This window comes from Sorangium sp. So ce124, from assembly GCF_051525235.1.
GTDB lineage: Bacteria > Myxococcota_A > Polyangia > Polyangiales > Polyangiaceae > Sorangium > Sorangium atrum.
This window is the reverse complement of record NZ_CP150312.1, coordinates 13,658,943-13,716,613: the sequence shown is the minus strand read 5'-3', so window position 1 is coordinate 13,716,613 and position 57,671 is coordinate 13,658,943. Positions and strand designations below refer to the sequence as shown.

General features: G+C 70.8%; 39 protein-coding genes (2 of these 39 cut by a window edge). 20 read left to right on the top strand and 19 right to left on the bottom strand.

The window, feature by feature from the left end; all coding sequences use genetic code 11:
• The 4 genes from WMF19_RS51450 to WMF19_RS51435 form a co-directional block, all read right to left on the bottom strand.
• Positions 1-1,593, bottom strand: partial view of an FdhF/YdeP family oxidoreductase gene (locus WMF19_RS51450; RefSeq protein WP_437897058.1) — the 5' portion only. Its footprint begins 732 nt before the window's first position; the window shows 1,593 of its 2,325 coding nt (coding positions 1-1,593); its start codon is at positions 1,591-1,593; the stop codon falls past the left edge of the window.
• On the bottom strand, positions 1,590-2,459 hold the full coding sequence (locus WMF19_RS51445; RefSeq protein WP_437897057.1) for a formate dehydrogenase accessory sulfurtransferase FdhD: 870 nt from the start codon (positions 2,457-2,459) through the stop codon (positions 1,590-1,592). The genes WMF19_RS51450 and WMF19_RS51445 overlap by 4 nt, the downstream gene beginning before the upstream one ends.
• 186 nt (positions 2,460-2,645) lie before the next feature.
• Positions 2,646-3,635, bottom strand: a complete 990-nt coding sequence (locus WMF19_RS51440) for a hypothetical protein (protein WP_437897056.1) — start codon at positions 3,633-3,635, stop codon at positions 2,646-2,648.
• Positions 3,632-5,053 carry an aminotransferase class III-fold pyridoxal phosphate-dependent enzyme gene (locus WMF19_RS51435; RefSeq protein ID WP_437897055.1) on the bottom strand — a complete coding sequence of 474 codons (1,422 nt, stop codon included), beginning with the start codon at positions 5,051-5,053 and terminating at the stop codon, positions 3,632-3,634. The genes WMF19_RS51440 and WMF19_RS51435 overlap by 4 nt, the downstream gene beginning before the upstream one ends.
• Positions 5,054-5,134: 81 nt before the next feature.
• Between WMF19_RS51435 and WMF19_RS51430 the strand changes: the two genes are divergently transcribed.
• On the top strand, positions 5,135-6,577 hold the full coding sequence (locus WMF19_RS51430; protein WP_437897054.1) for an aldehyde dehydrogenase family protein: 1,443 nt from the start codon (positions 5,135-5,137) through the stop codon (positions 6,575-6,577).
• 83 nt (positions 6,578-6,660) lie between these two features.
• Here WMF19_RS51430 and WMF19_RS51425 read toward each other — a convergent pair whose 3' ends face one another.
• The 3 genes from WMF19_RS51425 to WMF19_RS51415 form a co-directional block, all read right to left on the bottom strand.
• Positions 6,661-7,458, bottom strand: a complete 798-nt coding sequence (locus WMF19_RS51425; RefSeq protein WP_437897053.1) for a DUF4142 domain-containing protein — start codon at positions 7,456-7,458, stop codon at positions 6,661-6,663.
• 163 nt (positions 7,459-7,621) lie between these two features.
• A complete protein-coding gene (locus WMF19_RS51420) occupies positions 7,622-9,085 on the bottom strand; it encodes a ferritin-like domain-containing protein (RefSeq protein ID WP_437897052.1) in 1,464 nt (487 codons plus the stop codon).
• 235 nt (positions 9,086-9,320) lie between these two features.
• A complete protein-coding gene (locus WMF19_RS51415) occupies positions 9,321-10,352 on the bottom strand; it encodes a hypothetical protein (RefSeq protein ID WP_437897051.1) in 1,032 nt (343 codons plus the stop codon).
• Between the two features lie 654 nt (positions 10,353-11,006).
• Between WMF19_RS51415 and WMF19_RS51410 the strand changes: the two genes are divergently transcribed.
• Positions 11,007-11,876, top strand: coding sequence for a hypothetical protein (locus tag WMF19_RS51410; RefSeq protein ID WP_437897050.1), 870 nt, complete (start codon positions 11,007-11,009; stop codon positions 11,874-11,876).
• Positions 11,877-11,989: 113 nt separating this feature from the next.
• Here the strand turns inward: WMF19_RS51410 and WMF19_RS51405 are convergent, their stop codons facing one another.
• Positions 11,990-12,502 (bottom strand): hypothetical protein, encoded by a 513-nt coding sequence (locus WMF19_RS51405; RefSeq protein WP_437897049.1) that lies wholly within the window; start codon positions 12,500-12,502, stop codon positions 11,990-11,992.
• Positions 12,503-12,808: 306 nt separating this feature from the next.
• On the opposite strand from WMF19_RS51405, the gene WMF19_RS51400 reads away from it, so the two are divergent.
• A complete protein-coding gene (locus WMF19_RS51400) occupies positions 12,809-13,372 on the top strand; it encodes a GNAT family N-acetyltransferase (protein ID WP_437897048.1) in 564 nt (187 codons plus the stop codon).
• A gap of 42 nt (positions 13,373-13,414) precedes the next feature.
• Here the strand turns inward: WMF19_RS51400 and WMF19_RS51395 are convergent, their stop codons facing one another.
• Positions 13,415-14,899 carry a serine/threonine-protein kinase gene (locus WMF19_RS51395; protein WP_437897047.1) on the bottom strand — a complete coding sequence of 495 codons (1,485 nt, stop codon included), beginning with the start codon at positions 14,897-14,899 and terminating at the stop codon, positions 13,415-13,417.
• A 254-nt stretch (positions 14,900-15,153) separates the two neighbouring features.
• Between WMF19_RS51395 and hemL the strand changes: the two genes are divergently transcribed.
• Positions 15,154-16,467 carry a glutamate-1-semialdehyde 2,1-aminomutase gene (hemL, locus tag WMF19_RS51390; protein ID WP_437897046.1) on the top strand — a complete coding sequence of 438 codons (1,314 nt, stop codon included), beginning with the start codon at positions 15,154-15,156 and terminating at the stop codon, positions 16,465-16,467.
• A gap of 117 nt (positions 16,468-16,584) precedes the next feature.
• Here hemL and WMF19_RS51385 read toward each other — a convergent pair whose 3' ends face one another.
• Complete coding sequence (locus WMF19_RS51385) at positions 16,585-18,321, bottom strand: FG-GAP repeat domain-containing protein (RefSeq protein ID WP_437897045.1); 1,737 nt, start codon at positions 18,319-18,321, stop codon at positions 16,585-16,587.
• Positions 18,322-18,597: 276 nt separating this feature from the next.
• Between WMF19_RS51385 and WMF19_RS51380 the strand changes: the two genes are divergently transcribed.
• From WMF19_RS51380 to WMF19_RS51370, 3 genes are all read left to right on the top strand, one after another.
• Positions 18,598-19,200 (top strand): hypothetical protein, encoded by a 603-nt coding sequence (locus tag WMF19_RS51380; RefSeq protein WP_437897044.1) that lies wholly within the window; start codon positions 18,598-18,600, stop codon positions 19,198-19,200.
• A 14-nt stretch (positions 19,201-19,214) separates the two neighbouring features.
• Entirely contained in the window at positions 19,215-20,708 is a 1,494-nt protein-coding gene (gcvPB, locus tag WMF19_RS51375; protein WP_012241772.1) for an aminomethyl-transferring glycine dehydrogenase subunit GcvPB, read from the top strand.
• Between the two features lie 147 nt (positions 20,709-20,855).
• Positions 20,856-21,164 carry a hypothetical protein gene (locus tag WMF19_RS51370; RefSeq protein WP_012241771.1) on the top strand — a complete coding sequence of 103 codons (309 nt, stop codon included), beginning with the start codon at positions 20,856-20,858 and terminating at the stop codon, positions 21,162-21,164.
• Positions 21,165-21,336: 172 nt separating this feature from the next.
• Here the strand turns inward: WMF19_RS51370 and WMF19_RS51365 are convergent, their stop codons facing one another.
• Positions 21,337-25,167: a serine/threonine-protein kinase gene (locus tag WMF19_RS51365; RefSeq protein ID WP_437897043.1), complete on the bottom strand. Its 3,831-nt coding sequence runs from the start codon at positions 25,165-25,167 to the stop codon at positions 21,337-21,339.
• Between the two features lie 472 nt (positions 25,168-25,639).
• Here WMF19_RS51365 and WMF19_RS51360 point away from each other — a divergent pair, with 472 nt between their 5' ends.
• The 6 genes from WMF19_RS51360 (at position 25,640) to WMF19_RS51335 (ending at position 35,577) form a co-directional block, all read left to right on the top strand.
• Entirely contained in the window at positions 25,640-26,755 is a 1,116-nt protein-coding gene (locus tag WMF19_RS51360) for an ABC transporter ATP-binding protein (RefSeq protein ID WP_437897042.1), read from the top strand.
• A complete protein-coding gene (locus WMF19_RS51355; protein WP_437897041.1) occupies positions 26,748-27,641 on the top strand; it encodes an ABC transporter permease in 894 nt (297 codons plus the stop codon). The genes WMF19_RS51360 and WMF19_RS51355 overlap by 8 nt, the downstream gene beginning before the upstream one ends.
• Positions 27,638-28,468, top strand: a complete 831-nt coding sequence (locus tag WMF19_RS51350) for an ABC transporter permease (RefSeq protein WP_437897040.1) — start codon at positions 27,638-27,640, stop codon at positions 28,466-28,468. Before WMF19_RS51355 ends, WMF19_RS51350 begins: the two co-directional genes overlap by 4 nt.
• Positions 28,469-29,154: 686 nt before the next feature.
• Positions 29,155-31,977: a TonB-dependent receptor domain-containing protein gene (locus WMF19_RS51345; RefSeq protein ID WP_437897039.1), complete on the top strand. Its 2,823-nt coding sequence runs from the start codon at positions 29,155-29,157 to the stop codon at positions 31,975-31,977.
• 878 nt (positions 31,978-32,855) lie between these two features.
• Positions 32,856-34,367, top strand: a complete 1,512-nt coding sequence (locus tag WMF19_RS51340; protein ID WP_437326716.1) for a flavin monoamine oxidase family protein — start codon at positions 32,856-32,858, stop codon at positions 34,365-34,367.
• Positions 34,368-34,716: 349 nt separating this feature from the next.
• A complete protein-coding gene (locus WMF19_RS51335; RefSeq protein ID WP_437897038.1) occupies positions 34,717-35,577 on the top strand; it encodes a carbon-nitrogen hydrolase family protein in 861 nt (286 codons plus the stop codon).
• Between the two features lie 134 nt (positions 35,578-35,711).
• On the opposite strand, the gene speB is transcribed toward WMF19_RS51335, so the two are convergent.
• From speB to WMF19_RS51310, 5 genes are all read right to left on the bottom strand, one after another.
• Positions 35,712-36,755 (bottom strand): agmatinase, encoded by a 1,044-nt coding sequence (gene speB / locus WMF19_RS51330; RefSeq protein WP_437897037.1) that lies wholly within the window; start codon positions 36,753-36,755, stop codon positions 35,712-35,714.
• Positions 36,756-37,071: 316 nt separating this feature from the next.
• Positions 37,072-38,145 (bottom strand): polyamine ABC transporter substrate-binding protein, encoded by a 1,074-nt coding sequence (locus WMF19_RS51325; RefSeq protein WP_437326712.1) that lies wholly within the window; start codon positions 38,143-38,145, stop codon positions 37,072-37,074.
• A gap of 722 nt (positions 38,146-38,867) precedes the next feature.
• On the bottom strand, positions 38,868-41,081 hold the full coding sequence (locus WMF19_RS51320; RefSeq protein ID WP_437326710.1) for a SulP family inorganic anion transporter: 2,214 nt from the start codon (positions 41,079-41,081) through the stop codon (positions 38,868-38,870).
• 216 nt (positions 41,082-41,297) lie between these two features.
• Entirely contained in the window at positions 41,298-44,384 is a 3,087-nt protein-coding gene (locus WMF19_RS51315) for an AAA family ATPase (RefSeq protein ID WP_272096873.1), read from the bottom strand.
• A 433-nt stretch (positions 44,385-44,817) separates the two neighbouring features.
• A complete protein-coding gene (locus WMF19_RS51310) occupies positions 44,818-46,488 on the bottom strand; it encodes a serine/threonine-protein kinase (protein ID WP_437326709.1) in 1,671 nt (556 codons plus the stop codon).
• 512 nt (positions 46,489-47,000) lie between these two features.
• On the opposite strand from WMF19_RS51310, the gene WMF19_RS51305 reads away from it, so the two are divergent.
• Both WMF19_RS51305 and WMF19_RS51300 read left to right on the top strand, forming a co-directional pair.
• Positions 47,001-48,164, top strand: coding sequence for a serine/threonine-protein kinase (locus WMF19_RS51305; protein ID WP_272096871.1), 1,164 nt, complete (start codon positions 47,001-47,003; stop codon positions 48,162-48,164).
• Between the two features lie 32 nt (positions 48,165-48,196).
• On the top strand, positions 48,197-49,183 hold the full coding sequence (locus WMF19_RS51300; protein ID WP_272097944.1) for an NAD(P)H-quinone oxidoreductase: 987 nt from the start codon (positions 48,197-48,199) through the stop codon (positions 49,181-49,183).
• A gap of 13 nt (positions 49,184-49,196) precedes the next feature.
• Here WMF19_RS51300 and WMF19_RS51295 read toward each other — a convergent pair whose 3' ends face one another.
• On the bottom strand, positions 49,197-49,685 hold the full coding sequence (locus WMF19_RS51295; RefSeq protein ID WP_437326707.1) for a DUF2452 domain-containing protein: 489 nt from the start codon (positions 49,683-49,685) through the stop codon (positions 49,197-49,199).
• 37 nt (positions 49,686-49,722) lie between these two features.
• Entirely contained in the window at positions 49,723-50,907 is a 1,185-nt protein-coding gene (locus WMF19_RS51290; RefSeq protein WP_437897036.1) for a hypothetical protein, read from the bottom strand.
• Positions 50,908-51,110: 203 nt separating this feature from the next.
• Here WMF19_RS51290 and murA point away from each other — a divergent pair, with 203 nt between their 5' ends.
• From murA to sucD, 5 genes are all read left to right on the top strand, one after another.
• Complete coding sequence (murA, locus tag WMF19_RS51285) at positions 51,111-52,379, top strand: UDP-N-acetylglucosamine 1-carboxyvinyltransferase (RefSeq protein WP_437326705.1); 1,269 nt, start codon at positions 51,111-51,113, stop codon at positions 52,377-52,379.
• Positions 52,376-53,011 (top strand): ATP phosphoribosyltransferase, encoded by a 636-nt coding sequence (gene hisG / locus WMF19_RS51280; protein ID WP_437326704.1) that lies wholly within the window; start codon positions 52,376-52,378, stop codon positions 53,009-53,011. Before murA ends, hisG begins: the two co-directional genes overlap by 4 nt.
• A 120-nt stretch (positions 53,012-53,131) precedes the next feature.
• Positions 53,132-54,082, top strand: coding sequence for a hypothetical protein (locus WMF19_RS51275; protein WP_437897035.1), 951 nt, complete (start codon positions 53,132-53,134; stop codon positions 54,080-54,082).
• A gap of 340 nt (positions 54,083-54,422) precedes the next feature.
• Entirely contained in the window at positions 54,423-55,619 is a 1,197-nt protein-coding gene (gene sucC, locus WMF19_RS51270; RefSeq protein WP_437897034.1) for an ADP-forming succinate--CoA ligase subunit beta, read from the top strand.
• A 95-nt stretch (positions 55,620-55,714) separates the two neighbouring features.
• Positions 55,715-56,596, top strand: a complete 882-nt coding sequence (sucD, locus tag WMF19_RS51265; protein ID WP_437897033.1) for a succinate--CoA ligase subunit alpha — start codon at positions 55,715-55,717, stop codon at positions 56,594-56,596.
• Positions 56,597-56,952: 356 nt separating this feature from the next.
• Here the strand turns inward: sucD and WMF19_RS51260 are convergent, their stop codons facing one another.
• Positions 56,953-57,671 carry the 3' portion of an oxidoreductase gene (locus WMF19_RS51260; RefSeq protein ID WP_437897032.1) on the bottom strand. The gene runs 322 nt beyond the window's last position, so only the last 719 of its 1,041 coding nucleotides appear in the window; the start codon falls outside the window, past its right edge — the gene reads right to left on this strand; the stop codon is at positions 56,953-56,955.

The window sequence follows — 57,671 nt, the reverse complement described above, 5'->3', positions numbered from 1 at the left end:
CACGTCGCGCTCGGTGCGGCCCAGGCAAGGCAGGATGAGCGCGCGCCTGCCCGTCACGAGGTGGGCCCGGTTCAGCTTGGTCGAGACGTGCGCGGTGAGGTCGCACCGCGCGAGGGCGCGGGCGGTCAGGGCCGTGTCCGGCGTGGCCGAGAGGAAGTTGCCGCCGAGCGCGAAGAAGACGCGGGCGCGCCCCTCGGCCATCGCCGCGATCGCGGCGACGGTGTCGAGCCCGTGGCGGCGCGGCGGGGCGAAGCCGAAGTTCTGCTCGATCCGATCGAGGAGCTCCGCGGGCGGGCGCTCCCAGATGCCCATCGTCCGGTCGCCCTGCACGTTGCTGTGCCCGCGCACCGGGCACGCGCCCGCGCCGGGCCGCCCGATGTTGCCGCGAAGGAGCAGGAAGCTCATCACCTGCTGCACGTTGGCCACGCCGTTCTGGTGCTGCGTGAGGCCCATGGCCCAGCACGCGATCGTGCGCTCGGAGCGCATCGCGATCTCGGCCGCCGCCCGGATCCGGTCGCGCGGGACCCCGCTCTGCGCGACGATGTCGTCCCAGGGCGCGCCGCGCACGGCGCCCGCGAACGCCTCGAAGCCGTGGGTGTGGCCCGCGATGAACGCGCGATCGAGCACGGCGCCCGGCCTCCGCTCCTCCTCTTCGAGCATCTCCTTGATGATCCCGGTGAAGAGCGCGACGTCGCCGTTGATGCGCACCTGGAGGAAGAGCGTCGAGAGCGGCACGCCGGAGCCGACGAGATCGAGCGGGTGCTGCGGGTGCTGGAAGCGCTCGTTGCCGGCCTCGGGGAGCGGGTTCACCGTCACGATCTCGCACCCTCGCAGCCGCGCCTCGCGCAGCGCCGAGAGCATGCGCGGGTGGTTCGTCCCCGGGTTCTGCCCGACGACGAAGATCGCGTCGGCCAGCTCGAAATCGTGGAGGGATACGGTCCCTTTGCCCACGCCGATGGCCTCGCGCAGGCCGACGCCGCTCGACTCGTGGCACATGTTCGAGCAGTCGGGCAGGTTGTTCGTCCCGAGCTCGCGCACGAACAGCTGGTAGAGGAACGCCGCCTCGTTGCTCGTGCGCCCCGACGTGTAGAAGAGGGCCTCGTCCGGCGAGCCGAGGGCGCGCAGCGACGAGGCGACGACGTCGAGCGCCTCGTCCCACGACACCGGGCGGTAATGCGACGCGCCCTCGTCGAGCAGCATCGGGTGGACGAGCCGCCCCTGCTTGCCGAGCCAGTGGTCCGACTGCCGCGAGAGCGCCTCGACGCTGTGCTCCCGGAAGAACTCGGGCGTGACCCGGCGGAGCGTCGCCTCCTCGGCGACCGCCTTGGCGCCGTTCTCGCAGAACTCCGCGATCGAGCGCTTCTCCTCGGGCTCGGGCCACGCGCAGCCGGGGCAGTCGAAGCCCTCGCCCTGGTTCACGCGGAGGAGCGTGCGCACGGCGCGCGCGACCCCCATCTCGCCGACCGCGTGCCGGAGCGTCGCGCCGACCGCCGGGAGCCCGCCGGCCGCCGCGCTGCGCTCGCCGATGCTGGGCGCCTCGGGCTCCAGAGGCGGCTCCGCCTGCACGTCGCGCGGCACGTCGCGGGCCGTCACGACGCGACCTCCGCCGGGACCGCGACCGGGACCTCGATGCGCTCCCGGCCCGCGTACACGTTGAATCGCCCGTCGCGCGCGAAGCCGACGAGCGTCATCCCGTGCGCCGCTGCGAGCTCGGCGGCCAAGCTCGAGGGCGCCCCGACGGCGACCATCACCGGGATCGAGGCCCGGAGCGCCTTCTGCACGAGCTCGAACCCGGCGCGCCCGCTGACCATGAGCACCGCGCCCGGGTCGGGCAGCCGCCCTGCGAGCAGCGCGGCGCCGATCAGCTTGTCGACGGCGTTGTGGCGCCCGACGTCCTCGCGAAGGTCGGCGAGCGCGCCGCTCACGTCGAAGAGGGCCGCCGCGTGCAGCCCCCCGGTCCGCCCGAACACCGGCTGCGCGCCGCGGAGACGCGCGGCGAGCCCGTGCACGACGCCCGGCGCGAGCCGGGGGACGCCCCGCGCGAGCGGAGAGGGCGGCGCGAGGGCCGCGACGTCGATCGATGCCTTGCCGCAGACGCCGCAGCTCGCGCTCGCGACCGCGAGGGCGCGCTCGGTGCGCCCGAGATCGACGGCCACGTCATCGCCGAGCGTGACGCGCACGAGGTCGCCCGAGGGGCCGAGAGCCTCCTCGACGGCGACCACGTCGGCCGCGCGGGAGATGACCCCCTCGGCGAACAGGAGGCCGACCGCGAGCTCGCGGTCGTTGCCGGGCGTGCGCATCGTGATGCCGAGGCGACGCTCGGCGCGGCGCGCGTCCCCGGGGGCGCGCGCGACGACGACGATCTCGAGCGGCTCCTCGACGGCGAGCAGATCTTCGGCGTCCGAGGCGGCCTCGTCCGTGATCCTGCGGATCGAAACGGTGGTGGTGCTTGACGGCATGGCGGCGTGTCCGGCGCTCTCCATCGTAGCCCGCGGCGACCCGCCGAGCAGGATTCGCGTGGAGCTGCCCGCCTGGCCGCCGCGGACCGCGCTCCGACGCGCCCCGGGCGGAGCCCTCGCAGGGATCTCCGCCGAACATCCGAAGCCTGCGACGGGTCGCGGAGCCCCAGGGACTCCTGGCCCCGGCTATCCCGAGGACCACGCCGCGCAGAGCCGCTCGAGCTCCCGCTCGGGTACGTCGAGCGGCGCCTTGCCGCGCCACGCCGGCGGGAACAGCGGCATCACCGCGCTCCGGAGCACCGGCGCGAACCCAGCGACCTCCGCCGGCCCCCGCGGGATGCGGATCAGGGGCACGCGCTCGCCCGGGAACGCCGCCAGGCGCGCGAGCGCGTTCTCGCGGATCGGCGCGAGCTCGCCCTGGCTCACCTCGCGCGCGTGGACGGCCTGGTAATGGCGCAGGAACGACTCGGCCCGGCCGCGCGGGATCTCGTCGCGCTCCTCCTCGCCGACCTGGCGCACCACCGCGAGCAGCGGCAGCGGCACCGGCGTGACACCCAGCGCCGCGATGTCGCGAAAATCCGGCTGCGCGTACGGGAGCACGTCTGGCGGGACGATCGCGAACCCAGCGCGCCCGTACGCGATGAGCCGCACCACCGTGTCGCGGTCGTCCGGATCGACGGCCTCCATCTCGGCCGCGAGCATCACCTCCGCGCCGTCGCCGCCGGCCCCCTCGCCCCCTGCGAGCCCCGCGCTCTCGATCGCGCGGCGCGCGAGCCCGACGGGCGCCGCGCGCAGCAGGGCGGCGAGCCCGGTGCGGCGGAAGGCCGGCAGGACGAGCGCGTGCGACAGGAGCGCCACGCAGCGCCGCGCCGCGCGGTCCAGCGTGACGTAGCAATCGCGCACGCCGGCGAGGTGCCCCTCCGCGTCGCGCGCGAGCAGCAGGTGGTACGTCGCGGAGATCGGCGCCCCCGCGTCCGTGTGCGCCCCGGTGAGCCACGCCCAGAGCACCTCGCGGCGCTCGAGCTCGCCCTTCGGCCCGAAGACCGCGTCGAGCGCCCGGTAGCCCTCGTCGAACGCCGCGCCGTCCTGCGCCTCGTCCACGGAGAACTGCGCGAGCGCCCGCGCGACCTTCTCCGGCCCCTCCCCCGGGCAGACGTCGCGCGGATCGACGATCATCCGGCCATCTCGCGCAGCACCGCGTCGAAGACGCCGATCGCCTCGTCGACGTCCGAGACCGTCGTGATGAGGTGCGGCCGCAGCCGCACCGAGCGCGTCCCCGTGTAGCTCGCGAACACCCCGCGGCGGAGCGCGCGCGCGAGGAAATCGTCGCGCGCCGCGGTCGTCGGCAGGTCGAACGCGAGCAGGAAGCCGCGGCCGCGCGGCTCGCTCGCGAGCGCGGGGTAGCGCTCGCAGAGCTCCTCGAGCCGCGAGAGGAAATGGCGGCCCGTGGCGCGCACGTTGCCGAGCAGGTCCTCGGACTCGATCGCGCGGAGCGTCGCCAGCGCGATCGCGGACCGCGCGCGGTCGCCGTTGCGCGTCTGGTACATGCGCCCGAACTGCGCGACGTCGTACGCCGACGTCGCGAAGAACCCGCCCATCTGCATCTTCTTCCCGAAGCACATGAGATCGGGCGGGCGCGGCAGATCGAGCTGCTCGTGCGCCCACAGCGTGCCGGTGATCCCCATCCCGGTCTGCACCTCGTCCAGGATGAGCGCCGCCCCCGCCTTCCCGGCGAGCTCCTGCGCGCGCCGGAAGAAGGCCGGGCTCGCGTGCCGGTCGCCCCCCTCGGACTGCACGGGCTCGACGATCACGGCGGCCACCCGGCCGTCGTGCGCGTCGAGGATCCGCTCGAGCGCGGCGAGGGCCTCCGCCTCGGCGCGGTCGTTCTCGTCGGCGAAGCGCGCCAGCGGGAAGCGGCTCGCGGGGAAGGGCGCCGTCGGCCAGGGGAACGCGGGCAGGTCGGCCTTGTGGATCACCTTCGAGTGCGTGGCGGACATCGGCCCGAGGCCCCGGCCGTGGAACGCGCCGGCGAACGACACGACCACCGCGTCGGTGCCCGCGTTGTCGAGGATGCTCTTCTGCAGATCCTCCGGCAGATCGAGCGGGTTCCTCGGCATCCCGGCGGCCTCCCGCCGGCGCTCGCCGTGCCGGATGAACGCCGCCTTGATCGCGGACTCGACGCCCTCGCCCCCCGCGTCCACGCAGAAGACGCGCGCCATGCCGCGCGGCGCGAACCGCTGCTCGAGCGCCTCCACGAACTCGAACCAGGCCGGCGTCGTCACGAACGGCGTCGACGTCGGGTTCGCGACGGCGCGGATGAAGCCCTCGCGGTGCGCCGCCTCGACCAGCGCGGGGTGGTTGTAGCCGAGCGCCCCGAGCGCGAAGTTCGCGAACAGGTCCAGGAACACGTTGCCGTCCACGTCGACGAGCGAGCACCCGCGGCTCGCCACGTCGTCCATCACGACAGCGCGATACCTTGACTGCATGTCGAAGCCGCCGCGCGCCATCCAGGCCCGCGCCTTCGGCCCGGGCAGCTCGGTGACGACTCTTCGCGGAGGGACGGACGGGAGCGTGGGGCGATCGGAGAAATCCATAGGCAGCGCGAGTATCCCGCACACCGGGGCGGGTGTCATCGCCGCTTGCCGCCCCCTGGTGCGCGGGTTTACGACGGGGGCATGGGTGACACGCGCGAGACGGTGAAGAGGCTTTGGATCGACAACGCCGAGAGGGAGGCGCTCTCCGGCGAGACGTTCGAGACCGCGAACCCCGCGACGGGCGGGGCGCTCGCGCGGCTCGCCCGCGGCCGCCGCGAGGACGTGGACGCGGCCGTGGCGTCCGCGCGCGCGGCGTTTCCGCGCTGGGCGGCGATGGATCCCAACGAGCGCGCGCGCATCCTGTGGAAGGCGGGGGAGCTGATCCTCGCGCGCTGCGAGGAGCTGGCGCGGCTCGAGGCGCTCGACACGGGCAAGCCGATCACGGCCGCGCGGACGATCGACGTGCCGCGCACGGCGGACACGTTCTTCTACTTCTCCGGGTGGGCGACGAAGCTCGGCGGCGAGACGATCCCGGTCCGGGGTCCGTTCCTGAACTACACCGTGCGCGAGCCGCTCGGCGTCATCGGCGCGATCATCCCCTGGAACTTCCCGCTCCTGCTCGCGGCGCGGAAGGTGGCGCCCGCGCTCGCGGTGGGCAATGTGGTGGTCGTCAAGCCGCCGGAGGAGGCGAGCCTCACGACGCTGGAGCTGGCGCGCCTCCTCGCGGAGGCGGGGGTGCCGCCGGGGGTCGTCAACGTCGTCACGGGGCACGGCGAGGAGGCGGGGGCTGCGCTCGTCGAGCACCCGGGCGTCGCGAAGATCTCGTTCACGGGCGGCACGGAGACGGGCAGGACGATCATGCGCGCGGCGGCGGGCACGCTGAAGAAGCTGTCGCTGGAGCTGGGCGGCAAGAGCCCCAACATCGTCTTCGCGGACGCGGACGTGGAGAGCGCCGCGAAGGCGGCGGTGACGGCCATCTTCTACAACCAGGGCGAGCTCTGCACGGCGGGGAGCCGGCTCCTCGTGGAGCGGTCGGTGCACGACCGCGTGCTGGAGGTGGTCACGAGCGGCGCGCGCCGGCTGGTCCCTGGCGATCCGCTCGATCCGTCGACGCAGATGGGCCCCCTCGTCTCGGAGGCGCACTTCACGAAGGTGCTCGGCTACATCGACCGTGGCGCGGCCGAGGGGGCGCGCCGCGAGACCGGCGGGCGCTGCGAGGGCCCGGGGTTCTTCGTCGAGCCGACGGTGTTCTCGGCGGTCTCCCCGTCGATGAGCCTCGCCCGCGAGGAGATCTTCGGCCCCGTGCTGGCGGTCCTCCCCTTCGACGACGTGGAGGAGGCTGCGCGCATCGCGAACGCGACCGAGTTCGGCCTCGCGGCGGGCATCTGGACGCGCGACGTCGGCAAGGCGCACGCGCTGGCCGCGCGCCTCTCGGCAGGCACGGTCTGGATCAACACGTACAACCGCTTCGACGCGGCGAGCCCGTATGGCGGATACAAGCAGTCCGGCTTCGGGCGGGAGAACGGCCGCGCGGTGCTCGACGAGCTAACGCAGCTGAAGTCCGTCTGGGTCTCTCTTAGCTAAACGGGGCTCACCCGCTCGGGGACGCATCGACTGCAACGACGCGCCTCCGAGCGTCTCCCTCTGCCATCCTCGCCCACAGCCAATTACTTCGGCGGGGGCGCGGCCTCCTTCGTGCCGGGCTTCGTGCCAGCGCCCGGCGGCTGCGCGCCGCCCTGGGTCCCTGTCGCGCCCGCGCCCGCCGTACCGAGCTTCTGCGAGAGCGCCTCCGCGTCCTTCAGGTGCTTCTCGATCGTCGGCCGGAGGTCCTTCTCGACCAGCGCCTTCAGATCGGCGTTCTTCGCGTCCGGCAGCGCCTTCCTGTCGAGGAAGTCGAGCGTGTTCTGGTGATCCTTGATCATGGTGGCCACGAACTGCTGATCGAAATCGGCCCCTTGCAGCGCCTTCAGCTGCTCGAGCGCGTGTTGCGTCTCGTCGGTGAGCTGCTTGCTCTTGTCCGAGTCCGCGGCCGTGATACCGAGCTTCTTGGCCAGCTTGGCCTGCTTCGCCTTGGCCTCGGTGTGGTGCTGGGTGATGACCTTGGCATAGGCCTTCACGTCCTTGCTCTTGGCCTTCGTCTGCGCGAGCTGGGCCTCGTCGATCTCCTTCTTGTTCGAGGCGTCGAGGACAGCGAGGATCTGCTCGTCGGTCAGCGGGGCCTCGACGGGCGCGCTCGGCATCGTGGTCGTCCCCGGCTGCGTCGCCCCCGCCTCCGGCTCGGTGCCGGGCTGGGGAGCCGGCGGCGTCGCGGGAGGCGCCGCCTCCGGCAGCGGCGGGGCGGCGGTCGGGGCCGGCTGCGGTGGTGCTTCGTTCGTGCTCGGGCTGCTCGCCGGGGGCGGGTTGGAGCAGCCGACGCCGACAGCGAGACCGATCGTCAGGACGAGAGCGTTACGCGATGCGACCATGGGTAAAGACCTCCTCACGTGGATTCGAGTGCCGGGCCCCGTGCAAGATCCGGTGCACGGCACGGGTGCACCCTTTTCTCCCGAATCCACGCGACTGCCCCTCTCCCCACTGTGGCAAGTTGCTACGGGAGTGGGCGAATCTGCCTCATCAGTCCGCTTGCGGTCAGAAGGATGCCTGTGGCGGACTCGACAGTTGCGCAGCAACGATGTCGCGCGACAGCCCCGGTAAGGCCGCGCGGCATGGCGCGATGACCTCGGCGATCACCTCGCGGCGCAGCGCTCCGAGCGCGCGCGCCGGGAGCAGGCCGAGCGCCTCGTGCACGGCGGGCCCGGGGGCCGGGTCGGCGGCGTAGCGGGCGGCGGCGCGGGAGAACGCGCGCTCCGCCGCGGAGCGCGCCGGCTCGCCGAACGTCGCGAGCATCCACGAGAGCGCCTTCCACGAGAGCGCCGCGTGCCGCTCCTCGTCGGCGGCGATGCGCGCGAGCGTGGCCGCGAGCGCCGGATCCCCCGCGCGCTGCGAGAGCTCACGGCCCTCCGCCGCGCCCAGCGCCTCGCCAACGCAGCCCTCCTCGACGAGCGCCTCCACCACCTCGGCGACGCTGGCGCCGAGCGGCGCCGTGGCCGCCTCGAGCAGCGGCCCGGGGCCGATCGCCCGGCCGGCGAGCCGGGAGGCGACGCCGTAGGCGAGGCGCGCGTGCTCCATCTCGTCGAGCGCGGCGCGGTGCGCCTCGCCGACGAGGGCGGACGGCGCGCCGAGCGCGAGGAGCTGGAGGGAGAAGCGGGCGAAGCTCGCGATGGACGCGTGCTCGAGCGCGGCCATCGCGGCGTAGTGCGCCGCGGCGAGCTCACGCACCTCGGGCGGGAGCGACGCGACGTCGAGCTCGGCGGGCGCGCGCCAGTCGTCGCGCGCGGCGCCCTGCGCGGCGCGCGGCTGGCCGTCGACGACGAGCGGGCGGCCGATGGCGCAGGAGATCCCGGCGCACTCCCAGCGCACGCTCTCGGCCTCCGGGTCGGTGACGACGCAGGCGGCGCCGCGGTTCTCCTCGGATCGGCAGTCCGCGTCGCGCAGGCAGGCATCATCCTTCGTGCGGCAGGCGAGCGTGACCTGCTCCCAGCAGCCATTGAAGTACGCCGACAGGCCGCAGGTGCTGCCCGGGCAATCGGCGTCGACCGAGCAGAGGGCCTTTGCGCAGACCGAGTGCTGCTCTCGGAGGGCGCCAGTCCCCTTGCACACGCAGGCCTCGGACGCGCCGCACTCCGCGTCGCTCTCGCAGGAGTACTCGCAGCCGCAATACGGACCTATCTGTCCGAACGAGCTCACGCACTTTCCGCGGGGCCCCTCGTTGCAATCGGCGTCCGTCCTGCACTGGAACGTCCGCTCCGTGCCGCTGCACGCGCGCTGGTCGATGGTCGCGTCGCACCGGACCCGCGTGGCGCGGTGCACGGTGCCGTCCCGCTCCGTCACCCAGCCCACGCCACGCGGCGGCCGGGGCCCGGGCGCGGCTTGTTCGTCCGGGACGCCCGCGTCGCGGGGCGCGGCCTGCGGCTCGCCGAGCGTGACGACCGCGATCTCGGGGCTCTTCGCGTTGGAGCAGCCGGCGGCGCCAGCGGCGAGGAGGAGGGTCATGCGGAGCGAGCGATGGCGTTCCATTCGCGGAAGGGTAGCAGAGGGGCGCGCGACGCCGGATCGATGGGCTCGGGGACGCTGCGCGCCGGCGCCGACGCAGGGCGGGCGGAGCGCGTGGCGCAGGAGTTCGCGGTCGATCCGGGACAAGGCGGAGCGCGTGGAGCAGGAACTCGCGGAGGTGGTGAGGCGTGAAGGCAGAGTACGACGTACCGGCACGACGATCGGGCGAGGCGCTCTAGCGTGCCGCGAGACCGCCGACGGGACCGTCCGCCGTGGTGAGCCGGGTGACGCAAGGCGAACCTCGACGATCGAAGCGACATACCCAGGCACGGTCGGCGTCGTACGCGACACAACCACCGATGGACACCGGCGGTGCGGCTCGCAGGCTCGGCAACGACTCGAGTATCGCTTCGCCCCCTGCACGCCATCGAAAGGACCATCTGTTCATCTCGGAGGGCTTCTCCGGGTGTTCCTGGCACTCGACGAGGCGCCCGCCGCCGTGCCGACTCCATTCGAGCAACCGCCTCGGCACGTAGAGGTCCCCGACGTGCGAGAGCCATTCTCTCAGGCCAGGGCTGTCAGCTTGCCCATTAACGAAGACCCTGGTCGACGTGATCCATTCACCGGACAGCCGCCTCAAGAGCAGCTCATCAAAGCGCGACAGCAGCAGTTTTTTCTCGACTCGCCTGGGGAAATACCCGGCATGATAGCGGCCAAGATTTGCCAGCTGTGGGTGGAGCGCGCCGCCCGCAGCGCACAACCTGGACAGGGCGACGGGGGATCGGTCGCACCATAATTTCCATACCGTGGCAAGAAGCGCGACCTCGAGCTCCGAGCATTCAGTCACAGCCGGATTCCGCCGCAGAGCGTCCGCGACGTCAAAAAATGCCTCTTCCGTCGGGTCCTGGCCGCGCGGAAACGGCACGACAATGTCCGACCTGAGAGCAATGAGTTTTATCTGGCGCCTTCGCTCCGCTCCGGAGGCACAGATTCTACACAAGCTCAGCAACCCGTTGATCGTCGGCGGGACGGCCACGCAGACAGGTAGATCTGCAGAGCGGGCGAGCTCCTTGCTGAGCTTTGCCGATGGCTGCCTTCCCCAGTATCCAGTGCGCGCGGCGCGATGACGCCTCGGGTCCGAGCTCGACGGACCAAGAAGAAGATTGTCATCGTCGACGACGACGGGAGACACCATCTTCTTGAGCTCCGACTGTGCGATTCTACCGATCGCGACATACACGGCATCATTCTGCAAGGAGATCATCATCGATAACCGCACGATCTACAGTTGCACACCGGCGGATATTCCAGGTCGAGCTCGCAGGCTCTAAGGCACGTCCTGCAAGGGCTGCTGCCGTGCACATCGCAACCGGGGAATCCCACGATACATCTTCCACCAATCTCTTGACATTCCCACGAGGCTGAACCCGGGCCACGCGCCTCCCGCATCCTCGCGTCACCTCCGCCGAAGCCCCCGCCCGCTTCCCCCCAACGTCCGCCACCACCTCCGCCGAAGCTTCGCGCGCTTCCCCAGACGTCCCGCGCCACCTCCGCCGAAGCCCCGCGCGCTTCCCCAGACGTCCCGCGCCACCTCGGCCGAAGCCCCGCGCACTTCCCTCGCGTCCTCCACCACCTCGGCCGAAGCCCCGCGCACTTGCCTCGAGTCCCGCGCCACCTCCGGCCAAGCCCCGCGCACTTGCCTCGACGTCCTCCACCACTTCCGACCAAGCCCCGCCAGCTTCCGTCGACGTCCCGCGCCCTCTCCGGCCAAGCCCCGCCAACTTCCCCCCGACGTCCTCCACCCCCACTCCCTTCGACGAAGCCCCCAGCTCGCGTGCAACCCGACGACTCTGCACCTGAATCGCGCCCATTTCGTGCTCACACGCGGCGCTCGTCCCTGTGCGACTTACTCCTTGTGCTTATGCCCAAACCCAAAAGCCCGAACAAATCAGGGACACCCGCCGTTGGATCCACCCAGCTCCACACCGCGGAGGCGGCCTTCCAGCGCCTGCGGCCCGACCTGGACGCCATCCCGCTCGCAGGGATCGAGGTGCCGCGGCTCGATCTCCAGGCAGCCGCCGTGCAGGCCATCGGCGTGGCCGAGGCGCTCTCCGCGCCGCAGCTCCGCCAGCGCATCGCGGCCATCGCCGCGACGGGAGCGCTCGACGCCGCGCTGATCGGTGGGCTCGAGGGCGTCGCCTGGGCGACATGGTTCGCCCGGTACAAGTTCCTCCTGACCTCGGCCACCCACTCCGGGGCAGCGCTCCCGGCCCCCCTCGTCGAGCGGGCGTACGAGACCCGCGCGCGCATGCTGAAGACGCTCGAGTATCACCTCGACGGCGACGCTGAAGCCACCGCGCAGCTCGCGCACCTGCGCGCGGGCAGCGGCCACCTCGATCTCGCCAACGACCTGTCCGGCGCCGCCGAGATGTACCGGAAGCACCGCGCGGCCATCCAGGACGACAAGCGGAACTTCCGCGGCGAGGACGAGCAGGAGGCCGCCGCCCTCGCGGCGCAGCTCCTCCGCCTCCTCGGCGCCACGGCGACGCCCGAGCAGACGCTCTGGAAGGGCTACCAGGCGCGCGCCGCCAAGCTGCTCTTCCGCCACTACGACGAGGCCGTCCGCGTTGGCCGCTTCCTCTTCTACTACGACGATCCCGAGGGCCGATTCCCCAACCTGTACACGGCGACGCGCTCCACACCGACGTCCCCTCGGACCGACAAGAAGCCAGACGCCAGCCCCGTGAAGCCCGAAGCCGCCCCCGTCGATCCGCCGGTCGGCATCGCCTGATCTGATCCGGACGCTCACGCTCCCCTTCGGCGCTCCTCCGGTCGCCGCTCACCACGCCTGCGCACGCCCTGCGGCCACAGCGCTGCTGCGACCGCAGGGCGCCGGCACGGCGGTCACCTCCTCGCCCTGCGCCCGATCCCGCGCGCGTCGCGCCCGATAGGCTCGCCCAGCTCGAACGCCGGCTCGCCGGTCCTCGCCGGCGGCGCTTGCGGCTCGCCCGCCTCGAGCGGGCCGTGCGCGTTCTCGGCGTCGGCGATGGATGGATAGCGCTCCACATCGCCGTCGACCCGGAAGCCCCCCTCGCACGCCGGGCGCACCACGCGGCCGAGCACAATCCCCTCCTCCCAGATCCCACCGTGCTCGACGGCGATCGCTGCACCGGTGGACACATCACCGAGCCGCGAGAGCGCGCCGTCCGGCCGCTTCGGCGTGGGCCGCCAGCGCAGGATCGTGTCCTCGTGAAGCACGACCACCGCGCGCTCGCCGGGCAGCTCTGAGATCCCGAGCGCAAAGCGCACGCGGTGCCCCGGGGCCTCAGAGCCCCCGCCGCGCCCGCCGCGGGCAGCGCTCTCCGCCTCGTCGATCGCGGCGAGCTGCTCCGGTTGCCGATCCTCGAGCGGAGCCATGCGCCGTGTCCTCCTCCGCGGATCTCGGACGAGGTCGCCGCGCCGTCAAGCCCGCTGCGTCGCCCGCCCCCTCGCGCGCGCCAGCTCGGACGGCGCGCGTCCTCCAGCCTCCAGCGCGCGCAGCGCTCGCCCCTCGCGCAGCGCGCGACGCCCACGACGCACAGCGAGCGACGCACGGCGAGGATCGGGATCGCAGACCGCTCCAGTCGCGCACCGCTCCCGTCGAACGCCACCCCGGACGGCGGTGACCAGCGCTGTGTCCGACGCTTGACGTCCGCCGGACCTCCGTCCATCCCCCCTCGCACGATGGTGTCGTTCGATCCGTTCCCCGCCCTGATAACGCCGCGCCTCCGCCTCCGCGCGATCGAGCCCGCCGACGCCGCGACCATCCTCCGCATCCACTCCGACCCGGAGGTGACGCGCTACTTCGGCCGCGCGGCCGACAGCTCGCTGGCCGACGCGGAGCAGCGGATCGCTCTCGTCCTCGCCGGGATCCGCGACGCCACAGCCATCCGCTGGGGCATCACCCTCCACGAGAGCGGAGAGCTCATCGGGACCACGGGCTTCTGGCGCTGGCACAAACCCCATCGCTGGGCGGAGATCGGCTACGAGCTGCTGCCCGCGCTCTGGAACCGGGGCATCATGACCGAGGCGCTGCGCGCCATGCTCCCCTTCGGATTCGACGTGATGGACCTCCACCGCATCGAAGCGCACATCGATCCCGAGAACCGCGCCAGCATGCACGTTCTGGAGCGGCTCGGCTTCGTGCGGGACGGGCTGCTCCGGGAGAACTGGTATTACAACGGGCGGTACACCGACACCGCGATCTACGGGCTCCTGCGCCGCGACGCCGACGGCGCCGCGAGGTGACCCGAGATCGCCCGAGCGGCCTGCGCGCGCTTCCCTCCCGCGCTACCTCGGAGCTGTCGCTCCCCTGCTGCCCGGCGGCGCCGCGGTCCCGGCCTCGCCCTTGCGCGCCAGGTTCAGCTGGATCCGCGCGGGGGACTCCGACGTGATCTCCACCGTCTGTGAGACGCCGTCGCTCGATCGCACGTCCACCGAGAGCGACACCCCCGGCATCGGCCGCGCGATGACCTGGCTGCCCACGCCGAGCACCACGCCGTTCAGCCGCACCACCGCGGCGCTCGGCTCGATCTGCACCGCGATCGGATCCACGAGCGACCGCTGATCCCTCGGCCGGCTGAGCGCGACGAACATGAGCGACGCCACCGCGACCCCCGTGGACACCGCGGCCACGAGCCAGGGCAGCGCCACCGGGCGCAGCGCGTCGCCGCCGGCGCGCATCAGCCCGCCGAGCCCCCGCCGCGGCTCCGACCGCGCGCTCCGCCGGCCCTCGGAGGACGGCCCCGCGGACAGCGTCGCGCCCGGCTTCGGCCGCCACCCCGCGCGCTGCTGCGGGGCGACGGCGGCCGCGATGCGCTGCCGCTCCTCCTCCATGCTCTCCCCGCAGCGCTCCAGGAGGAGCTCCGCCACGTGCGCGGGCGTCACGACGCCCGACCTGCGCATGAGGAAGTCCTCCAGCACGCTCGCCATCTCGCCCGCCGTCTGGAAGCGCTTCCGCGGATCGCGCGCGAGCGCCTTCACGATGATCTCCTCCAGATCACGCGGGCAATGCGGCGCGATCAACGTGGGCCGCGGCGGCTCCGGCACCCCGGTCTGCGGCAGCACGAGGTCGTGCAGCACCTGGAACGGGAGCGCGCCCGTCACCGCCTCGAAGAGCACCACGCCGAGCGAGAAGATGTCCGAGCGGCGATCGACCGGGTGCCCCTGCGCCTGCTCCGGCGACATGTACTCGCCCTTGCCCTTGATCTCGCCCGTCTGCGTCGTGTCGCCCAGGCGCTCGAACGCCTTCACGATCCCGAAATCGGCCACCTTCACCGTGCCGTCGCGATCGATGAGGATGTTCTGCGGGCAGACGTCGCGGTGCACGATGCCGAGCGGCTCCCCGCGGTCGTCGTGGAGTTCGTGCGCCGCGTGCAGCCCGTGCGCCGCGTCGGCCACGATGCGCGAGGCGATCGCCGGGGAGAGCGGCATCGGACGCAGGCCCGGGCGGAGCAGCTGCTGCATCGTCTGCCCGTCGATCCACTCCATCACGAGGAAGAGCACGCCGTCCGTGTCGCCGAGGTCGAGGATCTCGACCACGTTGCGGTGGTGGATCTTCGAGGCGAGGTTCGCCTCGTCGAGGAACATGCGCTGGAACTGCGGATCGCGCGCGAGCGCCGGGATGAGCGTCTTCAGCGCGACGACCTTGTGAAAGCCGCGGGAGCCCTCCATGCGCGCAGCCCAGACCTGGGCCATCCCGCCCTCGCCGATGAGGCGCAGAAGCTCATATCGCCCGAGACGTTGCCCCGGACCGGGGTCCTCGGAGATCCGCATGGCTCACCAGATGCTGGTGCTCGGGGAGCCGCGCCCGCGGTCCCCAGGAGCAGCCCGGCCGCGGGTCGCGGCCCCTCTCTCCAGACGATCACCATATCCAAGCGCGACCGCGCCGGAAAGGCTCGTGTGGCGCGCCCGCGCCCGCGACGCCTCGATCCCAGCGTCCGCGACGCCCGCGAGGCCCCGCGCGCCCTTCTCCCTCGCCCGCGATCCGCGTCGCTCCCCCGCCTCTCCCCTGCTATGGCCGGAGCACGATGACGAACGCCACAAGCGCTCCGCCCGCCCGCGCGGACCGGGCCCCCGCCTCCAAAGCCCTGTTCGACCGCGCCGCCGCTGTCCTGCCGGGCGGCGTGAACAGCCCCGTGCGCGCCTTCCGCGCCGTCGGCGGCGACCCCCTGTTCATCGCCCGCGCGGAGGGCGCGCGGCTGTTCGACGCCGACGGGGCCGAGTACATCGACTATGTCGGCTCCTGGGGGCCGGCCATCCTCGGCCACGCACACCCCGCCGTCATCGAGGCCGTCCGAGAGGCCGCGCTGGGCGGCCTCTCGTTCGGCGCGCCGACCGAGCTCGAGGTCCGCTTCGCCGAGAAGATCCGCGAGCTCTACCCGAGCATCGACATGCTCCGCTGCGTCTCGAGCGGCACCGAGGCCACGATGAGCGCCATCCGCGTCGCGCGCGGCTTCACGCGCCGCGACGCCATCATCAAGTTCGAGGGCTGCTACCACGGCCACGCCGATCACCTGCTCGTCAAGGCGGGCAGCGGGCTCGCCACCTTCGGCGCCCCCGACTCCGCCGGCGTCCCCGAGAGCATCGCCCGCACCACGCTGTCCCTGCCCTTCAACGACCCGGCCGCCCTCGAGGCCGCCTTCGCCGCGCGCGGCGGCGACATCGCCGCGGTCATCCTCGAGCCCGTGGTCGGCAACATGGGCTGCGTCCCGCCGGAGCCCGGGTTCCTCGCCCTCGTGATCGACCTCTGCCGCAAGCACGGCGCGCTCTCGATCTTCGACGAGGTGATGACCGGCTGCCGCCTCGCCCGCGGCGGCGCGCAGGAGCGCTTCGGCCTCCGGCCGGACCTGACGACGCTCGGCAAGATCGTCGGCGGCGGCATGCCCCTCGCGGCCTACGGCGGCCGCGCCGACGTGATGCGCGTCGTCTCGCCGCTCGGCCCCGTGTACCAGGCGGGCACGCTCAGCGGCAACCCGCTCGCGGTCACGGCGGGGCTCGCGACGCTCGATCGCCTCACGCCCGCTCTCTACGAGCGGCTCGAGAAGCTCGGCGCGTCCCTCGAGGCGGGCCTCCGGGCCGCCGCCGAGGGCGCCGGCGCGGCCGCGTGCGTCCAGCGGGTCGGCTCGATGATCACGCTGTTCTTCACGAGAGGCCCGGTCCGCTCCTGGACCGACGCCGCCACGTCCGACACGAAGCGCTTCAGCGCCTTCCACGCGGCGATGCTCGCGCGAGGCATCTACTGGCCTCCGTCGCAGTACGAGGCGGCGTTCCTGAGCGGGGCGCACTCGGAAGAGGACATCGAGCGGACGATCGCCGCCTGCCGCGAGGCGCTCGCGGCCTGAGAACCGCGCCGGCCCCTGCCGGGAGGGCACCGCGAGGGCGGGCCAGGACGGCGAAGGGCCGACCGCCGCGGCGATCGGCCCTCCCCGCGCCGGCGCGCGGACGGGTGTCGGAGCGGGTCAGTCCGCCGCGCGGACCCAGCCGTTTCTGTAGTAGTTGCCGCGGGCGGTCGGCCAGAGCAGGCAGTTCGTGGCCGATCCCGGCACCGTGTACACGTAGGTGTTCGGCTCCGGGTCCGCCCCGTCCCACCCGATCTCGCGGAGCGACACGACGATCTCGATCGTCCCGTCGCCGTTCACGTCGGCGAGCGTCGGCACCGGCATCGCGCCGAGCCGCGGCAGCGCGATCTGGTGCAGGATCTCGCCGCCGGCATTGAGGACGAAGAGGTGGCTCCTGTCCTCCTCGGTCGAGTAGGTGTTGAACACGATCTCGGGGATGCCGTCGCCCGACAGATCCCCGACCACGACGCCGCCCGTGAGCACCTGCGTGTCGTCGGTGTAGGTGACGGCCCAGAACTCGGTCTTGTCGGCGTAGACCGCGTGGATCCGCCCGTCCAGGCCCGCGAAGATCATCTCGGGCCCGGCGTGCGTCGCGTCGAGATCGGCCACGGTCACCTGCTGCGTCATGGCCACGATGTTGCCGCCGAGATCCTCGCCGCCGGACAGGTAGTCCGCCGCGTAGAACGGGCTCTCCCATCCCTCGATGCGGCTCGCGTCGTTGCGGACCACCCACAGGCCGACGCCCTGGGACTGGTTCGACATATCGACGTCCTCGGCCGCCCCGAGCATGATGATCTCCGGCGTGCCGTCGCCGTCGACGTCCGCGATCGCAGGGGCCGAGTTCTTGAAATAGGCCTGCAGGTCGCTGCTGTCGCCGAAGCCCTGCTGCGCGAGCTCGAGATCGTGCATGTACCGCACGCCCGGCGTCTTCGGGCGGCCCTCGAACATGGGATTCGCGTCGAAGGCCTCTCCCGTGCCGTGGTAGAACCCGGCATAGGAGTTATCCATCGGCGAGACGATGTCCTGCGATCCATCGCCGTCGAGATCGCCGATGGCCAGGTTCTGGTCGTAGGCGCCCACGATCCAGCACTCGGCGTCGTCGCTGCGGCGCGCGTCGCAGCCGATCGTCTGGCTCTCGATCGGGGGGAAGCCCTGGACCGGCGACCCGCTCGCGTGGAAGGCCATCAGGATGTCGGAGTAGTCGGGGGACCTGTCGGTGCTCGCGGCGACGACGTCGAGCTGACCGTCGCCGTCGATGTCGCCCGCGGCGAGGGAGCGGATCTCGTCGTTCCAGGTGACGGGCCAGCCGCTCACCAGCCGGCCGCTCGCGTCGAGCATGTAGATCGTGGTGCGCGCCGCGAAGACCACCTCGAGCTGCCCGTCGCCGCGGAAGTCCGCGACGATCGGGCTCGCCCAGATGCGGCCGTTCTGACGCGACTCGTCGTACCGCCACTTCTGCTCGCCGTCGGGGCCCCAGACGACGACGTTGCCGTTGTGCGTCACCAGGATCTCCTGCTCGCCGTCGCCGTCGAGATCGGCGACCACCGGCGACCCGAGCCACGCGCTCTCGTCGTCGTCGGACAGCTGGAGGAGGAGCTGGGGCTCCGCGACGTCGGAGGAGCCGCTCGACCCCGGAGCGCACGACGCGGCGGCCGGCAGCGGCTTGGAGCCCCCACCGACGGGGGGGCGGTAGCCACCGGAGCCAGAGGAACCGGAGGAGCCGCTGCCGCTGGTGGGAGAGGTGCCGTCAAGGTTGCCGAGCTGCCCTTCGCAGGCCGCGAGGGCGAGGACGCTGGTGAAGAGAGCGATTCTACCGGGAATTACAAAACCTCGGTTGCAGACAAAGGACTTCATCATGCCAGGAAGCTTACCAGCGCTCCGGGCCCCACAAAGAGGTGGAAGCGGAAAATTGACGCAGTCGCGCACGCGCCGAACGGTACGTTACGCTCCTCCTTCTGGCGCGCAGGTGGCACACGTCATTGCAGGAGGGAGGCAAGTCCACGTCCGTGACGTAGCGCGCACGCTTTCACCCCCCGTTCCCCGCTCCCCACCTCCGCTCGCGCCCCCGCGCGACGTCGGAGGCGCATGGCGGGGGTATGGGTGCGGGTAGGTGCTGTGCTAGGCTCCGCCGCCATGAACGTATCGCGACGGCTTTGGATTGCCGGCGCCGCATGTGCCCTCCTGATGGGGACGACGGCGCTCGGCTGCAGCTCGAATCCCGCGCCCAAGACGGCCAAGGTGCAAGCCGGTGACATGCCCGAAGGCGGCGACTGGACGGGGGTCTATTACAGCGAGCTCTACGGCTACCTGCACCTCGTGCAGGACAACGACGCCATCGAGGGACGCTGGATCCGTCCCGTCAAGGATCGCTGGGGCGTGCTGCACGGGACGGTGACAGGCGACCTCATCAAGTTCACGTGGACCGAGCACACCATCGGCGCGATCGGGCAGAGCGCGACCAAGGAAGGCCGGGGGTACTTCAAGTACACGCGGCCGGAGGGCGAGAACGTCGACGACCGGCTGACGGGCGAGATCGGCCGCAACAAGGACGAGGTCGGCGAGCCCTGGGAAGCGGTCAAGCAGCGCAACATGCTCCCGGATCTGAAGTCGATCGGGGGCTCCGGCGCCTCTGACATGGGCGGCGGCGACTGGGACAGCGCGAACCAGGAGGAAGGCGCGCCCGAGCCGCCCGCCTCTCCTTCCGACGAAGCACCTGCCGAGCCCCCCGGCCTCTGACATAACAGCCCCCGATGACCCAACCGCAGCCTCGAGGCATCCAGTTCCGTGAACCCCCCATCTTCGAGCGTGGCACGCCGGGCAGGACCGGCGCGTCGCTCCCACCGCTCGACGTGCCCGAGGTCGAGCCCGCCGCGCACTACGGCGCGCTCGCCCGCAAGGAGCCGGCCGGCCTGCCGGAGGTGAGCGAGCCGGAGGCCTTCCGGCACTTCATCCGGCTCTCGCAGTGGAACTTCTGCATCGACGGGCAGATGTACCCGCTCGGGTCGTGCACGATGAAGTACAACCCGAAGATCAACGAGTGGGCCGCGCGCATCCCCGGGTTCGCGAAGCTGCACCCGATGACGCCCGACGAGCTCAGCCAGGGGTCGCTCGAGGTGATGTGGCGCCTGCAGGAGGCGCTCTGCGAGGTCAGCGGGATGGACGGCTGCTCGCTGCAGCCGTCGGCGGGCGCGCAGGGCGAGCTCGCCGGGCTGATGATGATGCGGGCGTTCCACGAGTCGAAGGGGCGCTCGCCGAGGAAGGTGTTCATCCCGGAGAGCGCCCACGGCACGAACCCGGCGAGCTGCGCGCTCAACGGGCTCGTGGCCGTCCGGATCGAGAAGACCGCCGACGGCATCACCCACCCCGAGCAGGTCCTCGCCGCGATCGAGCGCGAGGGGTCGGACGGCGACGTCTGCGGGCTGATGATCACGAACCCGAACACCCTCGGGGCCTACGAGACGCACCTGCCGGCGATCATCAAGCTCATCCACGACAAGGGCGGGCTCGTGTACGGGGACGGCGCGAACACGAACGCGATCATGGGGCACGCGCGCCCGGGCGACGTCGGCATGGACGTCATCCACATCAACCTGCACAAGACGTTCACGACCCCGCACGGCGGCGGCGGCCCCGGCTCCGGGCCGGTCTGCTTCAAGAAGCACCTGGAGCCGTTCCAGCCCTCGCCCGTCCTCGTGCGGCGCGGCGACGCGTTCGCGTGGGACCGCGACCGGCCCCAGAGCGTCGGGCGGCTCCGGGCCTTCACGGGCAACTTCGGCATGTTCATCCGGGCGTACACGTACATCCGCGAGATGGGCGGCGACGGCCTCACGGCGGCGAGCAGCCTCGCCGTGCTCAACGCGCGCTACCTGTGGGCCAAGCTGAAGGATCACTACCTCGCGCCGGTGCCGCAGCCGTGCATGCACGAGGTGGTGCTCTCCGACAGCCAGCTGGAGAAGGAGACAGGGGTCAAGACGCTCGACGTGGCCAAGCGGCTGCTCGACTACGGCTTCCACGCGCCCACGGTCTACTTCCCGCTGGTCGTGCCCGGCGCCCTGATGATCGAGCCGACGGAGACGGAGACCCGCGAGACGCTCGACGAGTTCGTGGCCGCGATGCTCAGCATCCTCAAGGAGGCGCAGGAGACGCCGGAGGTCGTGAAGCAAGCGCCCCACGGCACGGTGGTCGGCCGCCTCGACGAGGCCCGCGCCGCGCGCCAGCCGCGCCTGCGATGGTCGAAGGCCTGAGCTCCCCGGAGGAGGCGGCCCGCGGTCGGCCTCCTCCGGCGGGCGGCGCCAGCCGGCCGTGCGCTCCAAATTCGCGAATCTCCGCCGGACGCGACTACAATGAGCGCCGAGGGACCGCGGTGAGGCACCTCACGGGACGAGCGACGCGTGGCCGATACCGTTGAGAACGAAGGGGACATCGAGACGATCAGCCAGACCACCCCGGTCTCGGTTGGAGACACCGTGCGCCTCGTGTTCCGCGCCTACGACGAGGCGACCCCGCCGTTCAACATCAAGATCCGCTCCCCTTCCGGGAAGATCATCATCGAGCGCGTGCTGCGCGATCTGCCGACCGGCAAGCCGCAGAGCGCCTCCCCCGTCGAGTTCAGCGCGTCGTCCCCCGGCGAGTACAAGATCGAGATCAAGCAGCTCTACGGCAAGGCGAAGGGCACGGCCGTCCTGCGCGTGAAGCCCTGAGGCGCGCCCGCCGGCTCCCCCTCCCCTTCCCCTTCCCCTTCCCCCTACCGTCGCCGGAGCTCACCCGCACAGGAGACGGGCCCAGCTCGGTGTTTTCGGCGCGGAAGCGTACTCTTGTACGCTGAGCACCGAAAACACCGAGATGGGCCCGTATCCGAAGCGGGTGAGCCCGCTAGAAGCCAGGGAGGAGCATCGCGGTCATGCGATCCGGGCTGACGATGCCCTGCTCGTGCATCCAGCCGTTCGCCGCCTCGACGGCGGCGCGGCCCTCGTCGCCCTTGAGCAGCTCGCCGTGGCGGCGCCGCGCCGCCGCGGCGTAGAGGGCCATGCCGGCGGCCTCGAAGCCGCGCGCCGCTTCGGCGAGCTGCTGGACGGCCACCTCCGCCTCGCCGCGGGCCGCGGCGATCGCGGCGCGCACCGCGGCCGCGAGCGGGTCGGCCCAGGGCATGTGCTCCGCGTCGATCTTGCGGGCGGCGCGCGTCGCCTCCTCGTACAGCGGCTCCGCGTCGGCCGGCGTGGACGCGGCGGCGGCGGCCAGCGCGGCGCAGGCCCGGAGGTGGGTGATGATGATGCGCACGGCCTGGATGCGCAGGACGAGCGAGCTCTCGAGGCCCGCCCGCTGCTCCGCGAAGAGGCGGTAGGTGGCCTCGCCCTCGCCCCGGTAAAGGCCGATGTGCGCGCGGGCGACGAGATCGAAGTAGCTCTGCAGCTGGAAGCCCGCCTTGGACCAGCTCCGGATGGCGTCCTGCGCCTGGCGCAGCGCGGAGTCGGGGTCGTCGCCGACGAGCCAGTAGGCGTTGCTCTGCGAGGAGCGCAGGCTCGTGGCGAGGTAGCGATCGCCGCGCTCGTCGGCCGCCTGCAGGTACATCGGGACCCGGCGCATGAACTCGCGCGTCTCGCCGCCGTACCAGAGCGCCCAGACCGAGAAGGTGTGCGCCCAGCTCCGCTCCCACGTGACGCCGGTGCAGCGCTCGCGAAAGATGGTGTCCGCCCGGTCGAGATCGGCCACGCCCTGCTGCCAGCGGCCGAACAGCGTCGCCGTGACGCCGCCGACGAACCCGACGAGGCCGAGCGCGTGAGGCCTGCCGATGCGCGCCGCGATCGCGCTCGCCGTGGAGAGCAGATCGGCGACGCGGGACGCGGACGGGCCGCCGTCGATCGCGAGGTAGGTCGCCTCGAAGGCGAGCGCGCGCGTCACGCGGTACGGCTCGCCCGCCTTGAGCGACAGGAGGAGGTTGCGCGCCTGGAAGTCGGCGCCGCGCGTGGGGTCGACGATGGCGAGCCCCATCGCCGCCGACCAGCACACGTCGATGCGCATGAGGTCCTCGGGCGAGACCTCGTCGGCGGGGCGCTCGACGAAGTTGAGCCCGCGCAGGCGCACCTGCGCGCGCCGCAGCATCAGCGACGCGACAGCGAGCTCCGGCGTCTTCGGCACCTGCATGCCGACCGCGCCGAGCACCGAGCGCAGGCCAGCCATGCCGGCGTCGACGTAACCGGCGCGGAGCAGGTTCTCCGCGGCCCGGCGGCCGAGATCGATCGCCTCGGACTCCGGTGCGCCGTCGCTCGCGGCCATGTAGGCCTCCGCCGCCTTGGCGCCGCGGCCCGCGCTGCTCAGGGCGTCGCCGAGCTTGGCGAGCACGACCCGCCGCTCGGCCCCGCCGGGCAGGTGGAGGTCGATCGCCATGCGGTAGAGGCGCGCCGCGTGGTCGAACGCGAACGCGGCCTCGGCATGCTCGCCGGCGCGCACGGCGTAGCCGGCGGCGCGCTCGGGGTCCCCGGCGGCGCGCCAGTGCTCGGCCAGCGCCTCGAGCTCGGCGCGCCCCGAGGCCTCCAGCGCCAGCGCGAGCCGGCCGTGCCAGCTGCGCGCCGCCTGCTCGTCGAGCCGGCTCGCCACCGTCTCCCGGATGCGGTTGTGGAACGGCTCGAGGAACTCGTCCTGACCCGAGCCGCCGGTCCGCACGAGGTTCGCCGCGCGCAGGGCCGAGAGCACCCGCGTGAGCTCCCCGAAGTCCGCCGCCATGGCGTGCGCGGCCACCGACGTCAGCACCGGCGCGCCGGCGCACACGACGAGCTCGAGCAGCTGGCGCGCCCGCGGGTCGAGCCGGCTGATCCGCGCCCAGAGGACGTCGTCGAGGCGCACCGGGCCGCCGTCGGTGTCCGGGGACATCATCCGGTGGCGCAGGAGCGCGTCGATAAACAGCGGGTGGCCGCCGGCCTCCTGCGCGATCGCCTCGATGCTGAGCGGGCGGCCGACCGGGGCGCCCCGGAGGAGGAGCGCGCAGAGCTCCTGCGCCTCCGCGAGCGACAGGCGGTGGAGGATGATGTGCCCGAGCGAGTCGATCGGCACCCCGAGCTGCCGCGAGACGGGCGGCGCTGTCTCCGAGGCGGTCCGCACCGTGGCCACGAGCATCGTCGCGCGCGGGCGCGAGGGGTCCACCAGCGCGCCCGACGACACGGGCCCATCGAGGCCGGCGAACGAGCCGGGCCTGCTCGCGGCGATGAAATCGGCCTCGGTCCACGGGCGCATCACCTCCGAGAGCAGCGCGACGCTGTCGGCGTCCGCCCACTGGAGATCGTCGATCGCGAGCACGAGCGGCCGCTCGGCCGCGAGCCGGCCGAGCAGCTCCCGCAGCGCGGCGAAGACGAGCGCGCGGATCTCGGGCGGGTCGATCGCCTTGCGCCGCGCGCGCGCCTCCGTGATCGCCGGGACCGTGCGGAGCACCGGGAACACGGTGCCGAGCAGGCCCGCGTTGGGCGGCAGGAGCGCCTTGACCTGCTCGGGGGGGCGGCGCACGAGGTGCCGGCTCAGCCCGTCGATGAGCTCGTCCACCGCCTTGTAGGGGACCGCCTCGCGCTCGTAGCAGCGCCCCGCGAGCACGAGCGCCTCCTTGTCGATGCGCTCCAGGAACCGGCGCAGGAGCGCGCTCTTGCCGACGCCCGACTCGCCCTCGATGAACCGCGTGACCGCGCGCCCGAGCTTCGCCTCCGCGAACGCGCCCTCGAGCGCGGCGAGCTCGCTGCGCCGGCCGACGAAGCCGATGCGCTGCGAGAGGACGGGCGGCTCCTCGATGAGCTCCTGCACCTGCAGCCGGCGCAGCACGTCGCGCGCCGTCGGCCGGGCGGCCGGGTCGATGCGGAGCATGTCCACGCAGAGCTCGTCGATGTCGGGGGGCATGTCCTCGACGAGCCGGCTCGGCGGCGGAGGCTCCGCCCGCCGCATCATGTCGAGCGCCGCCTTGGGCGCCGTCTGGAACGGGTAGACGCCGGTCAGCGCAAGGTAAAGCATGACCCCGACACTGTAGATGTCGGCCTCGGGCCCGGCCGCCTTGGCCTCGGCCTGCTCGGGCGCCATGTAATGGAGCGTTCCGACGACGGCCTGCTCGCGCGTTGTGCCGCTCGCGTCGGCGACGAAGCCGAAGTCGAGGAGGACCACCCGCTCTTCCGCGGTCACGAGCACGTTGGAAGGCTTGATATCGCGGTGAACCTTGTAAGCCGCATGCACCGCCGCGAGCCCCTGGGCGAGCTGCGCCAGGGCCGAGCGGAGGCGGGCCTCGTGGAAGGGGCGCTTGATCCGGGGCTGTGGCTCCGAGGCAGGGCCCTGCACCGCAGACCACATGGGGCTCGACGGCAGGGTGGAGCGGCGCCCGACGCCCGCGGGCTCGCCCCTCGGCCCGGCGTCGCCCTCCTCGTGGAGCCGCACGTGGACCACGAAGTCGACGCCGCGGATGAGCTCCATCGTGAAGAAGAGCTGCCCCTCTTCCTCGTGAAGCTCGCCGAGGCTGACCAGGTTCGGGTGCTGGATGTCCTGGAGCGCGCGGAACTCGTTCTTGAACCGGAGGCGCGCGTCGGCGCTCAGATTCCGGAGGATCTTGAGCGCCACCCGCCCCTTCCGCTCGCGATCGAAGGCCTCGTAGACAACCCCCATCCCGCCGCGGCCCACGACGCGAACGACCTGGAAGCGACGCGTGCCTCCAAACTCGGGTCTCGCGTTCCTCAGCCCCATGCGTGGGACCAAGAAATCACCGGCGCCGAGCGGTGGCAAGCAGTGCGTGGGGAGCGCGTGGGCAGCGCGTGGGCAGCGCGTGGGCAGCGCGTCGGGAGCGCGCGGCGAACGCGTGGGGAACGCGCGCCCGAAGCGCGGCGAAGCGCGCAGGAACGCGCAGGGGGAGCACGCTCCGAGCGCATTGAGCGCGCTCCAGCGAGGCGCGAGCCCTGCGCGGCGCTCCAGCGAGGCGCGAGCCCTGCGCGGCGCTGGAGCGCGCCGCGAGCAGGATCGGCAGAAAGGTGGCACGCCCAGGGGAAGGGCGGTAGCGTACGCCGCCTGCGAGCGAAAAGAGCCCGGCCGGGCGCGCGCCGCTCAGCCGGTCAGCCCGGCGCGCACCCAGTTGACAACGGGAGGGCATCATGGTCTGCGTAGTACGCTCCGAGGCTTCGGAAGCGGTTCGGAAAGCGCCACGCGCAAAGGGTTTGCTGGGGTGATCCAGAGGTTGAGAGACTTCTTCTCGTCGCCGGGGCAGCGCAGCATGGCGCCCCTGACCGAGAGCGTGGCCGAGCGCAACCCGGGATGCAGCCTCGTTGTAGAGAACGTCAGCAAGAGCTTCGGTAAGACACAGATACTGAACGACGTGTCGTTCACGGCGGAGGCCGGCGAGTTCGTCACGCTCCTCGGGCCTTCCGGCTGCGGCAAGACGACGCTGCTCCGCATCATCGCGGGGCTCGATCGCGCGGATCGGGGGCAAATCCGCCTCGCGGGCAGGGCGGTTGACCACCTGCCGGCGAACCGCAGGCCGGTGAACACCGTGTTCCAGAACTACGCGCTGTTCCCGCATCTGACCGTGTTCGAGAACGTGGCCTTCGGCCTGAGGTCGCGCAGCTTCCCTGATCCCGAGGTGCGCGAGCGCGTGCGTTCGAGCCTCTCGATGCTGAAGCTCGATGACCTCGCAGAGCGGTACCCGCACCAGATCTCGGGCGGTCAGAAGCAGCGAGTCGCGCTCGCGCGCGCGGTCGTCAACGAGCCTGAGGTGCTGCTGCTCGACGAGCCGATGTCGGCGCTCGACGCGAAGCTGCGCGCCGAGGTCCAGCTCGACCTGCGCCGGCTCCAGCGCGCGCTCGGGAAGACGTTCGTGCTCGTCACGCACGATCAGGACGAGGCGATGACCGTCTCGGACCGCATCGTGCTGATGAACAAGGGCCGCATCGAGCAGCAAGGGGCGACGGCCGAGGTGTACGAGCGGCCGCAGAGCCGCTTCGCCGCCGAGTTCTTCGGCGCGGCCAACCTCATCTCTGCGCAGCGCGTCGGCGCCACGCTCGTCTTCACGACGGTGGGCGCGCTGCGGGTGCAGACCAAGCCTCAGTGGGAGTACGGCACGCTCGCGATCCACCCCGAGTGGATCGAGCTCTGCGAGAACGAGCCGGCGGAGAACGGCGTGCGCGGCGTGGTGAAGGAGAGCTTCTACCGCGGCGATCACGTGGAGCTCATCATCGAGCCCGGGCCGCTGCGCGTGCAGCTCAGCCCCCGCTCGCGGCTCAAGCCCGGCTCCTCGGTCTGGCTCGCCCTGCCCGCCGAGCGGCTCGAGGTGCTCAGTGACTGAGCCCACGGTCTGGTATGGCCAGCTGACGACGCGGCGCAGGCTCCTCGCGCGGGGGTCGCTGCTCATCGCGGGCGGCGTCTCCTGGCTGTCCGTGTTCCTCCTCTTGCCGAGCCTGGCGCTCCTCGTCGTGTCGTTCCTCAAGCGCGACGCGGACGGCGCCCTGCTCTGGGAGCTGTCGTTCGAGTCGTTCGAGCGCATCTTCGGCTCCGCGTCCGGCGAGAACGCGCGCATCCTCATCAGGAGCATCGTCCTCGCGCTGGTCGTGACGACCGCCTCCGTGATGCTCGCGTATCCGATGGCCTTCTTCATCGCTCGCGGCTCGCGGAGCCGGCGGTTCTTCTGGCTCGCGCTCATCATCGTCCCGCTCTGCACGAACCTCGTGATCCGCACGTTCAGCTGGAAGCTCCTCCTGTCGGCGCAGCTCCTGCCTGCCAAGCTCGCCGCCTGGCTCGGGTGGATCGACCCGGGCCGCGACATCTATCCCAGCTGGACGGCGGTCACGATCGGCCTCGTCGCGGCCTCCCTCCCGTTCGCGGTGGTCCCCCTCTACACGAGCATCGATCGTCTCGACTGGTCGCTCGTCGAGGCCGCGCAGGATCTCTATGCGTCGCGGCTGCGCATCTTCCTCGCGGCGATCCTGCCGCAGACCCTCCCCGGCCTCAGCGTTGCAGTCCTCCTCACGTACGTCCCAGCGATGAGCGTCTTCGTGGTGAGCGACATGCTCGGCGGCGCGAAGCACTGGCTGATTGGGAACCTCATCCAGCACCAGTTCGGCCCGGGGCGGAACATCCCTTACGGCGCGGCGCTCAGCCTGGTGCTCATCGTTCTGACGCTGGGCGGAGTGTCCCTCTACCGCCGGAATGGGCGCTCCGTGGAGATCCTGTGAAGCTCGGCCGGGGCCTCTGGCGCGCGCTGACGACGATCGCCGCCTTCTTCGGCTTCGCGCTCCTCTACCTGCCGCTCTTCGCGGTCGCCGTCTACTCGTTCAACGCCGCGGAGCGGGGCCTGCTCTGGACCGGCTTCTCGGTTCGCTGGTACCTCGATCTCTTCGCCGATCCCGAGACCAACCGGCGTGCGCTGGAGATCCGCGAGGTCGCCGTGAACACCCTGATGCTCGGCGGCGCCTCCACGCTCATCGCGACGGTCCTCGGGACGCTGCTCGCCCTGGGGATGCACTTTCCGTGGCCGAGCTCCGTGAGTCGCGTGCTCGAGTCGATCGTCGACATCCCGGCGGTCGCTCCCGACATCACGTTCGCGGCGGTGCTGGTCATGGCGTTCAACGTGCTCCGCCGCGTGGTGGACCAGTGGTTCGAGCCCAGCATGACGACGATGATCATCGGTCATGTGACGTTCGAGATCGCGTTCGTGACGCTCATCGTCCGCAGTCGGCTCATCGCCATCGGGCCGACGCTGAGCGAGGCCGCGATGGACCTCTATGCGTCGCCCTGGATGCACTTCCGGAGGGTCACGCTCCCCCTCCTGTGGCCGGCGATCGTGGGCGGCGCCATGCTGGCGTTCACGCTGTCGCTCAACGACTTCGTGATCAGCTTCTTCACGTCCGGCCCACGCTCGGTCACGCTCCCGCTCTACGTCTACCAATCTCAGATGCGCGGCGTGCGGACCGACCTGTTCGCGATTTCAACGCTCCTCCTGATCGGCGTGGCGGTGTCCATCGTGCTCCTGGAGCGGCTGACCCGCTGGAGGCACAATTGAGCCGCCGGCCCGGCCTCGCAGACGAGGCGGCGGAGGCGGCGGAGGACAGCGCGCCGGGCGCTGGGTGGCTGAGCGGTTCGCGCGCCGCGCGAGCCCGGCGGACTCCTGCGCGTCAGCGCAGCGATGCAGCGCCCTTGTTCACCTTGGCGATGGGCCTGACCAGCGCTCCATCTCCCTCGGGCTCCCTCGGGCTCGCGCGCAGCCCGGCACCGGGGCGCCGAGCTCGAGCGCTTGCCTGACCGCGTCTCCTGCGGGGCGCCGAGCCCGGACCGCGCGCCGCCCCGGGCTCTGCTCACTCTGTCATGCGCTCCGCGCAGGGAGCCTACACAGCGGCGTCCACGCGGGCGTGAGGTCCTCGGCCGCCTGTGCGAACAGGTTGGATCGGCTGACGGCTTACGGTAAGCTGACCCGGCAATGCGGCTGTTTCGTCCCAAGCTCGCCGGGTCTTTGCGTGACGGCTGGACCCGGCGGACGGCGCTTTGCGCTCCACTTCGACCGTTGGGAATCGAGATCGAAAGATGAGCTTTCGTCGCTCCGCACTCCTACTCATACTCGTAGCACTCCTCACATTCTCCGGTCGGCCTGCCTGGGCGGATGATCTGGCCGATGAGGCCGATCTGCACTTCAGGATCGCCACGGAGCGCTATTCGGCGCGTGACTACCGAGGCGCCCTGGAGCACTTCCTGGTGTCGAACCGGCTCGTCCCGAACCGAAACGTCATCTTCAACATCGCCCGAACTTACGAGGCTCTCCAGGAGTATCCAGACGCATTTCGCTACTATGTTCAGGCGCTCGATCTCGAGCCCAACGCCGCGCGCAGGCCGGCCATCGAGGAGGCGCTCGCGCGCATCCGGCCCAACGTCGCCGTCATCAACGTGACGACGGATCCGCCGGGAGCGACGGTGTATATCAACCGTCGCGATCTCGGCGGCCGTGGCAACACGCCCCGCCTCCTCGGCTTCCAGCCCGGCAAGCACAAGATCATCGTCGACCTCGAGGGGTATGAGCCGGCGGAGGTCGAGAACGTCGAGGCGAAGATCGGCGAGCAAACGAACGTCGCGGTCAAGCTGAAGCGCATCGTCGGCACGGTGCGCGTGGTCGGTGAGACGGCGGGCACCGTTGTGCGGGTCAACGACGCGAGCGGCCCTCCGGCGTGCACCGCGCCGTGCGATCTCACGCTGCCTCCGGGCCGGCACCGCCTCTACCTTGCGCAGGAGGGTTATCAGCCGTCAGAGCAGGACGTGAACGTGGCGGCCGCGAGCACGGTGACCGCGCGTTACCGGCTCAACCCGCTCACCGGCAGCCTCGTCGTCAACGCGGACGAGCGCGACGCGCTCGTCGAGGTCGACGGAAAGCCGATGGGCTTCACGCCCGCGGTCCTCAACGTGCAGAGCGGCCAGCGCCGCGTGCGCGTCTCGCTGCGCGGCTTCCGCCCCGTCGAGCAGTCAGCCAACGTGGTGGCCGGACAGCAGACCCGAATCGACATCTCCCTCCGGCAGCTCGAGGAGGTCGAGGCCGCGTCGCGTACGGCAGAGGCCGTCGAGGACGCGCCCGGCTCGGTCACGATCATCTCGGGCCAGGAGCTCCGCGCGATGGGGTATCCGACCGTCGCAGAGGCCTTGAGGGGCATGCGCGGCGTCTACACGACGTACGACGGCACCTACTCCTGGGTCGGCATCCGCGGGATCAGCATCCCCGGCGACTACAGCAACCGCGTGCTCGTCCTGCTCAACGGGCACTCGATCAACGACACGTGGGACGGCCTCGCCTTCGCCGATCAAGCGGCGCGCACCGACCTGGAGGACGTCGAGCGGATCGAGGTCGTCCGTGGCCCGGGCTCGCTGCTCTACGGTACGGGCGCGTTCGTCGGCGTCATCAACATCGTGACCAAGGGCCGCCCGACGTCGTTCGGCGCGGGCGTCGGCGTGGGCGCGGCGCAGCACGGCTTCATCCGGGGCCGCGCCCAGGTGCAGGTGCCCTTCGGGCGCGACTCCGGCATGTGGCTGTCGGTCGCCGGCGGCCACGGCCAAGGGCGAGACTACTACCTGCCGATCCCGACCGGACTCGAGGACAAGTGGAAGGACGGGGACGCCAACTCCCGCGACGCGGACCACTTCAATGTCGGGACGGTCCAGGGGCGGCTCTGGTACAAGTCCCTCTCGGCGCAGGTGTCCTACAACGAGCGCAAGAAGGCGCTCCCGAGCGGCGCCAACTACACCATCGTCGGCGACGACAGGACGTTCTACCGCGACAGGCGCGGGTTCGCCGAGCTCACGTTCTCGCCGCGGTTCTCCGATAGCTTCTCGATGACGACCCGCGTGGGCGTCGACATGCAGCTCTACGATGACACGCTGTGGCTGGTCGACGCCGGGACGGAGACGACCCATGACGTCGAGCAGTACCAGGACACGTGGCTGCTCGCGGATCAGCGCTTCGAGGTCTCACCGCTCCGCGAGCTGAAGGTCACCGTCGGCGCCGAGGGCCAGATACACTTGCTCGGCAGGCAGCGCATCGAGGAGAACCGGTGCGGTGTTACTCCGTGCATCGACGAGCTCGTCCTGCCCGTCGGCGGCCTCGACCCCGACAACGAGGATCTGTTCGACTCGCATCCTTACCAGATCCTCGCCGGCTACGGCGTTGTCGACTTCGTACCGTCCGACCGCATCCGCGTCTCCGCGGGCGCTCGTATCGATTACTACAACTATGGAAAGGACGGCCTCAGCTTCAACTCCGGGATCAGCCCGCGTATCGCGCTCGTCCTCAAGCCCTACGAAGGGGGCAACCTGAAGGTCACCGGCGGCCGCGCGTTCCGCGCTCCGCCCATCTACGAGCTCTTCCTGACGGTGCCCTCGAGCAACTTCAATCCGGGGTACGATCCAAAGGAGTCGGACGAAGAGCGGATCGGTCCCGAGAGCGTGCTCTCGGGAGAGGTCGAGTTCACGCACCGGCTCTCGTCCACGCTGTCCCTGCTCGGCGCGGGGTACGTGAACTACATGACCGACATGATCGCGCAGACCGGCGAATTCACGCTGGAGGTGCCGGGGAGGTACGACAACACCAAGGATCCGATCCTCGTGATGGGCGCGGAGGCCGAGCTGCGCCGCGAGTGGCGCCAGGGCTGGATGGCCTCTGTCTCCTACTCCTATTCACGGGCGAGGTACCTCAGGGAAGGAGACGTCGACGAGGTGCTCAAGAAGGTGCCCAACTCGCCGGAGCACATGGCCGCCGTCAAGGGGACCGTGCCGCTGTTCGGAAAGGCCCTGATGCTGTCGACGCGCCTCACGGTCGAGTCGTCGCGCCTCGACAAGACCCTGACGGAGACCGATCCCGCGGTGATCTGGGACGTCGTCCTCTCCGGTCAGGCGGACGTGGCCGGCCTCCGCTACAACATGGGCGTCTACAACGTCGCGGACTGGGAGTACGAGGCCCCCATCTCGCCCCAGTTCACGGCGACCAGGATGCCGCAGGCAGGCCGCACCTTCCTCCTCTCGGCCAACCTGAACTTCTGATCATCGCGCGGCCGTCCTGGCCGCTCGCTCTCCACCTCACGCCCATCACCTCTCGGCGCTCCGCCCCGCGCCGCCCTGCTCGATCGCCGCGCAGGGTGGCCAGCGCAGCGCCTGGCCTCGCGCCCCGCGGGCCATCGAGCGTCGTCGTTATGGCGACCTCATCCATTCCAGGCGCGGCGCAAGCCACACCCGCTGCACCATTCCACTCTGGCAGGAGCTCCACCGCTGCACGCGGTTCGCGCCACGCTCGAATTCAACACCTCGCGTGAACTCAGCGCCTGGACCGGCCTCGCGCGTTATGCAGCGCTCTCGGACACTTCCTTGCCCGACGCAAATCGTGCGCCGGGGCGCAAATCACGCACGATCCTCCGCAGTCCACGATCGAGGCGCGATGGTGTGGAGCGGTGCGCTCGCCTCATGGCCGTCGTCGACAAAGCGGCGATCCGGCGGTGCGCGGCCACCGAACCGACGTGACCAACGTAACCAACGTAACCAAGACCCGTAACCGAGACCCGTAACCGAGACCAAGTGACCACATCATCGGACGCCCGCACCTTTTGTGGCGATCGGCGCGGTCATGATTTTGCTTGAAAGCAAAACATCGCTTGTCCATCATGATCACTCGTGAATATCTGCTCCTCGACCTCGGATCACGCGGCACATGGCGCGCGCGGTCCGGAGCGACGGCGGAACAACGGGCGCGCCGCTCGGCGGATCGCGCCTCGACCAGGAGCGACCAGGAGAGCGATGGGCGCCGATTTTCGCGCCGACCCCTAGGTCACGAGAGGAGCGCGCGTCGGGTATTCCGCCCGCGGCGCGCCATCTTGACGGCGTTTTTGCCAACCTGACCATCGTCAGCCAGCCCGAGCAAGAGGTCCATGCTGTCCGACCGCCCGATCGATGTCCCCGAGCAATCGTTCGCATCCGTCTACGACCGGCGTCGTCTCGCGGCGGCAGGGGAGATGCTGCCCCGGCTGTGGGACACTCTACCTGAATGGCCGAGCGTCGGCGGCGGGCGCCGCGTCATCGTGCTCGGCGGCGGGATCTCAGGGCTGTGCACCGCATGGTCGCTGCGGAAGGCCGGGTTCGACCCGATCATCCTCGAGCGGAATGACCGTGTGGGCGGCCGCTTCTACACGCTCCGGAACCACTTCGGCGACCAGCACGCCGAGCTCGGCGTCACCCGGATCGCCGACACCCACGTCCTCACGCTCGCCTATGCGCGCCACTTCGGGCTGGAGATCCTCGAGTATCCGCTCGACGCGACGCAGCTGTACTACGTCATGGGCCATCGCTTCCTGAGCACGTCCCGGGGCAAGGCGCACTATCCTGCTGACTTTCCGCTCACTCCGGAAGAGCGGGACATCGACGCTGAGTCCCTCAACCTGCAGCTCGCGGCGAAGGCGTTCTCGGTGATCGGAGACCCGCGGGACACGCAGTGGCCACCGGCGACCGTCCGCAAGGACTTCTCGGGCGAGACGTTCTACCGCAGCCTGGACCGCACCGGGGCCTCGCACGCCGCGAGGGAGATCTGCCGCGCGTACGAGGGCACGGAGATCGAGATGTTCAGCGGCCTCGCCTGGTCGGCGAACCAGCGGCTCGACGCCAAGTGGTTCCACACCTACGCGATCGCCGGCGGGAACGACCGCCTGACCACCGCGTTCGCCGACGATCTCGGCGATCGCATCCTCAAGGGGGCCCATGTGCAGCGGGTGATCTCCCGCGAGGACGGCGTGACCGTCGAGTTCCTCAGGAACGGGGACCCCGAGACGATCGAGGGTGACTTCGTGGTGTGCGCGCTCCCCCACCGCATCCTGCTCGAGGTCGCGTTCGACCCGCCGCTCTCCGGCCCCAAGCACCGCGCCGCGTCGGAGATCCCGATGTTCACCGTCACCCGCCTCAACTTCCAGTTCTCGCACCGGTTCTGGGCGGATGAGGGCATCATCGGGCTGCTCGCGGCCTGCACGACCACGCCCATCGAGCGTTTGTGGGACCTGACCTCGCTCCAGCCGGGCACCTCCGGCATCCTCACGGCGTACGTGCAGGACCGCAACGCCGCGGCGCTCGACGAGCTGCCCACCGCGGCCGATCGCATCGAGTTCGGGCTCAAGACGATGGAGTCGTTCTTCCCGAAAGCCCGGGAGTACTTCCAGAAGGGGCTGTCGTTCTCGTGGCACCACCAGCCGTACACGCGAGGCGGCTGGCCCGCGTTCCGGCCTGATCAGACCGACCTGATCGCGGATCTCCAGCGCGGGGAAGGGCGCGTCGTCTTCGCCGGCGATCACACGTGCCTCTACACGGGCTGGGCGCAAGGGGCCCTCGAGTCGGCGCACTTCGCCACCGCCGAGGTGATCGCGGCAGCGCGCGGGTCGATCGAGCCGACCACCTGAGCGAGCTCGCCACGCGCCCGCCCGGCGCGACGTTCACGGAGCCCCGCCGGACGCGCGCCGCAGAGGGCATCGGCGTTAACCAAGCTCGTTCGGTCACGCTCAGGGCACGAAGCCCGCGCCCCGCCCCCCACCATCGGTCACCCACGTGAACGTGGACGTGAACGTGGTCGTGGTCGTGGTCGTGGTCGTGGTCGTGGTCGTTCACGACCTACCGTTGACGACCACGACCACGACCACGACCACGACCACGTAAACGTAAACGTAAACGTAGACGTTCGGATGTAGGAGAACGCGGCGCGAAGCTTGGTTAATGCCTATGCGCCGCAGAGGGGGGTATAACATCGCTGGTATGGCTCGCCTCCTCCACATCATCGGAGTCCAGTCCCGGCCCGTGCCCGGCGACCCTGCTGCGACGCTCGAGAAGCTCGAGCGCGAGGTACAGACGCTGGGGGTCTCGTTCCCCGAGGCGCAGCTCTACCTGTTTCCCGAGCTGTGGCTCACGGGGGACCACCCGTTCCGCCACACTTCCCCGTCGCACGAGCTCGCCCAGCCGATCCCGGGGCCGCTCACGAGGCGGCTCGGCGCGATCGCGCGCAGGGCCGGGAGGTGGCTCTGCGCCGGGTCGATCTACGAGCGCGCGGGCGACAAGCTGCACAATACCGCGCTCGTCTTCTCGCCGAGCGGCAAGCTCATCGCGCGGTACCGCAAGCTCTATCCCTGGATGCCCTTCGAGACCTGTGCGCCGGGCGATGAGCCCGCGCCCGTGTTCGACATCCCGCGCGTCGGCCGGCTCGGGCTCATGATCTGTTACGACGGCTGGTATCCCGAGGTCGCGCGCGGCCTGGCGCTGCGCGGCGCCGAGGTGATCCTGCACCCGACGCTCACCACGACGCCGGATCGCGAGGAGGAGCTCGTGCTCGCCCGCGCCCGCGCGATCGAGAACCAGTGTTACGTGGTGAACGTGAACGCCGCGGTGGAGATCGGCGGCGGGCGCTCCATCGCGGTCGATCCCGAGGGCCGCGTCCTCTTCCTGGGCGGCTCCGGGGAGGAGTACCTCGGGGAGGTGCTCGATCTCGACCGCGTCCAGACGGTCCGCGCGCACGGCACACGCGGGCTGAACCGCGTGCTCCGCCAGTTCACCGAAGACTCGCCAGAAGCGGTGTTCGCGCCGTACCGAGCGCGGGCTCCGCGCCGCCAGACACGCTCGTAGAGCCGACGCAGAGCGGCGGTCACCCGCACAGGAGACGGGCCCAGATCGTCGTTTTCGGCGCGGAAGCGCACTCCGGTGCGCTGAGCACCGAAAACGACGAGATGGGCCCGTATCCGAAGCGGGTGACCGCCGCTCTAACGCCGCTCTCCCTCGGCCGGCTCCCTTGCTTTCTCGGACGGCTCCCTTGCCTTCTGAACGCCAGGCCGGCACGCGATGAGCCCGAGCCCCTCGTGGGCGATGGTCGCCCCCGCGAGCGCCGTGATCTCACCCACGTCGTACGCGGGCGCGACCTCCACGACGTCCATGCCGACGAGCGCGATGCCCTGGAGCCCACGCAGGATCTCCAGCGCGACCGCGGTCGACATCCCCCCGCAGACCGGCGTGCCGGTGCCGGGCGCGAAGCTCGGATCGAGGAAGTCGATGTCGAACGTCAGGTAAACCTCGTGGTCCCCGACGATGTTACGCACGTGCTCGATCACCGCCCTCGCGCCATGGCGATGAACCCAGGGCGCGTCGAGCACCTGGAAGCCGAGCGTATCGGCGTTGTAGGTGCGGAGCCCTATCTGCGCCGAGCGGCTGGGCTCCACGAGGCCCTCCCGCGCCGCGTGGAAGAACATGGTGCCGTGATCGACCCGCCCCGATCCGACCTCGTCGCTCCACGTGTCGGAGTGAGCGTCGAAATGGATCAGCGAGAGCTTGCCGCGGCGCTTGGACACGGCGCGCAGGATCGGGTAGCTCACGAAATGATCCCCCCCGATCGAGAGGGGCGTCACCCCGGCGTCGAGGATGCGGCCGATGTGCTCCTCGATGGCGACGGGGCTCTCCTCCGGACGCCCGTAATCCCAGACGCAGTCGCCATAGTCGACAACGGCGAGCCGGTCGAGCGGGTCGAACTCGTAGCCGTAAGGGCGGTTCCACGCGAGCTGCGCCGAGGCCTCCCTCACCGCGCGCGGACCGAAGCGCGTCCCTGGACGGTTGCTGGTCGCCGTGTCGAGCGGGATGCCGGTGACCGCCACATCGACGCCGATCAGATCGCGCGTGTACTTGCGACGCAGGAAGGAGAGCGCGCCGCTGTAGGTCGGCTCGCGCCGGACGCCATAGAGGCTATCGGCCGTGAACGCGTTGTCGACGATCATGCCTCTCGCGCGAGGAGTGGTCTTGGAGCGATGATCTTCCATGGGGGTCCTTACGTTCAGATCGACGCACTCCACCTCGTCGCGTCGGGCGCCTTCGGCGCGGTGCGCTCCGGTGGCAGCGAGCTGCTACGCCGTGCGCTCCAGCCGGGCTCATCGCTCACGCGTCGGGGACGCGTCGGCGAGAGGAGCGCCGCGCCAGAGTGACACGTCGATTGCAACGAAGCATTCAGTTTTGCCAGGGACTCTGCGCAGCGGCCCGGATTCCAGCTCGGGCGTGCGCTCGACACCGGCGCGTCGCGCAGCATTGGCATCGCCGTGATCTGAGGCTGAACACCTCGTTGGCGCCATTGCCTCGCGGTCAGTTCGATTTCACGGCCGCCCAGACCTCGTCGTAGAGCTTGGCCGCCTCACCGAGATCACGATGGGCCTCCAGGCGGGTCGCCAGGTCGCCCGTCGGATAGATGAGCTGGTTCGTCCGATCTTCGACCGGCAGCTGGGCCTGCGAGGCGCTGTTCGGGGTCGCGTACTTCGTCATCATCGAGAGCTGCGCGCCGCCCTCGGGGGTCAGCATGTAATTGATGAACTTGTGGGCCAGCTCGGGGTGGGGCGACTTGGTCGGCACGGTCATCACGTCGACCCAGATCACGGAGCCTTCCTTCGGAATGACGAGGGCGAGGCGATCCTTGTCCTCCCAGACCACCTTCTGCGCGTCCCCGTTCCAGACGACCGCCATGTCGACGGAGCCGCCCTTCACGTCCTGCGTCGCGCCGATGCCGCCCTTGAAGCCGAGGCACTTCGGATTGCTCTTGGCCTCCTTGAGGATGCGCCCGGCCTCCCGGATCTCTTCGGGCTTCGACGTGTTGCTGGAAAAACCCTTGTACTTCAGCGCCGCGCCGACCATGTCCCGCATCTCGTCGATCAGCACGAACGTCCCCGGCGTCTTCTGGGCGTCGAAGAGCACGCCCCACGTCGGATCCATGTTCGGGATCTTCTTCTTGTTGTAGATGATCGCGACAGTGCCCCACTGGTAGGGGATAGAATACTTATTGTTCTCGTCGAAGTTCGGGCCCGAGAACCGCGACTCGAGGTTCTTGAGGTTGGGGAGCAGGGCGTGATCCAGGGGGCGGATGAGCCCGCGGCGCGCGAGCCGCCCGCTGGCGTGGGCCGCCATCACGACGACGTCGTACTGCGCGTCGGCGCCCGCATAGGCGAGCTTGCTCTCCATCTCCTCGGTGGAGTCGTAGATCGTGAGCCGCAGACGGGCGTTGTTCTGCGTCTCGAAGTCCTTGATGCTCTTGTCGTCCAGGTAGTTCGGGAAGATGAGGACGCTGAGCTCGGAGGGCTGAGCTGCAGGTTCCTTCGCGCCCGACTCTGCACGTGCTTCAGCAGGAGCCTTATCTTTGCCGCAGGCGGCGACCGATAGGACACCCAACAGAATGGCTAATACCATCAGGGGTCGACGTTGAGTTTGCATAAGTTGTCCTTTCTCCAGCTGCTCAAGGCGGACAGGCCTGCGGGGGTTCGCTGGCGCGATGCTGGCCTCTGAGATCTCCGGGAGCGCCAACCACCGGAGCGCGTCTGCGGACCGAGGCCCCCATCGGCCGGTAGGACGCGCGCGGGACGCCGGGCAGCCCCGGCCGCAACCCTGGGGTTCGTGGATTGCAAGCGAGCGTCCCCTTGTCAAGGGAAATGTGATGCGCAGTAAGCAACACGACTGGCCTTCTCATTGGGAGCGAAACCACGACTGTTCGCAAGCTTAGGCGAATCGTACATTTCGTGGCTCTGAATCCGAAAGAGATCGTCGAAATTGCATTCAAATGTGTGTTCGCCGCGCATCCGCGCGCCTCTGGGATAGCGATTACACGGGATTGTTCTCTCCCAGGTGAAACGGCGCGCGGCACGGCAATGCATGTTTCGACGCGACCGGAACACAGGACCGCAATGCTCGCAGGCTGCGCTCGGTGATCATGCGCATCGTGCGCGTCGTGCTCGATCGGATCGGCCGGATCCAGGTGCTCACGCGTGCAGCATTGAAGAGCGGGCACGTCGGCCCCCCGGCGCGCGGCGCGCACCGGCGAGAGGCGTCCTGCCGTCGCACCATGCTGCAAGCGAGTCTCCACGGGAACGCAACACTCCAGGCCGATCCGATCGAGCCTAATTGAACAGCGATTTAACGGGCCCCGTCGAGTGCACGATCCTCCGGGCCAGCAGCGTGACCACGTTGTGATGGAAGGCCGCGGCCAGCTCGGGCGCCTCCGCCGTCATTCGCTGCAGCGCCTCCTCCGAGAGCCGGTAGAGCGTGGACTGCCGGCTGGCGGTGACCGTCGCCGACCGCTTCTCTCCCATGTAGAGCCCGGACTCGCCGACGACCGACCCCGGCCCCATCGTGCGGAGCCGCTTCACCTTCTTCCCGTCGATCTCGAGCCAGGCCGTGAGCTCTCCGCTCTCGATGAGGTAGAGCTCCTTCGAGACATCTCCGGCCCGGAACAGATCGAACCCATCCGGGAGCTCCACGCGCTCGAGGTAGCCGAGAAAACGCAGCATTTCATCGCGACCGCCGAATACGTCCTGGAGATCGTAGAACAGCATCGGAGGCGGCAGCATGCTGGGCGGCGCCTCCGCGATGATGTCCTTCTCACACGCCTCGAGGCCTCGATCCAGATCCGGGTAGATCTGGCAGACGTCGTCGCCGTCGCGGACGAAGACCTCACCCCGCTCGAGGTGATTGCGGATGTCCACACGCACCTCCGTGAAGAAGAGCTTGACGCCGTTCGCCTTGGCGAGCCTGCGGAGCCGGAGGAAGCTCGCGATGGCGGACGAGTCGATGCCGTTGACGTGGCGGAAGTCGAGGAGCAGATAGCGCACCTCGCCGTCGTCGCTCTGGATGCGCTGCTGGGCGGTCGAGAGGAGATTGTACGCCGTCCCGAAGAAGATATACCCTTGGAGCTGGAGCACGTAGAGCTGCTTGGCGCGCTCCGTCAGGGTCATCTCCTCGCCGTCGCTGCGAGCGACGTTGCTGCGCAGGTGGAGACCGGAGATGGCGTTGCGCACCACCTCGATGCGGCTGTAGCTGAGCGCGAAGAGGATGAACGAGACGCCGAGCCCCACGCCGATGCCGACGAGGAAGCCCCGGACGGCGACGACAAGGAGGATCACCACGATGACGAAGTACTCGATGCGCCGCAGCCGGAACCAGCCCTCGTAGAGCGTGTTGATGAGGAAGTGGAACCCGAGATAGGCGATCAGGCCCCCGAGGACGGGGCGCGGGAAGTACAGGATGGCGTCGGCGCCGACGAAGAGCACGACGCAGCTGATCGCCGCCGCGACCAGCCCCGAGACGCGGCTGTTCGAGCCGGCCTTGAAGCTCATCGACGACTCGGCCAGCGACAGGTAGCCGACCATGCCGCCAAACAGGCCCGTGACGATGTTCGCGACGCCCGTGGCCCGCAGCTCGCGGTCGAGATCGATCTCCTGCTCCGTCGCGAGCTCGACGCCGGACGCGCTGAGCAGCACGGTGATGGCGGCCATGATCGTGACGGCGGCCATGTTGCCTGCGCTGCCGAACAGGACCCCCCAGTCCACCTTCCCGAGGTCCGAGGCGGCGATCGGCGGCCAGAGCGACGCGGCCGGGAACGGGCCGAGGAGCCAGCCGCTGTCGAGCACCTGCTGCACGCTGACGCCGGCGAGCCCCACCGAGACGTAGAACACGACGATCGAGCCCCCGAGCAGCACGGGGAGGAGCAGGAGCGACGAGAACCGCCGCAGCACCAGGAGGAGCAGGACGCCGAACACGAGGCCCGGGAGGACCCGCTTCAAGAGCTCCGGATCCGTCGCCACGGCCGGAAAGATGTCGAGCGCCGATGGCTGGCCGGACATCACCGAGATCGAGCCCTGGAGGAGGAGCCAGCCGGCGCCTGCGATGAAGCCGCCGGCCACGGGGTACGGGATGAAGCGGACCAGGATGCCGAGCCGTAAGAGGCCGAGCAGCAGGAAGAAGCCGCCCGCGACCACCGAGGTGATCGCGATGGCGGCCACGATCGTCGGGAACGGGCTCGCCGTCGGGTCCTTCTGCGCGATGCCGGTCGTGATCGCCGCCGCCATCGAGGCGAGAATGACGGCTGCGTCCTCCTGCGGCGCGGCGATCACCGGCTTGTAGGAGCTGAGCAGGGAGACGATCACGCCGACGATGACGGAGCTGATCAGGATGATGCCGATCCCTCTCGAGAGGTAATCGGCCAGCCCGTGGTTGAATATCAGCGCGCCAAGAGAGATATCGAACGAGACGACCAGCGTCCCCGAGACCATTCCGGCGATCACGGCGGGCATGAGCTTGGAAGGCTTCGCCTTCTCAAGGAGCTCCTCGTTCAACAGCGCAGGTGACTCCTTTGTTGCCTGTCGTGTCATGCTCTTGGGAGACCTCTTGATCGATTGTCAGCGGAATTCGCAGGGCGGCGAGGGCCGGGTCACGCCGGCGCCGCGCGGGCCGGCGGGGCCTCTGCGCCGCGATCTAGGGAGCGCGCGACGACGTCGGACGGCGGGGCCGCTTTCGCGTGGGCGAAGGGCACGGCAGCGTCCCCCACCGGCTCAAGAGGCCCCCAGCTCACGCTCGATGGCAGCGGCCTGCTCCTGCAGGGCCTCCGCCTCGCCGAGGTGGCCGCTCAGCCGGTGCAGCTTCGCGAACTCCCCGAGGAGCCTCGCCTCCTCGCGCCGGTTCCCGATCTGCCGCTCGACCGTGATCGCGCGCGAGTAGAGCGTGCGGGCGGCGTCGTACCGGCCCTGGACGGCGTAGGCCATCCCGAGGCTCGCGAGCGTGAGCCCCTCGGCCGGCAGGTTGCCCGCCTCGCGCGCGGCGCGCAGCCCCTCTTCCCAGTACGTGCGCGCGTCGTCCGGCTGCTGCATCGCCCAGTGCGTGCGGCCCAGGCCGAGGAAGCCGAGCGCCTCGGACCCGCGATCGCCGAGCTTCTGGGCGTCGGTGAGCACGCGGATGTGCTCCTGCCGCGCCTCCTGGTACCGCCCCCTCGCCTCGAGGACGTCGCGCGCGAACTCGTACCGCACGACGACGCTCTCGGGCGTGGGCTCCGGCGAGAGCTTGAAGTAGACGCGGTAGAGGCGGGTCGCCTCCTCGTGGGCGTAGCGCGCCGCCGCCTTGCGGGCGCCCGCGAGGAAGTAGCGGCGCGCGTGGTCCACCTTGCCCGCGCGGCGCCAGTGGCGGCCGAGCGCGACGAGCTGGTCCTCGAGGTCGTCGCCGTAGAGGCTCTCGATCGCCTCGGCCGCGAGCCGGTGGAGCTCCTGGAGCCGCGCGCGGGACTGCATCTCGTAGGCCGCGTTGCGGAGGAGCGCGTTGCTGAACTGGAAGCGCCGCTCCGTCATCTGCGACCAGATGCACTGCGCCTCGCCGATGCGCACGTGCTCCTCGAGCACGGAGGCGTCGGGGAGCATCAGCGCGAGCACGCGCAGGTCGAACTCGCGCCCGAGGACGGCCGCGGCGACGATCGTCTGCTTCACCTTCGCGTCGAGCCGGTCGAGGCGCGAGATGAGCAGGCTGTTCACGTTCTTCGGCGGCATGAACGTGTTCGAGATCGAGATGGAGCTCGAGCTCGATCCGTAGCGCCCGTCCTCGAGCCAGTAGGCGAGGATCTCCTGCGCGAAGAACGGGTTGCCGCCGGCCGTCTCGCAGAGGAGCGTCGCGAGCATGTCCGGCATCGGGCCGCCGAAGAACGGGACCGCGAGCGCGAGCAGCTGCTCGCGCGGCAGCGGCTTCAGCTCGATCACGTTCTCGGAGATGCCCGGGTCGAGCGGGATGCGGACGGGGGTGCCGTCGTCCTTGCGCCGCGTCGTACAGATGATGGCGATGGGCAGCCCCCGGCACGCGCGCGCGATCACGCGCACCGCCTCGAGCGAGTCCTCGTCGGCCCAGTGGGCGTCCTCGAGGTGCAGGATCACCGGCTGGAGCGACGCCTCGGCGAGGAAGACGAAGCTCAGCGCCGAGAGCGTGCTCGTGTACCGGAGCTTCGGGTGCAGGCGCTCGTACGGCGAGTCCTCCCAGCGGATGCCGATGAGCGCGGCGAACACCGAGCGCGCGCGATCGAGCTCGCGCTTCAGCGCGGCCTGGCTCTCGGGCAGGCGCTCGAGGAGGTACTCGAACGCGTCGTCGAAGTTCGTGAGCTTCTCTTCCTTGCCGAGCGCGGAGGACTCCCAGAAGTACTCCTTCAGCGCGAACTCGAACGCGTTCAGCGAGCTCTGGAGCGTCTGGTCGCAGCGCGCGTCGATCCACAGGAAGGGCCGGTCGCTCTGGTGCTCCTCGCACCGGTGGCGGAAGCGCTGCACGAGGTAGCTCTTCCCGAGCCCCGGCTCGCCGTCGATGTACGTGATCCCGGCCGGCTTGCCCTCGAAGATCGGCCCGACGTAGCGCGCGAGCTGCTCGATCTCCGCCTCGCGGCCGATGAGGCCGAGGTCGTAGAACTCCTTCTGGACCGAGATGCGGCGGCGCTCCAGCGAGTAGACGAGGATGGGCAGATCGAAGCCCTTGAACCGGAAGATGTTCTCCGTCGTCCACTGGTAGCTCGTCTCGCCGGCGCGGAAGACCTGCTCGTCGGCCCAGATCGCCGACCAGGGGGCCTTCGCGACGAGGCGCGCGGCGAGGTTCGTCGCGCGGCCGATGCACGCGAACTCGTGCCGCTCGGTGCCGCCGTTGAAGCCGGCGTACCGGACGTCGCGCGTGATCCCCGCGCGGAGGCGCATCTGCCGGAGGCCGCGCTTCTTCAGCTCCAGCGCGAAGTCGAGCGCGCGATCGTTGTCGTTCTCGTGGGTGATCGGGGCGCCGAAGTGGATCAGCGCGGCGATGCCGAGATCGCCCGCGTCGATGCCCGTGAAGGTGCCGCCGTAGAGCTCGGAGAGCTCGTGCAGGAGGCGCGTGAGCTCCGCGAAGCTCGGGATCTGCTCGAACGAGAGGAAGACGCTCGTGACGTTGCGGAACTCGCCCTCCGGGGGCATGTCCGCGACGCCCCTCGCCACGAACGCGGTTCCCTCGCCGCGCGGCGGGTTCCTCGGGACCTGCGGCATCCTGGGCGCCGGCACGTCGCCGAGCTTGTAGACGCCCTCGCCGTGGTACTTCGCGCTCGCGGGCGGGATGCGATCGCAGAGCGCGCGGTCGAGGAGGATGTCGCCCTTCAGCGCTTGCCGCTCGATCGCGACGCACGCGGCGAGCGCCTGCCCGTGGAAGTGGTAGTACGCGCGCTCCGGGGAGATGCGGACGATGCCCCACTCGACCGAGCCCCACGCGAGCCCCATCCGGAACGAGAACGGGAAGCTGCCGAAGGGCGTGTCGCGCTCGGGGTGCTCCGCGAACAGGTCGCGCATCGCGAGCGCCGCGCCGAGCACGTACTCGGCGACCTTGCGGTCCGGCGTGTCCTGGAACAGCGCCGTGAACGCGTCGCCCGCGAAGTTCGTGATGAAGCCCCCGGCGTGGTGGACCGCTGCGATGAGCGGGTCGAAGTAGTACCGGAGCGTGCCGGCGAGCGTCTCCGCGCCCGCGCGGCCGTGCTGCATCAGCTTCTCCGTGAGCTCGGTGAAGCCGGGGATGTCGATCATCAGCACCGCCCCCGTGAAGCTGCCCTCGGTGTTGCCGAGAGCGTCTTGCTGGATGATGAAGTCGGGGACGAGCGGGTTCATTTCCTTGCTCCTCAGCAACGGATCCCGCTTGGAATCGGCCTGGGAAGCGCGTCTGCGGGACGCAGAGCCTGGAGTCTACTGCCGGCGGGAACGGATGAATACCGGGATCTTCGATCGATCGTTCGGGCGGTGGTTCGGGAGGTCTGGGAGGGCCCGGTTCGCCGCTGGATTTGACGTTCCTCGCGCAGCGCGGGCTGGCGAGCGTGCGCGTGTCCGTGCGCGCACTCCTGCGCATATTCCGGAGAATGCGGCACATCGTCTCCTTCGCCGTCACCGTGGGCACCGTGCGCACCGCGCGCATCGAGCGGGGCGTGCTCGCCCACGGAAAGCCTGGAACAAGGTGTCTCCACCCCGGCGGGGACATCCGCCCAGAGCGGCCGCGCGGTGAAGACAGACGGGGAGACGACGATGTGGAGTGTGGGGCGCTGGAGGGTCATCGTTCGATCTGGATATCCAGCGGCCGAGGAGAAGGGGGCGGGGGCGGAGCGTCGGGAGCGGGCGTGGGCCTCGCGGCCGGCCGGCCAGCGTAGGGGCGGGGCGCCGGGGAGGCCGGGGGCGGCGTGGGCGCGGCAGGCGTGCTCGTCGGCGCCGCCGCGGCCTGCTTCGTGAGCGTGGCGACCAGGCGCACAGACTGATCGGAGGGGCCCTGGACGATCGAGTACGGCTCGTACCCCTCGTGGCGCACGGTCAGCCGGCGTGGGTTGGCGCGCACGGAGCTGTTCGAGAGCGACAGCTGGAGCGGCGTGTTCCCGAGCGGCTTGCCGTCTTCCAGCACCTCGGCGCCGGACGGCATGGACTCGACCATCAGCACGAACGACCCGACGTCGGCGGGCGGCGGCGCGACCTGCGGCTTCGCCGGTTGCGCGGCGGCCGGCGCCGGCGGCGGTTCGCTCGAGCGCATCTGCGACATCGCGACCCCGATGCCCGCGACGGCGAGGACGCCCACCGCGACGAGCACGATGCCCTTGCGGCCCTGCGGCGCGGCGTCGGCCGGGCGCGAGGCGGCGCCGAGCGAGGCGTCGTCCACCTGCGAGGTCGTGGCGCCGGACGTCGACGAGGGCGACGACGAGCTGGCGGGGATCGCCGTCATCACGCGCACGGGCGGCATCGGCGTCGGCATCCTGCCGGTGCCGGTGGAGTCCATGGTCACGAGGCCCGTCGAGCCGAACGCCGGGGACAGGCCCATCGCCTGCGCGCACTCGCCGAGCCCGCGGATGAGGGCCTCCATGTTGGCCGGTCGGCCGTCCGGATCCTTCGACAGGCAGCGCAGCACGAACGCCTCGAGCGGCTCGGGCACGTCGGCCTCGGGGTTGCGCTCTTTCATCCGCGGCACGGGCTGCTGCAGGTGAGCGATCAGGATCTGGACCGAGTTCTGCGCCTCGAAGGGGACCTTCCCGCAGAGCATCTGATAGAGGATCACGCCCAGCGAGTACACGTCCGTCCGCAGATCGACCTTGCCGTGCGAGATCTGCTCCGGCGACATGAAGCGCGGTGAGCCGAGGAACGAGCCCTGCTGCGTGAGCTCCTCCGAGTCGTCGGCGAGCACCTTCACGAGGCCGAAATCGAGGATCTTGACGAGCTCTCCGGTGTCCTCGCCGGGGACGAGCATGACGTTCGACGGCTTCAGATCGCGGTGCACCACGCCGTGCTTGTGCGCCTCGCGCAGCCCGCGGGCGATCTGCCGGGCGATGCCCATCGAGTCGGGCGCCGGGAGGCGGCCCGCCTTGCGCAGCCGCCGGAAGAGCGTCTCGCCCTCGAGGAACTCCATGGCCATGAAGTACCGCTCGGGCTCCATGTTCTCGACTCGGCCGTAGTCGAAGACCGTGACGATGTTCGGGTGCTGGAGCCTGGCGAGGATGCTCGCCTCGAGGAAGAAGCGCTTATGAAAGTTGGGGTCGATCTGATTCGATGAGTTCGTGGGCGTCAGGACCTTGATCGCGACCTGGCGCTCGAGCGCGATCTGCTCGCCGCGATAGATGACGCCCATGCCGCCCGTCGCGAGGAGGGAGTGGATCTTGAACTTCTGATTCAAGACCTTTCCCAGCAGCGGATCGGACTCACCGCTGGCCGAGGCACCGTCCGAAAGCTTCTCCGCCGTGCTCATGGCCTCTGTCTCTTTCCCCTTCCCATCCCGCTGGCCCCCACTGCTGGCAGTCGGGGAAAGCGTACCCCGAGCCCGTCACGCGCTGCCTAACGCTCGACTTACGTTCGACTTACGTACTGGTTCACGTGCTGGTCAACGTTCAGGTCGACGTGCCGCCGCACGTTCCGGCTTACGTTTTCGCTTACCTTCCGGCTTACGTTCTCGCTTACGTTCTTGCTTACGTTCTGATGCAAATTCTGGTACCCGCCTCGCCGCGACACCTCTCGCGCTCGTCGGGTTGGGTTTCGGACCGGCTGCGGCACGTTTGAGCTCAGCCTACCGTAAGCCGCGAGCCGATCCAACCCAGCTGCTGAAGATGACATGGGTTGGCTACCCAACCACACGCTGTGGGCGTGCCCCCCCGGCCGGGACGCTCGGTCCCTGAACGAGCTTGCTGCATGGGCGGATGTACCCGTACTCTGACCGGGTCCCCGATGCCGCCGCAGCACTTCATCCGATGCCAGGCGTGCGGGTTGCCGCACCCGTCGGACACCGAGAGGTGCCCGGTGCACGGCACGGCGCTCACGCCGAGCGTCGCCCCGCCCTCCTCGACGCGGGTACCGCCGACGAGCAGGGGCGAGTCGGGGTGGCCGGTGGACGGGCCGCTGCCGCCCGATATCGATCCCGATCAGCCGCGGCCGACGAAGGAAGCGCCGCTCGTCGGCCGCCTGCTGCACGACCGCTACCGCATCCTCGGCGTCATCGCGAAGGGCGGGATGGGGATGGTCTACGACGCGATCCACATCGGCCTGCGGCGCCGGGTCGCGATCAAGACGCTCCGCGGCCAGTACGCTCAGAGCAAGACGGCCATCGCGCGCTTCCACAACGAGGCCGCCGTCGCCGGCCGCTTCGGCCACCCGAACATCGTCGAGGTCTACGATCTGGGCGTGCTCGACGACGGCACGCCCTACCTCGTGATGGAGCGGCTCGAGGGCGAGACCATCACCGAGCGGCTCGCGCGCGAGCGCCCCATGCCCATTCCCGTCGTGCTGGACGTGGCCGTCCAGGTGCTCAGCGCGCTCGTCGTCACGCACACCGAGGGCATCCTCCACCGCGATCTCAAGCCGGACAACATCTGTCTCGTCGGCGGCGGCCGCGGCCCGCTCACCGTGAAGGTGCTCGATTTCGGCGTCGCCGAGGCGTTCAACACGGGGGCGGCGGCGCCGTCGATCCTCGTCTCGATGGCCGCCGCCGGGAGCCACGCGATCGCCGGTACGCCCGCGTTCATGGCGCCGGAGCAGGCGCAGGGCGTCCGCGATCTCGACGCGCGCGCGGACCTCTACTCGGTGGGCATGCTGCTCTACGTGATGCTCACCGGGCAGCTGCCGTTCAAGGCGCCGACGGCCGCCGCCCTGCTCGCGGAGATCCAGCGGGTGAAGCCGATCCGCCCGCGCATGCTGCGGCCCGAGGTGCCCCACTCGCTCGACGTCGCGACGATGCGCGCGCTCGCGCTCGATCGCGAGGAGCGCTTCCCGAGCGCGGCCTCGATGATGGACGCGCTCGAGCAGGTGCAGATCGAGGCGGCGATCGGCGGCAACGCGCCGGCCGAGCCGGAGGCGGAGCCGGTCGATCCGGACTCGGAGAAGGTGGAATACTTCTACCGGAAGAGCGTGCTCCCGCCGCCGATGGAAGAATGAACGGCGTGAGCGGCACATGCGGCACATTGAAGATGCGCGCCGTCGTCATCCGCGAGCCGGGCGGGCCGGAGGTCCTCGAGGTGCGGGAGGTCGATGCGCCCGACGTGCCCGACGGGCATGTGCGTGTCGCCGTCCGCTTCGCCGGGGTGAACCGCGCCGATCTGCTCCAGCGGCTGGGCCTTTACCCGGCGCCGCCAGGCGCGCCGCAGGACGTGCCGGGGCTCGAGTACTCCGGCGTGGTCGAGGCCACGGGGAAGGGCGCGCGCCGCTTCGCGCCGGGCGATCGCGTCTTCGGCCTCCTCGCGGGCGGCGCCTACGCCGAGCGGGTCGTCGCGCACGAGCGCGAGGTCGCGCCGGTGCCGGAAGGGCTCACGGACGAGGAGGCGGCCGCGGTCCCCGAGGCGTTCGTGACCGCCTACGACGCGCTCGTGACGCGCGCCCGGCTCGCGCCCGGCGAGCGCGCGCTCGTGCACGCGGTCGGCAGCGGCGTGGGCACGGCCGGCCTCCAGATCGCCCGCGCGCTCGGGTGCTTCGTCGTCGGGACGTCGCGCACGCAGGACAAGCTGGATCGCTGCCGCGAGCTCGGGCTGCACGCCGGGATCGCGGCGTCGGGCGCGAGGTTCGCGGACGAGGTGCTGAAGGCGACCGGAGGCGCGGGGGTCGACGTGGTCCTCGAGCTCGTCGGAGGCGCGTACGTCGGCGAGGACCTCAAGGCGTGCGCGTCCAAGGCCCGCATCGCGCTCGTCGGGCTGACGGCCGGCGCGTCCACGGAGCTCGACCTGCGCGAGCTCCTCCGGAAGCGCGTCGAGCTCATCGGCACCGTGCTCCGCTCGCGCCCGCTCGAGGAGAAGATCGCGGCGGCGCAGGTGCTCGAGCGGAACATCTCCCCGTGGCTCGCGAGCCGCGCCGTGCGGCCGGTCGTGGACCGGGTCTTCCCGATCGGCGATGCCGCCGCGGCGCATATTTACGTCGCCAGCAACGCGTCGTTCGGGAAGGTGCTGCTCCAGCTCGGCGGGTGAGCGAGCGCCGCGATCACGCGCCGCGGCCGGTGAGGCGAGCGAGCGCGCCGGCCTCCGCGTCGTGCGCCTCGGCCTCCTCGGACGGCGTCCACGACATGTCGACCTCGAGGCGGTACGAGCCCTCGAACGCGTGCGGCGGCGAGCCGCCCCACTCCTCGGGCGAGAGCATCGAGAGGTAAGGGACGCCGTCGCCGCGCCGGTAGAGGTGGTAGACGTGGCCGGGCCGCTTCTTGAAGTTGCACGCCGCCCTGTGGAGCTCGCCGTCGCGCTGCGCCGCCTCGAGGACCCGCCGCGCCTCCTCCTGGAGCGACCGGATCTGCCGCGCGATCTGCGCGAGCTTGCCGCCGGTGACCGCGCCGAGCAGCGCGTCCGCCTGCTGGATCTCCCGCGCCACGTCGACGAGCTCGTGCGGCGCGGAGAGCCGGCTCAGGGGATACGGCGAGGTGCGCGAGGGTCCCTCGTGGCGGCCGCCGCCGTGCTTCGTGTAGCCGTCGTCGCTCATGCGGTCCACGTCGTCATGGATCGTCCACGGCCCGGCGTCACGGGTCCGGGCACCCGTCCTCATCCGCGACGCCGTCCTCGTCTTCCTTCTGCGTCGGGCAGCGGTCCTCCTCGTCGACGACGCCGTCTTCGTCGTTGTCCCCTTCGGGGCACCCGTCGTCGTCCTGGAAGCCGTCGCGGTCCTCCGGGAGCTCGCGGCACTGATCGACGTCGTCCGGCACGCCGTCCTTGTCGGCGTCGTGCACGCGCGGGGTCCAGGCCACGGAGAGGACGGCGCGCAGCGGCGCGGTGCCGACGCCGCCGGCCAGCGCCGTCTCGACGCCGGCCAGGAACGAGACGTCGCCCAGCGCGTAGCGCGCGGCGAGGCCGAGCTCCAGCGCGGCCGCCTCCTGGCTCGCGAACGGCGCGATCGGCGAGAGCGGGAGGTGCCCGTGCGCCTCCAGGAAGAACGTGGCGCGCCCTTCCGGGTCGATGCCCAGGATCTGGGGCCGGAACGACAGGCCGAGGCCGAAGGGGAGCTCGTGGCCGAACACCGTGGGGCACGGATCGCCGCCCGCGGCGGAGACCGGGGTCGCCTCGCACCCGAAGCGGGCCTCGCCGGCGCGGAGCTTGACCCCCGCCGCGAGGTGCGCGCCGAACGCGATCAGGCGGTACTCGGCGAGGAGCCTGAGCTCGTTCGTGACGCCCCCCTCGCCCACGAACGACGCCTCGTCCCCCGTGGGAAGCGTGAAGCGCTCGTGCAGCGCGAGCGCGAAACCGCCGAGATCGCCGCCGATGGGCTGCACGAGGGTGAACTTGCCGACGAGGCCGAGATCGCCGAGCGCCTGCGCCGGGAGCCACGTGTCGCCGAGCACCCGCGTGGCGTCGGACGTGGGCTCGTCGCCGCTCTGGTGGAGGACCACGGGCAGCGTGAGCCCCACGAGCAGGCGCCGCGCGACGCCCACGCCGGCCGCGAAATCGGCGCTCGCCTGGTGGCGGATGACGTCGAAGCGGACCTTCCCCGAGGCGGGATCGCGGAGCACGAGGGGACGGTAGGCGTACGAGGCCCAGAGGCTCGCGCTCCACTCGCCCGTGTCCGGGGTCGCGGCGGGCTCGAGGTAGACGCCGGCCCCGGGGTCGATCGAGGCGCGGAAGCCGCGGAGATCGGCCGACGGCTGCGCGGCTGCGAGCGGGGCCACAGACGCGGCGAGCAGCGAGGACAGGGCGATGGCGCTCGGTCGCATGGCCGGTGGAGACTAGACCAGCGCACGGGAAGCGCACGGGAAAGTGGGCCCGTCGTCCGCCCGCCCCGCGCGCCGCGCCGGCCGCGCTCCGCGCTCGCGGCGGCGCGGCGGTCGACGCGGAGCACCGGGCGAAACACGGGGCGCGGCGCGCGGGCGACCCCCGAAACATCGCGTTCCGCCGCGGGTTGTGCGATAGCGGGGGCATGGACTCCATCCGGATCCGGGGCGGTAAGCCGCTCTCCGGCAAGATCCGCATCAGCGGCGCGAAGAACGCCGCGCTGCCGATCCTCTGCGCGACGCTGCTCTCCGATGGGGAGAGCCTGCTCCGCAACGTGCCCGCGCTGCGCGACATCGACACGACCTCGGCGCTGCTCCGGTTCCTCGGGCGCAACGTCGAGACCGCGCCGCCGCTCGTGAGGGTCGGCGCCGGCGACAACGTGCGGCCCGAGGCCCCCTACGAGCTCGTCAAGCAGATGCGCGCGAGCGTCATGGTCCTCGGCCCGCTGCTCGCGCGCTTCGGCCGCGCCAAGGTGTCGCTCCCCGGCGGCTGCCAGATCGGGACGCGCCCGGTGGATCAGCACCTCAAGGGCCTCGAGGCGCTCGGCGCGACGATCCGGCTGTCCCGCGGCTACATCGTCGCGGAGTGCAAGCGGCTCCGCGGCGCCGAGGTCGTGTTCGATCTGCCGACGGTGACCGGCACCGAGAACCTGATGATGGCCGCGGCGCTCGCGAAGGGGCGGACCACGCTGGTGAACTGCGCGCGCGAGCCCGAGGTCGAGGAGCTCGGCCGGGTGCTCAACAAGATGGGGGCGCGCGTGAGCGGCGCCGGCACGGACGTCATCCACATCGAGGGCGCGGACGAGCTGGAGCCGTTCGACCACGCGATCATCTCCGATCGGATCGAGGCCGGCACGTACATGGTCGCGGCGGCCGCGGCCGGCGGCGACGTGCTGATCGAGAACGCGCCGCTCGAGGACCTCGAGGCGGTCGCGGCGAAGCTCCGCCAGGCGGGCGTCGAGGTGGGCCGCGAGGGCGATTGCGTGCGCGTCCGCCGCGAGGGGCGGCCGCTGCGCGCCGTCGACGTCACGACGGCGCCGCACCCGGGCTTCCCGACCGACATGCAGGCGCAGTTCATGGTCCTGATGTGCCTCGCGCAGGGCACGTCGCGCATCGTCGAGACCATCTTCGAGAACCGCTTCATGCACGTCCCCGAGCTCTCGCGGATGGGGGCGCACATCGACGTGGACGGCCACACGGCGCACGTGCACGGCGGCGCGCCGCTGTCGGGCGCGACCGTGATGGCCACCGATCTGCGCGCGAGCGCGTCGCTCGTCATCGCCGGGCTCGTGGCGACCGAGGGCGAGACCGAGGTGCTGCGCGTCTACCACCTGGATCGCGGCTACGAGTTCATGGAGCGCAAGCTGGCGCAGCTCGGCGCCGACACGGTGCGCGTCGAGGGGCGGGCCGGATGACGAGGCCGCTCACCATCGCCGTCCCCAAGGGGCGGATCCTGAAGGACCTCATCCCGCTCGTGCGGCGCGCGGGCCTCGACAGCGCGCCCCTCGAGGCGAGCGATCGCCGCCTGGTCCGGCCGACGGCGGACGGCGCGATCCGGTACGTGTTCCTGAAGCCGGACGACGTCCCGACCTACGTCGAGTACGGCGCCGCCGATCTCGGGGTCTCCGGCCGTGACACGCTCCTCGAGCGCCGCCACGATCTCTACACGCCGCTCGATCTCGGCATCGGCCGCTGCCGCCTCGTCGTGGCCGGCCCCGAGGACACGCCGATGCCCGATCTGCCGCGCGTCGCCACGAAGTACCCGCGGATCGCCGGGGATCACTTCGCGAGCAAGGGCGTGGTGGCGGAGATCATCCCCGTCCACGGCTCGGTGGAGCTCGCGCCGCTCGTCGGGCTCTCTCACCTCATCGTCGATATCGTCGAGACGGGCTCGACGCTGCGCGAGAACCGCCTCGAGGTGCTCGAGACGGTCACGGAGGTGAGCACCCTGCTCGTCGCGAACCGCGCGTCCTACAAGCTGCGGAGCGACGCCATCCGCCCGCTGGTCGAGCGCCTGCGGGCCGCGACGGCCGGCGCGGGGCGGTGATCGGCGCGGGGCGCCCGTCGCCGCTCGCTGATCGAGGCCAGCCGCCGTCCGGAGACCCAGAGAGAGGAGGCCCAGCTGCTACCGCACCTCGCCGCGCTGCCGGCCGACATCGACACCTGGGTGGGAGGGGGGACGAGCGTCGTCGCGGGCGTGCACCGCGATGCGCCCGCGGCCCTCCGCTTCGACGCGCTCGCGCAGGCCGAGGTCGGGCTGCGGCTCGCGAGCGGCTCGCTGTACTTCCGGCTCGATCTCGACGTGCAGGCGACCACGGCGCCGCTCGGCCTGCCGGCGTTCGGGCTGCCGGCGTTCGTCTACCCCACGTGGTCCTTGCCGACGCCGGGGATCAAGATCGGCCCGCCCGAGTGGGCGATGCTCCAGATTGGCCGCGAGGATCACCACCTCCGGCTGGGCATCATCACGCACCCGATTGGCCTCGAGGACTGGGACGGCTGGATCAACACCTTCCCGACGACCTCGACCATGATCAGCACCGTCCCGGGCCGGATGCTCGGCGTCGAGCCCGGGCTCGTCCTCGGCGAGGGATACGAGATCAACCTCTTCGGCGGCTTCGATCTCGACGTCGACGCGCCGACGTTCGGCGCCGGTCTCACCACGATGCAGCCGCTCTGGTCGACCTGGTCGGGTATCGCGCTGTATCCGTCGATCGATTTCTACTCGGCGGTCGTCGCCCTGGAGCTCTACCCGGCCGAGGCGCTGACCGTGTCGCTCGACGGCAGCGTCGGGCTGGTCGGCGCGGCGGACGAGGCGGGAGCGATCGAGCTGAAGCCCTGGGTGGGAGGCGAGATCATCGCCAATGTCCTCCCGAAGATGGCAATCCATCCGAGCTTTCGAATCCAGGCTCTCCACGAGCCCGGGAGCGCCCTCTCTGCCTTTCTGTTCGCGCCTCAGCCGAGCGTCTCCGCGAGCGCCGGGCTCACCTACACGCCGTTCGATGAGCTCAAAATCAGCCTCGAAGGCAAGGTCTCCCAGGTCGAGGACGACGTCCTGTCCGGCCTGTTCGCCCTCGTGGCGCTCCGCCGGCCTGAGCCGCCGCCCTACGCCGCCAAGTGAAGCGAGCGAAGCGGCGCTGTGGCGCCCTGATCCGCCCACGCCAGGGCGCAGCGCCGCCGTCTGAGAGCGCCGCGGCCTGAGAGCGACGGAGGCCGGCGACGTCAGGCACCACCAAGGCAGACGACGTCGAGCGCCGCGCCGCCGCACTTTTCCATGGATGGGTGAGTCGGCGCGAAACACTCGAAACGTAACGTGCCGGAACGTAACGGAACGTAACGAAACGTAACGCATGACTTCACACGCGCCCGCGCGCGGGCGCGTTCACTCCACCGACGTCCGTCGCCCCTGTTTTTCGAGTCTCGCGCTGGCGCGGCCTTGTGATAGGGTGGCGGCCCCTCTCATGAAAATCCACGAGTATCAAGGCAAGCAGCTCTTCGCTCGCTACGGAGTGCCGGTACCGAAAGGGGAGCCCGCTTTCCAGGCGAGCGAGGTGGCGCCGATCGCCGATCGGCTGATCGCCCAGACAGGCAACCCGGTCGTCGTCGTGAAGGCGCAGATCCACGCGGGCGGCCGCGGCAAGGGCGGCGGCGTCAAGGTCGCGAAGGGCGGCAGCGCGGAGGCGACGGCCCTCGCCGAGAAGATCCTCGGCATGCAGCTCGTCACCAAGCAGACGGGCCCCGAGGGGCAGAAGGTCCGGCGGCTCTACATCGAGCAGGGCCTCGACATCGCGCGCGAGCTCTACTTCGCGATGCTCGTCGATCGCGAGCGCCGCCGCATCGCGGTGATCGCCTCGACCGAGGGCGGCATGGACATCGAGGAGGTGGCCCACAGCACGCCGGAGAAGATCTACAAGCTCTTCATCGATCCGGTGCTCGGCCTCGCCCCGTACCAGGGGCGGCAGCTCGCGATCGCGCTCGGGCTCACCGCGAAGGAGACGCAGCGCCAGTTCCTGAAGCTCGTGGCCTCGCTCTACGCCTGCTTCACCGCGGAAGACTGCTCTCTGCTCGAGATCAACCCGCTCGTCGTGACCGGCGCCGGCGACGTCTTCGCGCTCGACGCGAAGGTGAGCTTCGACGACAACGCCGAGTTCCGGCACCCCGAGTGGAACGCGATGCGCGACGTCGACGAGGAGGACCCGGTCGAGCTCCAGGCGAAGCGGGCCGGGCTGTCCTACGTGTCGCTCGACGGCGACATCGGCTGCCTCGTGAACGGCGCCGGGCTCGCGATGGCGACGATGGATATCATCCTCCATTACGGCGGAAAGCCGGCGAACTTCCTGGACGTGGGCGGCGGCGCCTCGCAGGAGCAGGTGAAGACCGCGTTCCAGATCATCCTCCGGAGCGAGCGGGTCCGCGGCATCTTCGTGAACATCTTCGGCGGCATCATGCGCTGCGACGTCGTCGCGGCCGGTGTCATCGCCGCGGCGAAGGAGCTCGGGCTCAAGGTGCCTCTCGTGGTGCGCCTCGAGGGGACGAACGTCGAGGCCGGCCGCAAGCTGCTCGACGAGAGCGGGCTGACCATCCAGTCGGCGAGCTCCATGGCCGACGGCGCGCAGAAGATCGTCGCCGCCACGCGCGGCGGCAAGGCCGGCGCCTAGGGCGCCCGCGGGCATCGGGCCTCGAACCCAGTTGAGCAGCGAGCCAGCGGCGGTGGCCGAGCTCCTGTCCACGTTGAAGGTAGAGTAATCAAGCGATGAGCATCCTCGTCAACAAGGACACGCGGGTCGTCTTCCAGGGCATCACGGGCGCCTACGGGTCGCAGCACGCCCGCGCCTGCATCGAGTACGGGACGAAGGTCGTCGCCGGCGTGACGCCGGGCCGCGGCGGCCAGCGATTCGAAGACAAGGTACCGATCTTCGACACGGTCGAGCAGGCCGTGCGCAACGAGGGCGCCGAGGTCTCGTGCATCTTCGTGCCGCCGGTCGGCGCGGCGGACGCGATCACCGAGGCCGTCGATGCGGGCTGCAAGCTCGTCATCTGCATCACGGACGGCGTGCCGGTGCTCGACATGATCCGCGTCCGTCGCTTCCTCGAGGGGAAGCCGGCGCGGCTCATCGGGCCGAACTGTCCCGGCGTGATCACCCCGGGAGAGTGCAAGATCGGGATCATGCCGGGCCATATCCACAAGAAGGGCCACATCGGCGTCCTCTCCCGCTCGGGCACGCTGACCTACGAGGCGGTCGGCCAGCTGACCGCCCTCGGCATCGGCCAGTCGAGCTGCGTGGGCATCGGCGGTGATCCGGTCGGCGGCATGGACTTCATCGACGTGCTCGAGCTCTTCAACCAGGATCCCGACACCCACGGCGTGGTGCTGATCGGCGAGATCGGTGGGACGGCCGAGCAGCGCGCGGCGGCGTGGATCAAGAAGAACATGAAGAAGCCGGTGGCGGCGTTCATCGCCGGCCGCGCGGCGCCTCCGGGCAAGCGCATGGGGCACGCTGGCGCGATCATCGCGGGCGGCGAGGGCACGGCGGCCGAGAAGATCGCGGCGCTCGAGGCGGCGGGGGCCAAGGTGGCCGCTACGCCGGCGGAGATGGGCGTCGCGATGCAGGCGGCGCTGGCGGCGGCGCGCTGATCTGATTGCCCGGCCCGGGGCGAGGGGGCTCGTCGGGTGGGGTGGGGGCCCCGCCGAACTCGCCCGAGGCATATCTCCTCCAGCTTCGCTGGAGGAGATATGCCTCGGGCTCAGACATCGGCCCATCCCCCACCCCACCCGACGAGCCCCCTCGCCCCGGGCCTACCGATATCCTTTTTGGGCCCACCTCGGATATCGGCTAATCCCCAGGAACTATCGCTGTCGTTGTTGACGCACGTCGGGTATCGACTCATCCCCCGACAAGCAGATTAGGTACAGGGTAACGGAGGTCGCGTGAGCGATGCACTCCTCAACCGCTTCTCGACGCAAGCAGCGGTTTTCCTACGCCGGGGCGATCACGCGTCGAGCGATATCGTCCGCCGCTCGGCCGCGCTCTTCATCGCAGCCTCGATGACGCGGATCACGTCGCGCGCCTCCTCGGCGCGCACCGGCGGCGGGGCGCCGTCGAGAATCGCCGCCGCGATGGCCTCGTAATAGGCGTCGTAGGCGCCGGGCAGGCTCTCGATCGTGCGGCGCTCGCCGGTTGCCGTGACGAGCGTGCCGAACCAGCGCGGGTCCTCCCGCCCCCACTCCGGTACACCCGGGCGCGTGCCTGCCTTGAGGGCGTCCTCCTGGCCGTCGATGCCGTACTTGAGGAAGCTCCCGCCGTCGCCGTGGACCGCGAAGCGCGGCCCCGGCTCGGGCACCAGCGTCGAGGAGCGCACGATCACCCGGCGCCTGCCGTAGTCGAGCGTCAGGTGGAAATAGTCCACCGTGCGCGCCCCGGACCGCTGCGCCTGGAGGTCGGCCGTGACCGCGCGCGGCAGGCCGAAGAGCACGAGCGCCTGGTCGATCAGGTGCGCGCCGAGGTCGTACAGGATCCCCGAGCCAGGCGCCTCCTGCTCTCGCCAGCCCTGCTTGATGGCAGGGCGGAACCGGTCGAAGTGCGCCTCGTACGAGGCCACCTCGCCGAGCAGGCCCTGCTCGATGCAGCTGCGCACGGTGCGGAAGTCCGCGTCCCAGCGGCGGTTCTGGAAGACCGAGAGGAGCCGGCCACGGCGCGCGGCCAGCGCAA

Excerpts from the sequence above, each read along its gene's own strand:
- WMF19_RS51315 (WP_272096873.1), bottom strand. The coding sequence starts at position 44,384 with ATGAACCCGCTCGTCCCCGACTTCATCATCCAGCAAGACGCTCTCGGC.
- hisG (WP_437326704.1), top strand. The coding sequence starts at position 52,376 with ATGACGAGGCCGCTCACCATCGCCGTCCCCAAGGGGCGGATCCTGAAG.
- sucD (WP_437897033.1), top strand. The coding sequence starts at position 55,715 with ATGAGCATCCTCGTCAACAAGGACACGCGGGTCGTCTTCCAGGGCATC.
- WMF19_RS51405 (WP_437897049.1), bottom strand. The coding sequence starts at position 12,502 with ATGGCTCCGCTCGAGGATCGGCAACCGGAGCAGCTCGCCGCGATCGAC.
- gcvPB (WP_012241772.1), top strand. The coding sequence starts at position 19,215 with ATGACCCAACCGCAGCCTCGAGGCATCCAGTTCCGTGAACCCCCCATC.
- WMF19_RS51380 (WP_437897044.1), top strand. The coding sequence starts at position 18,598 with ATGAACGTATCGCGACGGCTTTGGATTGCCGGCGCCGCATGTGCCCTC.
- WMF19_RS51440 (WP_437897056.1), bottom strand. The coding sequence starts at position 3,635 with ATGATCGTCGATCCGCGCGACGTCTGCCCGGGGGAGGGGCCGGAGAAG.
- hemL (WP_437897046.1), top strand. The coding sequence starts at position 15,154 with ATGACGAACGCCACAAGCGCTCCGCCCGCCCGCGCGGACCGGGCCCCC.
- WMF19_RS51340 (WP_437326716.1), top strand. The coding sequence starts at position 32,856 with ATGCTGTCCGACCGCCCGATCGATGTCCCCGAGCAATCGTTCGCATCC.
- WMF19_RS51410 (WP_437897050.1), top strand. The coding sequence starts at position 11,007 with ATGCCCAAACCCAAAAGCCCGAACAAATCAGGGACACCCGCCGTTGGA.
- WMF19_RS51310 (WP_437326709.1), bottom strand. The coding sequence starts at position 46,488 with ATGAGCACGGCGGAGAAGCTTTCGGACGGTGCCTCGGCCAGCGGTGAG.
- WMF19_RS51395 (WP_437897047.1), bottom strand. The coding sequence starts at position 14,899 with ATGCGGATCTCCGAGGACCCCGGTCCGGGGCAACGTCTCGGGCGATAT.
- WMF19_RS51435 (WP_437897055.1), bottom strand. The coding sequence starts at position 5,053 with ATGGATTTCTCCGATCGCCCCACGCTCCCGTCCGTCCCTCCGCGAAGA.
- WMF19_RS51415 (WP_437897051.1), bottom strand. The coding sequence starts at position 10,352 with ATGATGATCTCCTTGCAGAATGATGCCGTGTATGTCGCGATCGGTAGA.
- WMF19_RS51300 (WP_272097944.1), top strand. The coding sequence starts at position 48,197 with ATGCGCGCCGTCGTCATCCGCGAGCCGGGCGGGCCGGAGGTCCTCGAG.
- WMF19_RS51295 (WP_437326707.1), bottom strand. The coding sequence starts at position 49,685 with ATGAGCGACGACGGCTACACGAAGCACGGCGGCGGCCGCCACGAGGGA.
- WMF19_RS51290 (WP_437897036.1), bottom strand. The coding sequence starts at position 50,907 with ATGCGACCGAGCGCCATCGCCCTGTCCTCGCTGCTCGCCGCGTCTGTG.
- WMF19_RS51365 (WP_437897043.1), bottom strand. The coding sequence starts at position 25,167 with ATGGGGCTGAGGAACGCGAGACCCGAGTTTGGAGGCACGCGTCGCTTC.
- WMF19_RS51445 (WP_437897057.1), bottom strand. The coding sequence starts at position 2,459 with ATGCCGTCAAGCACCACCACCGTTTCGATCCGCAGGATCACGGACGAG.
- WMF19_RS51335 (WP_437897038.1), top strand. The coding sequence starts at position 34,717 with ATGGCTCGCCTCCTCCACATCATCGGAGTCCAGTCCCGGCCCGTGCCC.
- WMF19_RS51420 (WP_437897052.1), bottom strand. The coding sequence starts at position 9,085 with ATGACCCTCCTCCTCGCCGCTGGCGCCGCCGGCTGCTCCAACGCGAAG.
- speB (WP_437897037.1), bottom strand. The coding sequence starts at position 36,755 with ATGGAAGATCATCGCTCCAAGACCACTCCTCGCGCGAGAGGCATGATC.
- WMF19_RS51385 (WP_437897045.1), bottom strand. The coding sequence starts at position 18,321 with ATGATGAAGTCCTTTGTCTGCAACCGAGGTTTTGTAATTCCCGGTAGA.
- sucC (WP_437897034.1), top strand. The coding sequence starts at position 54,423 with ATGAAAATCCACGAGTATCAAGGCAAGCAGCTCTTCGCTCGCTACGGA.
- WMF19_RS51430 (WP_437897054.1), top strand. The coding sequence starts at position 5,135 with ATGGGTGACACGCGCGAGACGGTGAAGAGGCTTTGGATCGACAACGCC.
- WMF19_RS51400 (WP_437897048.1), top strand. The coding sequence starts at position 12,809 with ATGGTGTCGTTCGATCCGTTCCCCGCCCTGATAACGCCGCGCCTCCGC.
- murA (WP_437326705.1), top strand. The coding sequence starts at position 51,111 with ATGGACTCCATCCGGATCCGGGGCGGTAAGCCGCTCTCCGGCAAGATC.
- WMF19_RS51425 (WP_437897053.1), bottom strand. The coding sequence starts at position 7,458 with ATGGTCGCATCGCGTAACGCTCTCGTCCTGACGATCGGTCTCGCTGTC.